Below are 57319 nucleotides of genomic sequence, written 5' to 3'. Positions count from 1 at the left end.
GCGGCAACGGCAGTATGGCCCAGTTCTCGCACCCCGAATTTGGTGGCTCCGGTCAGTGGATGCTTGGGGGAATGACCATGGTCTCCGACATGTTCAACGACTACCTGAAGGGCCGGGTTCAGGGGCTCTGTTCCGAGCTTTCGCGCCTGATCGCAAACCAGCCGGACCTCATTCGCAGCGGCAGCTTCCAGTCGCAGAGCCAGGGTTTTCAGCGCCAAGGCAACGGCAGTGGCGTGCAACACCAACAGGGCGCTGGTTACAGCAACCAGCAGCAAGATGCAGCCGGACCCGTGGGACCGGTGAGCCTGTTTGTTCCGGCCGCTCGCGGCAGCTCTGGCGACTGGTGGCCCGAAGATCTGGGGTGGCCCAACAGCACCGGCGCGCAGAACGACGTCCGCTATGCCTTCTTCGCACAGGCCCGGCGGCTAGCCATCGAAGTGAATCGCACAGTGACGGTTTACGACACGCTCGATCATCAGATCAGTGGGTTCTCGCAGCAGCAATCCCGCGACGCATCCCTCACCTTTGCGAGCCAGCACGGCCTGGTTGCTATCGCCAGTCTTCCGGTTGTGTCGGTCGGTGGGGTTCCGCAGCAAGCGTCGCCGCCCGTGGAGGAGCAGCCCGTCAGCACTCAGTCGCTCGTCCGCGAGGCAGACGTGTTCGCCACCATAGAGAAGCTCGCGCAACTGCACGCAAAGGGGATTCTCAGCGATGAGGAGTTCGCCGCAAAGAAGGCGGAACTGCTGAGTCGTTTATGAAGCTCCGCCCACTTCGGCCAACCCCGTCACACGGCCGCTGACTTCACTGTTCTGAACGATGTCTTCCGCACGTACAGCCATTTTCAGACGTCGTTTAATAAGGAAGAAGCAGGTCGACCTCCTCCAGATCGAGCCGGCTGACGGCTCGCCATCACTTGTCGACACAAGTGCCTTGTGTACCTGATGCGCCATCAATGAACGACGGCGCGTTGGCTTGCGCATTTGCGTCGCTCAGGCGCGAGGCGCCTGAGGACAATCGCGCAGCCGTGCGCCATCCCCTCGACGATGCGTCACTCACGAGCTCGCGGCAGCCGTTCCTTTCCGATAACAACCGCGAGTCGACAGCAACATGCGTGTAATGGCGAGACGAAGATTCATTTCACTGTCACTGGCCGCATGTGCAGTCGGCGCGGCCGGCGTAATCGCGTCCCGGGCGCGCGAGCACGACGAACCGGGCGGCATTGCCTATGGCAAGGGGCCCCGCCAGCGGCTCGACATATATGCGCCCGAACCCAGGACCCGCACGAACTATCCCGTCGTCGTGTATTTCTACGGCGGAGCCTGGCAAAGCGGTCATCGCTCGGATTCGCGCGGCGTCGCGCAAGCACTCGCCGCGCGAGGCATCGTTACGATCGCGGCGGACTATCGCATCTATCCGGAGACCGTCTTCCCTGGCTTTCTCGACGACCCCGCCGCCGCCGTGCGCTGGACACGCGATCACGTGCGCGAATTTGGCGGCGACCCCGGACGCATTTTCGTGATGGGACATTCTTCCGGCGCGCACATGGCAGCGATGCTCGCGACCGATCCGCGCTATCTGGCCGCACAGGGCATATCGAATACCTCGCTCGCCGGGATGATCGGACTCGCGGGTCCATATGCCGCGATCCCGACGAGCGACCCTTATATGGACCAGATCTTTCCGGCGCCGCTGCGCCAGCGGGCGCTGCCCATCGCACTCGTCACCGGAAACGAGCCGCCGATGTTGCTCGCCGCAGGCACCGCGGATACCGATGTCGATCCGCATAACAGCGATCGTTTCGCAGATGCGCTGCGCGCGCATCACGATGCCGTAGAACTGAAAAAATATCCGGGCTACGACCACGATACGATCTTCAAGTCGTTTTCGGCCGCGCCGAATACGGACTCACCGGTTCTGGCCGACGTCACCGCCTTCATCGACGCGCATTAAAGATGCGATTCGACAATCGGCGAAGAAGGTCTGCTGTTTTAGTGGTCTCGCAAACGGAAACTCAACGCGCTCCAGATAAAGTGGCGACCAGCCGCTGGGTTTTCCATAACCAACTCAGCCGCCTTCTACCAAACAAGGGGAGACCATGACGCACACTAAAACTATCGTGGCGCAAATTACGATCAGCGACGCAACCTACGCCAAGCTCCTCCGCGTAGGGGAGATTACGCAGCAGGATCCGCAGGCGTGGGCCGATGCCATCCTGGCGCAATCGGCAGGCGAAGTCATCAAGGCGGAGGGCGCAGCGCGGCACGCACGCCGCAGTGCAATTCAATTGACGGATTGAAGGGCACTCCCATTCTTGTGCTTCCTTTCCACTGATATAGCCGGCTGTCGTCGCACGTCGTTCTCGAAGAGCGCGAGCGCCCTATCGGCGTCCTCCGTCGGCACCAGCAAGCCCGGCGGATGGTCACGCAATGGCGATGTGCCGAGCCGTCGACCCTCATCACAGCGAAGGCCCGACGGCCCACTTCACTCGATCGGTGGTTGCTTCGCCTGTTCCTCGCGAAGCTCACGTTCGACCATCTCCCGCGCTTGCTGCCAGTACTCGTCGGCGCATCCTTCCATGCTGCCGTCCTGTTGCCAAAGTTCATAGGCTCGTATTCGAATCCGCTGCTCCAGCGTCTGTGCTTCCAAGCGACCTCCAGGCTATCGGTAAATCACATTGCGCGTCGCCTCCGGCACACGATTTGCTGTGCGAGCAGAGCGTCGCAGCCGTTCGGCTTTACCAGCATAGGCCGAAGATCTCTGCATGCCCAACACCTCGCGTATTCACGGAAACCCGCACCGATGGCAAAACCAAAACAAACTTGCGGACTTCCGCAGCCGGACGACCGGCAGGCCACACTCACCGCCCTGCGTCACGAAAAGATGGCGCGTTCGGCACCTGCGCACAGCGGCAAATGAACGAAGCGAACCGATGCGCGTGGCTTGGCACACTGAAAGCACGCCGCTCGCAGACCCTCGGCGCGCCGTCGTGGGCAGTCACGGGGCCGCGCATCTCGAACACTGCACACGCTTCTTGCTCGCCCGACACGCGCAGCAAATACAACTCACTCATTCAGAAAAAGATCACGCGGCCGTTGCAGGCACGGCGCCTGCGCATTGCCATCAAGTTGGCTTCCAAAGGAGAAACTGAGATGGACACGAACAAGATGCAGGGTGCCGTCGAGGATGCGACGGGCAAGGTCCAGCAAGCCGTCGGCGATGTGCTGGAAGAGGCGTCGACCCAGCTTTCCGGGGAGGTGCGTGATCTGAGCGGGAAAGCACAGAAGCTTTACGCGGACGCCGCGAGCGTCTTGCGTGACCAGGCCGTCGAAAGCCCGCTTGCCGCGGTGGGTATCGCCGCGTTGGTTGGCTTTCTGATCGGCGTGGCTTGGTCGAGCGCCGGCGAACGTTCGTATGATCGCCCTGCCCGCCGACCGGGCCCGCCCAATCGCACGACCTGCTGAGCATCCTAGCCGCCGCGCGGGCCAGGTCGAAAGGCTGGAGTCAGGAAGAGAGGTCGAATCATGACGGTTCAATCGAAGATTGCAACGTGGCGCAGCGTCGGTCGATTTTGTGCGCGACGCGTGTCCGACTACGGCGAGTTGTTCAGGATCGAACTAGCCGAGACGAAGGCGCGCGTGCTCGGCGAAGTGGTCGCGCTGGTGGCGCTGGCAATTGGCGCGCTGTTCACGCTCTCCTTTCTTTGCATCGCCATCATCGCGACCGCGGCGGGCACGCCATATTTTCTTCAGGTTGCATGGGGCGTGGCGGGCGCATGGCTTCTCGTGACGCTGATCGCGGCAATTGTCATGCGCTCCCGCCGCGCCGCCGAGCCCTTCCAGACCCTGCGAACCGAAATAGAACGTGATTTGCAGGCGATCAAGGAGGCAAGCAAATGAGCCGTGAAAATCGCGGGCACGTCGAGGCCCAGGCGGTCGTCCTGACGCGCATGGCGGCGACACGCAGTGAATTGCTGTCCCGGCGCAAGCCGACTTATGCCGTGCGTGTGATTCCAAAGCCGCGCGTCGGGGCTGACGCCGGGCCGTGGGTGTTAAGAACGCCGAATGCGGCGTTGATCGCGGTTCTTCTTGTCGGGGCGGTCGTTTTGGGGCCACGTCGGGCACTGCAGACCGCGCTCCAAAGTGCGCTTCACACGGGCCTGAGTGTCTGGACGAGCAGGATAGTAAGCGCGTTCACTGGTGAGCGCTAGGACTCGGCGGTTGGCTGCTGTGTACGACTGGCACACTCGGCCCGGACCTCACGCAGCTTGCAAGCCGCCGGACGCTCGCGGCCGGCTCGGTCCCGATGCGCCGCCGCAGGTTCCCGAACCACTGGCGGCAACACTGGTGCACGACGCTCCCTCCGTGCTGATCGTCGCGCTGCTCGGGTGGGCGAGCGGCGCCCACGCCCACGTCTTGCCGGCCGACGCTCGCGGGATCCCGCACTTCGGCTGGAGCTTCGAGCCTTGGGTGGTCGGCTTGCTGATCGCGAGCGGCGCGCTGTATGTCGTCGGATACGTGCGGCTGCGGGTGCGCAGCCGCCGCTCCCGTCCCGTCCGTGCAATTCATCTGGCCGCCTTCCTGCTCGGCTGGCTGGCGCTCGTCGCGGCACTCGATTCGCCGCTCGACACGCTTGCCGCCGCGCTCTTCTCGGCGCACATGATCCAGCACGAAGTGCTGATGTTGATAGCCGCGCCCTTGCTCGTGACCGGCCGCCCGCTCGCGGTCTGGATCTGGGCGTTGCCGGCGGCGACGCGCGGCGGGGTCGGCCGCGCCGTACGTACGCGCTGGATTCGCGTGCCATGGCGCGTGCTGACAATGCCGCTCATCGCGTGGATGCTGCATGCGGCGACGCTATGGGCCTGGCATGCACCCGCATTCTTCGAAGCCGCGCTCGCACGGCCCGGCATCCACACGTTTCAGCACGCCAGCTTTCTGGTGAGCGCGCTGTTGTTCTGGTGGACGGTGTTCGGCAATCCGGCGCGCGGCGAACGCGGCGCGCACGCGCTGCTGTCGCTTTTCACGACGATGGTTCATACGAGTGCGCTCGGCGCGCTGCTCACGCTCGCACCGGGAATCTGGTACCCGTCGTACATCGAGAGCACGAGCGCGCTCGGCTTCGATCCGCTGCTGGACCAGCAGTTGGGCGGACTCGTGATGTGGGTGCCGGGCGGGCTCGCGTATCTGATCGGCGGGCTTGTAGTCGGTGCCCGCTGGCTCACCCGGCGCACTCCGCGGCCAGCGGTGCCAGCGATATCCGGCGGCAGGTAGGCGCTGTTTCGGGTCCACGCGGCCACGCGGCCACGCGGCCACGCGCGATGTTGCCGCAACACCCTTTCTGAGCGGAACCCGGACTGCTGAACGAAGTCCAGCGCGCCTCGCGGCGACCTGCGTTTCCGTTCCGTCCATCCGCGACGTCACCGCACCGCCCCCGTGCACGATGGGTCTCGCGGAACCCAAAAGTCATCTGAATTGGCCCGCGCCCGTTACCCGGCGGTCGTGCGAGCAAGCCGCCTCAGCCGCCTGTTTACCGACTCTCCAGAGTGTGCAAGTATCCTTCCCAACACACGCACGAGTTGCCGTGCATCCAGTTTCGCCATGTTGCTTCCCTACGAGGTTGAGGATGGACTTGAAGTTCTGGAAGACCGAGAAGCATTCCGGCGAGCCGACGCCAAACTGGCCGGTCGACACGCACGAAGCACTAAGGCAGCTCGTGACCATGTACCTGCGCGCGGACACGCCGCCGTTTTCGACCTGGGCAGCACGCGGTATCGAATTCGCGTCGAACGTGGCGCCGATCGCCCAAAACGGTGCAAAGGGGTACCAGCTCGCACTGTGGTTCTGGCTGTTTGCGGAAAAGCACGGTGCCCTGGCTGCCAGGATGGCTCGCGAAAGTTTCTGCTTGCTCGCAAACGAGGCACAGCCAGGGAGCGGCGACGCCATCGACCCGCTCCTCGACCTCGAGAATCGCCTTGCTCGTGCCTTTGAGGCCATATCGGCTGAACAGCGCACGTTCAGAGAGGACGGCGTGTCAGTGGAACTGCCCATGGAGTTCTTCCTGGCCACCGGCTTCCTCAAGCTGGCTCCCGACTCGCCCTATGCAGGTGAGGCGAGCGCCGGCCTGCAAGGCAACGATTACAAGCTGGCGGACTGTTTTCGTCATGCCACGGAGCAGGCACTCGCCGTGTTCCGGCCGATGATAGAGGCGGTAGGTTTCGACGCCAGCTCCCTGCCCAACTGGAAATGGAGCGCGCGTCCGGGTGCGGCTGAACGACACCTGCAACGGCGCCACAACAATCCGCTGTTTCCGTTGCATCGTCAGATGGTTACGACGAACGACGTGCACGAAGCCCGCGTCACGGATAACCGGGCGCTGCTGGAGATCAGGCACGACCTCAACGATATCGCACGCGAGTTTTATTCGACAAACGATCTCCCATTGAACTGGCGCCCGTTTTTGGACGGGTTCCGCGAACGCCTGGACGAACTCGAAGACCGCCGGCTGATCGCAGGCGGTCCTGACAGGGCACTCAGCGACGCGATCGCGGAAGTGCGGCTCCACGTGCTCACCGCATGGCGCAACGCGATTCAAACGAATCGCCAGAGCCTTGCGAGGCTAGACCAGGAAGAAGCGCAAAAGGCCGAACGTCGCGCCCTGCTGTACGAGTGCGACTGGACCGCTCAGTTGTTGAGTCACGGCTCGCAGATTCCTCCTGAGGAGGTTGTTCCCGCCCTGCTCAGCGAATCGCCGTTGGACCTTGGGAAGGCCGTGACGAGCCTGCAGGCTGACCCTCGACTGCATGAGACGCTTGCCAAGTGCCGGATCACCGCACATCGGCTTGCGGAATCGGTTCGGGCGGCCGGACACGACGTCCCGGATATCAGCGAGAAGCTACGCATCCTGGACGGCACACCGGGACAAGTGCCGGCCTGAGCTCGCGTAGCTTCGAACGATTTAATCCTGCTTGTTTGAAGCGAGGCGCCGATACGACGCCAGTTTCTTTCCTGGCGTTCGCCGATCCGACCCGTCGATCCACAGCGGTTGTCGGCGATCGCTTTCCTTGCTTGTCGAGTTCTGCCATCGCGGTGACTCTCCATCTATATGCCTTGCCCTCGCGTGCGCGCGACAGCCTCGCGATCTGCTGATTGACATTCCCGAGTTGGCGAAACCGTCGAATCGGCTTGGCGCGGGCACTAATCCCCCCAACCTAAGCACCTCCCCCACCCGCCGCTTCAACGTCACTTCCGCTCATATGCCTTCGCCCTCCGGGAGAAAAAGCAAAGTCGAATCTCTTCGTTGGTCGGGATCGCAGTCAATGCTTCAATGCATCGATACCGAACCCATCGACCTTCACGGAGATCCCCATGACCGACGCAGCCACCCTTTCGCATCCCTCCGCAGACCAACGATCGTCCGTGCAGCCGGAGCTGCAGGTCCGTCCGATCGGCGGGCGCGTCGGTGCGGAGATACGCGGCGTGTTGCTCGGCGCCGAGCTCGATGACACCGCTATCGACGCCATCAACGCCGCGCTCCTGAAGCACAAAGTGCTGTTCTTCCGCGGCCAGTCGCATCTCGACGACGCGGCTCAGGAAGCCTTCGCCGCACGCTTCGGCGAGACCGTCGCGCATCCGACGGTGGCATCGCTGGGCGCCGGCAGCCGCCTGCTCGAACTCGACTCGAAGCACGGCACGCGCGCGAATTCGTGGCACACCGACGTCACGTTCGTCGACGCCTATCCGAAGATCTCGATCCTGCGCGGCGTCGTGATTCCGCCGGCAGGCGGCGACACCGTATGGGCCAATACCGTCGCCGCTTACCAGCACTTGCCGCAGCCGTTGCGCGAGCTAGCCGATACCTTGTGGGCCGTGCATTCGAACGCCTACGACTACGCGGCGACCCGCTCGACGCCCGCCACCGAAGCGGACCTCGCCTACCGCGAGCAGTTCACCTCGACACTCTACGAGACCGAGCATCCGGTCGTGCGGGTGCATCCTGAAACGGGCGAGCGCAGTCTCGTGCTCGGGCACTTCGTGCAGCGTTTCGTCGGCTTGTCGCAGCGCGATTCGGATCGCCTGCTCGAACTCTTCCAGGACCACATCACGCGTCTCGAGAACACCGTGCGCTGGCGCTGGACGCAGGGCGACGTCGCGATCTGGGACAACCGCGCGACACAGCACTACGCCGTCGCCGATTACGCCGATGCGCATCGCGTCGTGCGCCGCGCGACCGTCCATGGCGATGCGCCGGTGAGCATCGACGGCCGCACGAGCCGCACAACCTCCCGCACGACCCGTTCGTGATTCGTCTGCCCTTCCCTGCCCTTTCCCTGTATAAGCAATGAAACTGCGATTTCTACTCAAGACGCTGACGCTCGCGCTCAGCGTCCTCGCGAGCGCGACTGCGTTCGCCGCCGAGCCCGGCGTCGTCAAGATCGGCGTAGCGCAACAAGGCACGGGCGATCCGCCCGTGTTCGGCGGCTCGCCCGCCGCGACCGCGCTGCTGCAACATCGCGTCGAGGATGCGCTCAAGGCCGATGGCACCAAGGTCGAATGGATCTTCTTCAAGGGCGCGGGACCGGCCGTGAACGAGGCGCTCGCCAACAAGCAGATCGACTTTGCCTACCAGGGCGACCTGCCCGCCGTGCTCGGCCGCGCGAACGGCCTCAAGACGCACCTGCTGCTGGCGTCGAACGTGCGCGCGGGCGTGTATCTCGCGGTGCCGCCCGACTCCGACATCAAGGGCGTGAAGGATCTCAAGGGCAAGCGCGTCGGCATCTTCCGGGGCACCAACCTGCAACTCGTCGCCGACAACGTCCTCAAGGAAAACGGTCTCACCGAGCGCGACCTGCGCGTGATCAATCTCGATTCGGCGGCAGCGCAGGCGGCGCTGGCATCGAAGGGCGTGGATGCGGTCTTCCTCGACTACAACCTGTTCAAGCTCCAGCGGCAAGGGCTCGCGAAGATCGTCTATGCCTCGCGCGACGGCGGCCTGCAACTCACGCGGCAAGCGCATCTGCTCGTGCTCGACGACTTCGAGCGCACGCACCCGGAGATCGTGCAGAAAGTGGTGACGTCGGTCGTGCAGGCGTCGCAGTGGTCGTCCGATGAAGCCAATCGCAATGCGCTGTTCGACCTGTGGGCGAAGAGCGGCGTGCCGGCGGAGTCGTGGCAATCGGAATATGCGAACCAGCAGTTGAAGGACCGCAGTTCGCCGCTGATCGATCCGTTCCTGGTCGCGCGCTACCAGGCCGTCGCCGACGACGCGCTGCGGCTGAACCTGATCCGTCAGCCGGTGAGCGTGAACGGCTGGTTCGAGCCGAAGTACCTGGACGAAGCGCTCAAGACGCTGAAGCTCCAGGCCTACTGGCCGCGCTTCGATGCATCGGGCAAGCCGATCGCATCCTGACCCAAGGAGGCTCGACCATGGCGAACGGTCTCGCACGTAGTTTCGATCCCGCGGTCGACGTCGGCGTGCCTCGCGCACGAACGTCGGCGCGCGCTTCACTTCTGAACGGCTCGCGCGCATTCGGCTGGATCGCCCTGCCCTGGCTGCTGCCCGCGCTCGGCGCCCTGCTCTGGATATTCGGCTCTCACTACGGCTGGATCTCGGCGCAAGTGTTGCCGCCGCCGTCGCTCGTCTTCGATACGCTTGCCGGCATGGTCCGCAGCGGCGAGTTGTGGCTGCATGTCGGCGCGAGCTTGTCGCGGGTCGCGGTGGGCTTCGGCGCGGGCGTGCTGCTGGGCCTGTTGCTCGGCGGCGTGCTCGGGCTTTCGCGCACGGCGGAAGCCTATGTGCTGCCCGCGTTCAACGCGATCGTGCAGGTGCCGGTGCTCGGCTGGCTGCCGTTCCTGATGATCGTCGTCGGCATCGGCGAGCCGCTGAAGTACATCCTGATCGCGCACGCCGCGCTCGTTCCCGTCACGCTGGGCACGCTGCAGGGCTTCCGTCAGACACCCGACGCCTACCGGGACGTCGCGCGCGTGTTCCGCTTCACGCGCGCGCAGACGATCCGCTCGGTGATCCTTCCCGCCGCCGTGCCGGTGATCGGCACCAGTGTGCGGCTCGCCTTCACGAAGGCGTGGCTCACGCTGGTCGTGGTGGAACTCGTCGCATCGTCGGAAGGGCTTGGCTACCTGATCGTCTACGGTCGGCAGTTGTTCCAGCTCGATCTCGTGCTGGCGTCGGTGCTCGTGGTCGGCGCAATCGGGTATCTGGCTGATCGCTTCCTGACGCTCCTCGAAGCGCGCTTGCAACGCGGCAACGCGCAATAACGGAGCCATGCATGACTGACACTTCACTCGAACTCGAAGCCGGACACGCCGCCGGCACTCATCAACCTTCCGGCCGATGGCGCGGCTGGGTGCTGCCGCTCCTGGCGCTCGCCGCGTGGTGGTATGTCGCGCGCAACGCCAGCAGCACGCACGGCATCATGGTGTCGCCCGTGCAGGTGTGGCACACCGCGATCGACCAGGCCGCGAGCGGCGCGCTGTGGCGCGCGTTGTCCGCATCGCTTGCGCGCGAGCTGACCGGCTTCGCGATCGGCACGGTGGCGGGCCTTGCGCTCGGCGCGCTGCTCGGCGTCTCGAAGCTCGCGAACCGCGCAATCGGCCCGAGCTTCAATACGTTCAAGCAAGTGTCGCTGTTCGCGTGGATCCCGTTGATCTCCGTGTGGTTCGGCTTGGGCGACGTCGCGAAAGTCGTGTTCCTCTCGCTCGCGGCGCTCGTGCCGGTCGTCGCGCATACGAGCGATGGCATCCGCGCCGTGTCGCCCGCCATGCTCGAGGTTGCGCGCGTGTTCCGCTACAGCAAGTGGCAGACAGTCACCTCCGTCGTGCTGCCGGCCGCATTGCCTTCGGTATTCACCGGCATCTATCTCGCGCTGATCTATTCCTGGCTGGCGACGCTCGGCGCCGAGTATCTGCTCGTGGCCGGCAGCGGGATCGGCAATACGCTCGTCGATGGCAGCGAGCAGTTCCGCATGGATCTCGTCGTGTTCGGCGTCATCGTGATCGGCGTGACGGGCTGGGCGCTCAACGCGCTCGCGCGTGCCGTCCAGCGGCGCTGGTTCACTCATGCGCTTCATGCGCGTCAAACGAATTAGGAGCTTCACCGTGTCGACCGTCATCCAGGATTCCAACAGCAGGCTCGACCTGCGGCAAGTCGGCAAGCATTTCGCGGGCGACGCCGCCGCGCGTCCGGTGCTCGACGGCATCGACCTGTCGATTGCGAGCGGCGAGTTCGTCAGCATCGTCGGCGCGAGCGGCTGCGGCAAGTCCACGCTGCTGCGTCTCGTCGCCGGACTCGACGACGAATTCGACGGCGCGATCGACTTCGCCGGCGAGCCGGTGCGCACGACCGATCTCGCGCGCGGCATCGTGTTTCAGGACCATCGCCTGTTTCCTTGGCTCGACGTCGAGCAGAACATCGCGATCGCGCTGAAGAATGCGCCGCTCTCGCGCGAAGAGAAACGGCGCGCGGTTGAAGAGCATGTTGCGCTCGTCGGCTTGCGTGGCTATGAGCATCATTTCCCGCATCAGTTGTCGGGCGGGATGGCGCAACGCGTCGCGATCGCGCGCGGGCTTGTGAACCGCCCGCGCCTCCTGCTGCTCGACGAACCGTTCGGCGCGCTCGATGCGCTCACGCGCACGCGGCTTCAGCGCGAGTTGCAACGCATCTGGGAACACGAGCGGATCACGATGGTGCTCGTCACGCACGACGTCGACGAGGCGGTGTTTCTCGCGGATCGCGTGGTCGTGATGCGGGCGCGTCCCGGACGGATCGGCAAGGTGATCGATGTCGGGCTGACGCGGCCGCGCGATCGCAGCGATGCGCGGTTCGTCAGCTTGCGCGATGAGATCCTCGGAGAACTCGGGCAATTGCAGAGCGATGTCGCAAGGGAAAGCCTCTGAGTCACCGAGCAGCAACAGCGCGCACTGGACCAGCGGTTCCCTGTCGCGCCACTTCCACCGGACTGAAGATACGATGAGCCAGAACGAACAACAACAGAAGCCAAAGCGGCAAATGCATTTGGGCGCGTTCCTGATGGAGACGGGACATCACATCGCCGCGTGGCGTCATCCCGATGCACAAGCCGACGGCGGACTCAACTTCCCGCATTACGCGCAGCTCGCGCAAATCGCCGAGCGCGCGAAGTTCGACGCGATCTTCTTCGCCGACGGCGTCAGTGTCCGCGATACGCACCTCCCATCGCTCTCGCGCACCGCACGCGCCGATCACTTCGAGCCGCTGACGCTCCTGTCGGCGCTGTCGGTCGTCACGCGCAACATCGGACTGATCGCGACCGTATCGACCACCTTCAACGAGCCCTACAATCTCGCGCGCAAATTTGCCTCGCTCGATCACCTGAGCGGTGGCCGCTCGGGCTGGAACCTCGTGACGTCGAGCACGGAATCGGAGGCGCAGAACTTCAGCTTCGAGCAGCATCCGGATCATGCCGTACGCTATGAACGCGCCCGCGAGTTCTACGATGTCGTCGCGGGCCTGTGGGATAGCTGGGAAGACGACGCGTTCATCCGCGACAAGCAAAGCGGCGTCTATTTCGATCCGGACAAACTGCACGTGCTCAATCATCGCGGCAAGCATTTCAAGGTGCGCGGGCCGCTCAATGTGGCGCGCTCGCCGCAGGGGTGGCCCGTGGTCGTGCAGGCGGGCGCGTCGGAGGCGGGCAAGGAACTGGCGGCCCAGACCGCCGAGGTCGTGTTCGTCGCGCACCAGACGCTTGAAGAGGCGCAGGCGTTCTATCGCGATCTCAAGGGCAGGCTCGCACGTTATGGAAGGCGGCCGGAGCATCTGAAGATCATGCCCGGCATCTTCCCGGTGATCGGCAGGACCGAAGCCGAGGCACGCGAAAAATTCGACGCGTTGCAGGACCTGATCCATCCGACGGTCGGCTTGTCGTTGCTGTCGAATATGTCGGGTGGCGTAGACCTTTCGCAGTATCCGGTCGACGGGCCGTTGCCGGACTTGCCGGAAACCAACGGTGGCAAGAGCCGGCAGCGACTCCTGTTCGACCTCGCGAGGCGCGAGAACCTGACGATCCGCGATCTGTATCTGCGCATCGCGGGAGCGCGCGGTCATCAGCAGGTGGTGGGCACGCCGCAGAGCATCGCCGATCAATTGCAGCAGTGGTTCGAGGATGGCGGCGCCGATGGCTTCAATATCATGTCGCCGTGGCTGCCTGGAGGGCTGGTCGAATTCGCCGAGCTTGTCGTGCCGGAGCTTCAGCGGCGGGGGCTGTTTCGTACCGAGTATGAAGGGGTCACGTTGCGCGAGAATCTAGGATTGCCGCGGCCACAGAATCGGGCTGGGGTTGAGGCAGGGGGTGTGGGGTCGCTGCGCACCAGGGAGGGCGCTTACGCCGTTTGACGCTTTTGCGCTGTCATGGAACTTGTGTTGGTGTTGGTGGCCGCTAGCGCTTAGGGTCGGTGCTGACCCTGGCCCCCGCGAACCACACTCCATGCTTACGATCCGAAATCAGTGACAGCGCTTTTCCCAATGGTGATGGACCTTGACCTCATGGCAAACCGGATGATGGTGCTCATAGGCAAAGACCGGCGCTACGGAAAAAAGCGTGGTTGCAGCAACAACGATGACAAGAACAGCCTTCTTCATGGATCAATCTCTACTGGCGAGTGAATGGAGCCGGGATCCTACCAGCTCCATATTACGAGAGGCTAAACGCCCTGACACTCGCCGGTCGCCCACCCTCACTGATTGACGGCGTCCTTGAATGCCTTGCCGGCGGTGAACTTCACGGTCTTTGCGGCGGCAATCTCAATCGTTTCGCCCGTCTTCGGATTGCGTCCGGAGCGGGCCGCGCGAGAGCCACTCGCGAACGTGCCGAAGCCGATCAACTGCACACTGTCGCCGGCGGCAACGGTCTTCGAAACCGCGGCCAGCACCGCGTCGATCGTCTCGGCGGTGGCGCTTTTGCTGATGCCTGCTTGCGCAGCAACCGCATCGATCAGTTCCTGTTTGTTCATGATGACGTCCTTGCGAAAGTTAAAAGTAGGCCCGGATGGACTTGGTGCCCGCTACCTTACCGGACGATCCGCCCGCGCGCAAACAGTCCCTTCCGATCCCTGGAGGCCGGCACTACATCGATCGTCCCGGCGGCAGGGGTCTTTCGGACGTTTCGCCGGCACCGCTTCCGATGGACGGAAGATCGAATTTCTCGATCCACACCCCGTCTCTCGGGTTGACGCGTTCACGCGTCGCCCGCCTTGGTTCTGAGCAGGTTCAGCATTCACGAACGTCTCGCACGCGGCGCGGGAGGCAACCAGGCCGCCCGCTGATTCGGTGTGGCGTTCCAATAGAGCGAGACGTTCGGGACGCAATCCGAAGACGCAGGCAAAGCCCGTCTTAGTGGGCAGAGCGCCCGAAGAGCGGAAAGTGGCGCTTTGTCTTCGGTGGCTCGTCGTCGCCGATCAGACCGAATTCGATCGGAACCCGCGTATAGAAAACGTGTACGTTTTCGGCCTTCACGAGATCGAGGATTCGCTCCGCCTCCTCTTCCGTGACGGCAAGTATGATCTGCAGGGGCTGGTCGGCAAGCTTGAGCATGTGCGCTGCGTGATGCGCACCCGCATGACCGGTGCCCTCGGCGCAACTGATCACGGTCGCACCATGAATGCCGAGCTGGCGCACCTCATGCAACAACCAGTCGCACACGGTGCGGTGACCGTGTTTTCGGTTCTGCTCGGTATAGAACGTCAGTTGATAGCCGTTCATCCGTCTTCTCCCCTCATCCGACGCCGGATCGATCGAAGTATCGTCGGCGTGGCGTGGCGTGGCGTGGTCGCGGCAACGCGAACCACCACTTTCATTCTAGTGCACCGGTGCGACGGGACAGGATGGTGCGGTGCGTCACGATTCGTGTGGTCCGTCTCCCTCCGCGCCCAACAGTTCGTACTCGATCGGACAGCGGGTGTAAAACAACGGGACGCCGCCGTGGCGCAGCCTGTCGAGCAGCACGTCGGCCCGGCTGTCGTCGGCTACCACGGTCACCGCCACGGGTTGGTCGGCGAGTTCGAAGAACCGCGCCGCGTGATACCTGCCGTGCGCGCCGATTCCTTCGGTGGCGTCAATCACCGTCGCGCCTTGAACGCCGGCTTGCTTCGCCTCGTCGAGAATCCACTCGACGACGGTCATGTGACGAATGCGGTGGCTTTGGTTCGCCACGTAGACGGTCAATTGACTGCCTTTCATGCGGTACTCCACGGTCTCAAGAGAAGAACGCAAGTCGCTCGCCGGTGCACCGCTACACGGGTCGAAACCTCGGCGCGGCGAAGGGATTTCCGCTCGTACGGGCCATGGCAAACGTGGAACGCATGTGACATGTGATGGCTTCGGCTATCACGAACAACGCGCAACCGAATCAGACAGCGCCGCCCAGGACGCGGGCGACGAAATGTCTCCCCCATGCTTCGCCGTGAGCAAAGGCCTCCGCGACCGTGGCGAATGGCCCATGATCGCCGGTCATTTCGCCGGAATTTTCTGTGAGCGTCGAGCCGTGTATCGGAGTTCCGTCGTGCCGGGTCACGATCACGCGGACATTGAAACCCGTCACGCTCGGCGGGTCAGCAGAATCGTTTTTCTGCTCTGCGGTCATGGCCAGAAGGTAATCGCCGACTTCGAGGTCTTTGTGCATTACCGTCTCCAGGTTAGGTCGCTGGCGCTTGGGTGGGTTTCAACCGTTTGATGCAATTGGGCTTGCTTACATGGAACTCGAATTGTTATCGGTCTTGATCGGAGTGGCCCTCGCCGTAGTGTCACCCTCATATCATTCACCGGGCTTGGTACACGGACCCGCTGCGCCAACTCGCGGTAATCATACATCCGTCTTCGCGCTTCGCGCGGACGGACCATTCCTGCATCATCCCTACCCCACGACTTGGGGACGTAGCGGATCGTCGATTTCGATGAAGCGCCGTGCGTCGGCCTGCGGGCACGTTGCTTGCTGCACCCTCCCCGATCAACGGGAGTGGGGAGTGAAATGAGCGACGAATATCCGACCTTGACCCTGCAGGGCACAGGGGAATGCATCACGCGTGACAAGTTTCGGGAATATTTCATGAAGCGGTTCTACGACCCCGCATGTCGGGTGGAAAAGCAAGCCTTGATGCACCTTGAGACCAAGGTGTGGCATGAGTATACGAAGTTTGCTCAACCGCTCAGTGCAGTGCTTGGGAGGGGGTAGGGCTTGCAAAAACAGGGAGAGCAGCTTTCAACCGTCAGCCCTGACAAGTTTCACTCGCCTTTAGAACCGGGTTCAAATCGAGCCGCGTGCTCGTGCTCATCGTTGTAACCGTCAATTCGAAACGAGGATTTCATGAAGAGAGTTTTTCTTACGCTTATCGCAACTGCAATGACGCTCGGCACAATTGGAACAGCCTACGCGGACGACTACGACCATCATCATCGCGAGTGCCATAAGGTCAAAGTACATCACCACTGGGAAAAGCACTGCCACTGACTGCGTTCGCGTCTTGACAGTCTTAACAAACAGGCCCCGTCAGCAAGCCGGGGTTCCCCGATGACCTGATCGACGAAGCAGTCGAAGCGAGCGGTCTCAATGGAGGCTGGATGCTCAAACGATTTGTGAATCCATTGCTTGCGAGCGCCGCCGTGCTGTCGATCATGCCTGGCGCAGCGTTCGCGCAGTCGCAAGCCGTTACCAACGCGCCGGTGGTCGTCTATGCCGGCCCTGGCGCCGACTATCCCGTGGTGACGCAACTTCCCGGCGGCGTCCCGGTCACCGTGATGGGCTGCGTCGAAGGCTACACATGGTGCGACATAGCTGCGCCGGACCTGCGTGGCTGGGCCTATGGCGGCAGCCTGAGCTATCCGTATCAGGGCGCCAATGTTCCAGTGATGAATTACGGGACCGTGATCGGCCTTCCTATCGTCACCTTTGCCATCGGAAGCTATTGGGGCAGTTACTACCGCAACCGGCCGTGGTATCACGATGAACCGCGCTGGGAGCATCATGCGCCGCCTCCGCATGCCAACGTCCCGCCGCCTCAGCACGGGGGACCGCCACCTCAGCATGGCGGACCGCCGCCTCAACATGGGGGTCCGCCGCCTCAACATGGGGGTCCGCCGGCCGAGCACGGAGGACCACCACCTCAGCATGGGGGACCGCCGGCAGAGCACGGGGGACCGCCGCCTCAGCATGGCGGGCCGCCAGCAGGGCCGCCACCGGCTCACAGTGGCGGCCCTGGTCCCGCGGGACACGGCGGTGAAGGCGGTCATGGTGGCGAAACGGAACACCAGCATTGATGGGTGATTTCCGGCTTCAACGCGCGCCACGTCATAGCTGGCATGGTCCGCAAATTCTGTGGACCGATCGCCTTAATGGTCGACCCTTGCTCCTCGATAACTAGAGATGCAAGCTGACTTGCTCGGCAAAGGCACGTATCACTTCTTCATTCCGCGACAGGAATATCCATTGACCCACGCGAGTGGGAACAAGCAGCCCCGCCTCGATCAACGTAGCGACATGTGCCGATACGGTCGACTGAGATAGCCCGCTGCGCGCATGGATCGCATTCGACGGCACGCCATGACCCAAATCGACTCGCTCCTCAGCGAAGGCCTCGTCCGGCGTCTTCAACCACAACAGGATCTCGCGCCGAAACGGGTGCGCGAGAGCCTTATGGATCAGATTCGAGTCAATCATGGCATTGGGACAGATCGCAAGAAATCGAGCCGCGCGAGGCAGGTTATGCAGGCCAAGGCCCGTATCGTGACGCGAGCGTGTCAGAACATATCCGCAGCACATTGGCGTGCTACGCCCGAACTCTCTGTTTCTCCTTCGGACCGGGACGGAATGAACGGACCGGTGATCATATTCGAGTAGCTTTGCCCAGGCCCCACCATCGGAAACACATCAGCGTTCTGGTCGACCATCACTTCGAGGAAAGCCGGTCCGTCGAAATTAACGAAGGCCTTGAGTGCGTCCTCGACCTTGCTCACCGCTTTGACGCGACGGGCAAACTCAAACCCGTCGGCCCGTGCCGACAATACGAAATTCTTGCGGTGGAGCGACTTGTCGCTCACGCACAGTCGACCGTCGTAAAAGAGTCGCTGCCACTGCCGAATCATCCCGTCACCGAGATTGTTGAGCAGCAGCACCTTGACGGGCACGCCGTACGTGGTTGCCGTCTCCAGTTCGCCGCTGTTCATCCGGATACTCCCGTCACCGTCGATGTCGATCACCAGGGCATCGGGTCGCGCCAGTTGGGCACCGATCGCCGCAGGCAGCCCGAAGCCCATCGTCCCCATGCTGCCAGACGTGAGAAAGCTTCGAGGCTCGACGAAATCGAAAAACTGCGCGGCCCACATCTGATGCTGGCCGACACCCGTAGTGATGATGGCCCGGCCGCCGGTAATCTCGCTGAGCTTTTCGATGACGAACTGCGGCTGGATCAACGGGCTGTTCCGGTCGTAATTCATGCCGTAGCGCTGCTTCAGTTCCATCACCCGCTCAAGCCAGTCCGAAGGCGAGTGCGAAGCCGACCCAGACTCCATCAAGGACGACAACGTGTCCTTCGCATCGCCAACGTGACTCCAGTGTGCCCGTTTGACTTTGTTGATCTCCGCCTCGTCGATGTCGATGTGCGCGACATAGCGCGCGCCCGGCGCGAAGGCGTCGGGGCGACCGCCGGCAACGCGGTCATCGAAGCGGGCACCCACTGCAATCAGGAAGTCGCAGTCCTCGACCGCGTAGTTCGCACAGGCAGCGCCATGCATTCCCAACATGCCAAGCCACAGTTCGTGTTTCGCAGGCAGTGCGCCAAGACCCATGAGCGTCGTCACGACCGGGATGCTGTAGCGCTCGCTGAACCGGCGCAACTCGGCCGTCGCGCCCGCCCCGATCACACCGCCGCCCACATACAAAAGTGGCCGTTTGCTTTGCGCAAGAAGATCGAAAAATTCGGCGCGCTTGTTTTCGTCGAGATGAGCGCCTTTCGCCATCATTCGGAGTCGATCGGAATAGCCTCGAAACTGCAACGTGCCTTGTCCATGGTACGGACCCATCCAGTTCTGAATGTCCTTCGGCACATCCACGACAACCGGCCCCGGACGCCCTGTGCGAGCGATTTCGAATGCGCTCCGCAGGGTCTGTTCCAGCTTCTCCGGGTCGGTTACCAGAAAGACCTGCTTCGCGCAGGCCGACATGATGTTGAAGACGGGCGCCTCCTGAAAGGCATCGGAACCAATCGCGGCACGCGGCACCTGTCCGCATATGAGCACGACAGGGACCGAATCGCCATTGCAGTCGGCAATCGGCGTCACGGCATTCGTTGCCCCCGGCCCGGACGTCACCATGAATACGCCGACTTTTCCGCTCGCGCGAGCATAGCCCGCGGCCATGAAACCCGCAGCCTGTTCATTGGCCGGCACAACGAACCTGATCTGGCGTTCGGGGGCTGCCTTGTGCGCTTCGTTGAAGCGAAAAACGGCGTCGTACGTCGGCAGGATCGCGCCGCCGCTGTATCCAAAGAGCGTATCGACGCCCTGCTCGGCAAGTACGCGCAGAATGATGTCGGCGCCCGACATCCACTCGCTGGCATGCGTCGATTTCGTGAAGGCTCGTGAAGCAACGTTTGGGTTCTGGGTCATGGCTGACTCGCATGGAGTTCGGCGCCGGCGGAATCAGCGGCCGAAATTAAAGGGCGATCTCCCTTCCAATTCGAGAACAGCGTATGTTCGACACCAGCTTATGGACCATCGCTCCGACGGGTTCTCCGTACCTGGCCATGTCCACCCAGCACTTTGTTGATGTGCTGCTGGAAGAATTGTGAGGTTGCTGATGACCATTCTGCCAACGATCCATGCTGCGCGCCCATCCAGGGAGTTCATCCGCAGGCCAAAATAGGCGGCATCCTGGCCATGACGTCAATGGCGCGTTGCCGACAAGGCTCGGGCGATGCTTCCGGCGATGTCGTCGCCAAGATCTTCCCTGACCAGTGCCAAGGCAAGATGGATGCCCGCACTCGCGCCGACCGCCGAGTACAGCTTGCCGTCCTTCACGCAGCCTGGTTTGGTCACGACGTGCACCGATGGATACTCGGTTGCGAGGCGTTGCGCGTCGCGCCAGTGCGTGGCTAGCCAGCGATGGTCGGCAAGTCCGGCGCGCGCGAGCAGGAAAGCACCGTTGGACACCGACGCGAGCTTTCGCGTGTTGCGTCCCGCAGCGCCGAGCCAATCCACCAGTTCCCCATGTTCACGCCTCGAACCGACGACCGGAGAACCGGGGACAACGACAATGTCGAATGGCGCGAGCACATCCAGCAGGCACTCGGTCGTGCCCACCGCCGTGCCGTTCGAGCACAAGACAGGTCCAGGCGACGGCCCGACGAGATGCTGTTCATAGAACGCTCCGCCCCACAGACGGTTTGCTTCCTGAAACACATCCATCGGACCGCTCACTTCGAGTAGCTGGAACCCCGCGTATAGCATCATCGCGACACGCATGTGCCCTTACTCCGCGAACGCACTCGATACCAGCTCTGCCTGTCTCACCGCGTGCGCCGAGTGGTAACCCGGCGCGGTCGATGCGGATGGCGCCGGTCCCGCATACGACAACCTCGCGCTCGAAGGCAGGAGCTCGCGCAACTGCGGCTCAATGAAGCTCCAGGCGCCCTGGTTGCGCGACTCCTCTTGACACCAGACCACCGTCTTCAAGTTTGGATAGCGCGCGAGTTCAGCGGCCAGTTGCCCGGCCGGAAACGGGTACAACTGTTCGACGCGGATAATCGGCGTGTCGGCAATGCCATGCTTGCGGCGATGTTCGAGCAGCTCGAAATAGATCTTGCCCGAGGTCACGATGACACGCTCGACGCTCGAAGCCCGCGATGGCTCGACCTGCGAATCCAGCAGGATTTCACGAAACGAACCCTGCGCCAATTCGTCGAACGTACTGACCGCCGCCGGGTGCCGAAGCAGCGACTTGGGCGTCATCACGACAAGCGGTCGCCGATCGAAGGCGAGCGCCTGCATTCTCAGCAAATGAAACAGCTGCGCGGGTGTTGTCGGTTGCGCGACCCGCATGTTGTCCCGGGCACTTAGCTGCAGGTAGCGTTCGAGCCTCGCCGATGCGTGCTCCGGACCTTGCCCCTCCTGCCCATGAGGCAGGAACAGCGTCAGTCCGCTGCGTTGTCCCCACTTTGCGGCGCCCGCTGCGATGAACTGATCGATCACGACCTGCGCGCCATTCGCGAAGTCACCGAACTGGGCTTCCCATATCACGAGTGCGTTGCGGTTCACCGTCGAGTATCCATACTCGAAGGCCAGCACAGCCGCCTCGGAGAGAATGGAATTCGTCACGGCGAACCGGCCTTGCTTTTCGCCGACATGATCGAGTGGAATGAGAACGCCGTCCGAGCGACTCGTCCGTCTTTGGTTGTGCAGCACGGCATGACGGTGATTGAACGTCCCTCTTGCGCTGTCCTGCCCGCTCAATCGCACATCGGTCCCCGCGCCAAGCAACGAGGCAAAGGCCAGGTGCTCCCCCATTCCCCAATCGATTGGCTTCTTTCCCGCCGCCATTTCGCGGCGCGCGGTCATCATCTTGCCGACCAGTGGATGAAGTTCATAACCGTCTGGAACGCTTGCTATCCGTTGCGCCAGACCCCGCAATTGCTCTGGCGTCGGCGGGCTGTAGCGGACCGCGACCGCGTGGTCTTCGGATGATTCGGCCAACCCGGGCGACGCCTCGGCAGCGTCGCTGCTGTGCGCTTCTTCAAGACTTTCGCGCCGCGCGGTCACGTAGCTTTCGACCTGATCCGAAGTCGTCACGCCTTGCCGAATCAACGCTCGGGCATAGAGGGTCCGCACGCCCGGATGCGCCGCGATCGCGCGATACATTAAAGGCTGCGTGATGCTCGGCGTGTCCTGTTCCTGATGCCCATACTTGCGGAAGCAGACAAGATCGATGACCACGCTGCGCTGGAATTCCGTACGATAGTCGAGTGCGAGGCGCACGGCCATGGCTACCGCTTCCGGGTCGTCGCCGTTGACGTGCAGAACCGGCGCCTCGATCATCTTGGCGATGTCCGTGGAGTAGAACGACGAGCGCGTGTCGCGCGGGTCCGACGTCGTGAAGCCGATCTGATTGTTGACGACGACGTGGACGGTTCCGCCTGTACCGTGGCCGCGCGTATATGAAAGGCTCAATGTCTCCATCACGATGCCTTGTCCGGAGATTGCCGCGTCGCCATGAATTTCGACGGGCAGCACGCTACGCGCGTCTCCTGCGCCGATAGCCTCCGCCTTGGCGCGCGCCATGCCCTGCACGACTGGATTCACAATTTCCAGATGCGAGGGATTGAATGCAAGGTCGACATCGACGGGGCCATCGCTCGTCTCTATGACGCTGCTAAAGCCCTTGTGATATTTGACATCGCCGTCCGGAAGGTTTTCAGCATCCTTGCCGTCGAATTCATCGAAGAGCGCATGCAAAGGCTTGCCCACGACGTTGACCAGCACGTTCAAGCGTCCGCGATGCGCCATGCCCATCACGACCGAGCGGACCTTCTTCGATGCCCCGTGGCGGACGAGTTCGTCGAGCAGCACGATCAATGATTCGGCGCCTTCCAGCGAGAACCGCTTTTGCCCGACATAGCGCGTATGAAGGTACTTCTCCAGTCCTTCCGCCGCCGTCAGGCGTTCGAGAATCCGCCTTTTCTCCGCGGCTGAAAACGAAGGTCTTGCTCGCGTGGACTCGAGCCGCATCTGCCACCAGCCACGCTCGCTCGCATTGGTCAGGTGCATGAACTCGGCGCCCAGCGTGCCGGTATAGGTCTGTTCGAGCGCCGAGACGAGCTCCTGCAGCGTCGCGTCCTCGTCGAAGAGAAAGGTGTCGGCGGTGCTGAATCTCGTGGACAAGTCCGCGGCCGTCAACCCGTAGTACGCGGGCGTGAGTTCAGCCATGGCCCGCGGCGGAGTCCAAAGCAGCGGGTCCAGATTGGCCTTGCGCGTGCCGACCATCCGGAACGCGCTGATAAGCGCCTGTACCGCCACCTGCTTTCTGGCGAGGCCAAGACCGCCATCGAGCGGAATCACCGCGCTGCGCGGCCGTTTGGCGAGTTCGACGAAGCTGGAAACGACAGGGGCATGCGCCTCGTCTTCGCGATCGCTTCCGTCGCTGGCGGGAGTCTCGCTCAACGCATCGAAATAGGCGCGCCACTCATCCGTGACCGACACCGGGTCGGCCAGGTATAGCTCGTACTGCTCTTCGACATAGGGGGCGTTTCCCCCGAATAAGAATGAGGTCTGACGTTCCTGGATCAACATGATGAATATGTCCTTGCCTGGTGCCCGGTCCCGAGTTGAACCGTGACATGGGGTGGGGCGGCTGTACGTATGCCTGTGTTACGTTCCCAACCGTTCTTGAGATCAAGTCTAGTAACTCGACGTGGCAGCGAGATGCCCATATGGCGCGATCTCAGGCCAATCGATGTTCGATTTGGGCCACGTCATGAAAAGGGATTGCCGTCCGTCCGCAAGAGCCCGGATACGTCGATCATCGATCACGGGTCACGCTGGCTCTTGTTACACCAACGCAAAAGTCATTTACCGGGCATGAGGTCTTTGCTAAATGCTTTTTGGGCTAGACTGCGTCAACACTCGTTGCTGCGGTTGATTGCGCTTATCGAATGACTTCGACGAAGCGCCGGCCCATCGGGCCAACGGGAGAGTGTTCATACTTGATGAAGGTCACCGGATGAAAGTCGCCATTGTTATGTTCGATGGTGTGCAGGCACTAGATGTTGCAGGCCCACTGGACGTATTCGCGGAAGCGAACGCGAATCTCCCCGAGCATCAGAGATATGAAGTCTCGCTCGTTGGACGCAAGGCCGGCACCGTCACCTGCTCAAACGGGATGCAGCTTTCAGTGCCGTTTGGCTACGCCGATTCCGACATCCAGTTTGACCTGCTGCTGGTGGCAGGAGGGCCGCAACTGCCCGATTCCCAGCCATCGAGCGAGTTCCTCGCATGGTTGCAGAAGCAGGCGCATGGCGCGGCTCGCTTTGGCTCCGTTTGCAATGGAACGTTTCTACTCGGACATGCCGGATTGATTGACGGCAAGGAAGTGACGACTCATTGGGCGGACGCAGGCCGCCTGGCCGACGAATTCCCTCAGGCGTGTGTGCAGCCCGACAGGATCTTCATTCGCGACGGCCACCTCTTCACCTCCGCCGGCGTAACGGCGGGTATCGATCTGTGCCTGTCGCTGGTGGCGGAAGATTGGGGACACGAGTTGGCGGTGCGCATCGCGAAGCGCCTGGTCGTCTATATCCAGCGGGAAGGCGGGCAGTCTCAATACAGCCCCTACATCGGGGCTGGCAAGGACGAGGACCCCATCATTAGCAAGGTGCACCGGTATGTGACCGAGCATATCGCCGATGCCTTGTCGATCGAGCAACTGGCGAGCGCCGTTTCAGTGAGCAGGCGGACCTTCTCGCGGCTATTTTCGAAGTACGCGAAGGTGACACCGTCCGCGTTCGTCGAACAGGTTCGTGTCGACACGGCGAGGAAACTGCTCGAAGATACGGATTCGCCTTTAAAGACCGTCGCATTCAAATGTGGCTTTAACAGTGCCACGCAAATGCGAACGACCTTCTCTCGACGGCTGAACGTAACGCCCAAACAATATCGCCAGCGATTTCGCGGCGCGGTGGGAACACAGACCCGGGCGTATGGCGATGCCAGCGGCCACGTTGCGTCAGTCGGTCTGGCACAGATGCGATAGGCTTCGAGCGGCTCCGGGGTTGGGTGGCTCGGCGGGATCGACGGGCAGTTCAAACGCAGTTTGCGACAAGGTCTACTTCATTTGTGCCTGACGCTCATTCATTTCAATCTCTTCCGGATATCATCGAGCCGGGACTGTCGGTGATTTTCTGCGGGATCAATCCGGGTATTCGTGCAGCATCGACTGGCCGCCACTTTGCGGGCAGAGGCAATCGGTTCTGGCGCGTCGTTCATCTGGCGGGCTTTACTCCGGAAGAGCTTCGTCCCGATGACGACAGGACGTTCCTTCACTACGAGTGTGGTCTCACTACAGCCGTCATGCGTCCAACGGCACGCGCAGACGAGCTATCGCGAGAGGAGATCAAGGCGGCCGCATCTGCATTCGAGCGGAAGATCGAACGCTACGAGCCGCGGTTCATTGCCTTCCTTGGAAAAATGGCGATCTCCGGAATGTCCGGCAAGCGCGATATCCAGTGGGGCCTGCAACCAGAGACATTCGGCGGTGCTCGTGCATGGGTATTGCCAAACCCTAGCGGCCTCAACCGGGCGTACAGCCTCGACGCGCTGGTCATTGCCTACCGGGAACTGCGCGTTGCGATTGCGTCCCCGAGTTCGGACCGGAAACATGATGAACTCGTCCGCGCGCCGTGACTCACGCGTACATCGCTTCACCCAGAGCGACCGCGCTGTCCACGAATTGAAGGTGTGCGCTTCTTCGCAACGACTCGGTCACGAATTCCAGAAACGCCCTGACCTTGCCGCTCGCGCCCCGGCGCTCTACATGAAGCAAGTTCACCGGGACTGACTCAGGCTCGAATGCCGACAAGACGGGCCGAAGGCTTCCGTTCAGTACTTCGGGGGCCGCCTGGTAGGACAACAATTGCGTTATCCCCACGCAGTCGATGGCCGCGGAAACCGCAGCGGGAGCCAGGTCGACGATCATCCGGGGCTGCAGTCGCACTGGCAGCCTCGCACCGTTCTCACTGAACACCCACTCGAGCGGGTGCGTGACGCCCGTGAAGGACACGCAGTGGTGGTTGACAAGGTCCCTGGGATGAACAGGTTCGCCCCGCGCCGCGAGATAGGCAGGGGCCGCATACGTTCGACGCCGTACGAAACCCAACGGAACGGCGAATGTCGTGGAGTCTCCCAGATGCCCTATACGAATCGCGATATCCACGCCTTCCTCGATGAGTCGCGTCGTGCGGTCAATGTACACAGCATTGACGCTGACGTCCGGATAACGCAGCGCAAAGGCATTCACGAGCGGTGCGACGAATCGCTGACCAAAGAGCACCGGGGCCGAGATGGTGAGTGTGCCCACCGGCTTGATGTGAAAGGCCGCGGTGTTCGCTTCTGCATCCGTGATGGCGTCCAGCACCTTGCGGCAGGCATCGAGGTACGCCGCACCCGCATCCGTTGGCCGGACTGAACGAGTCGTCCGCGCAAGCAGTTGCGCGCCTATCCGTGCTTCGAGCGAGTTGAGCGCACGTGAGACCGCGGAAGTCGACAATCCGAGCTTATCCGATGCGCCAGTAAAACTACCGCGATCGACGATGGCTACGAAAACCTCCATCTCGCGCAATTTGTCCATCTCGAGTCCCTAGCTTTGGTCCATCTGCAAACAAGGAATGTCAGGACGCGCTTTCGATGAAAGGCTTCACTGAGACGTGTCGCGGAACCGCCGCAACTGAACCCGGCTGTCGCGATTGTAGGCACCCTGTCTCGCGATGAGACGATCCCCGGCTTCGATTGGCCCAAAGGAGAAACAAAATGGCCAGTGCCGGTCGAGTCGAGACCGAGATGTGACGAATGCCCTTTTGTGATTTCCATTGCTCGCCAATGTCGTATTCCTCGCTAAACAGGAAAGGGACTTTTTCCGATTGTGAGCACTGTCGACGCCCTTCCATTTCCGTTGGCAAGAATCACGCACTCATTGGCTCAATCCCCGACCTGCTGAGCCTTTAAGAAAGCCAGCTCCTCTCGGATAATGCATCGACCCACTTAACGAGCCAAAGAGTCTGTCATGTTTTCTGCAATGCTTGAAGTCAATCCGATCCCCGAACAATTCGATGTCTATCTCGGCATGGCGAAGATGCTGCGCCCCGAACTCGACAAGATCGATGGGTTCATCGACAACACCCGCTATGCAAGCCTGACGCGCGAGGGATGGCTCCTCTCGCTATCGAGTTGGCGCGATGAGAAATCGCTGGTGCGCTGGCGGACCACGACGAAGCATCACCAGGTACAACAGGCAGCACGCGATCGCGTATTCGCCGATTATTGCCTGCGGATTGGCCAGGTCGTGACGGACACGCACGTACCGGCGGGACAGGTCTTGCTCGAGCAGCGTCTGGACGTCACCGAGACGGGCGCCGGAACGGCCGTGATCCTGCTCGAAGCGAAGCGCGCCCCGGACCGGGTCAAGCAGGCTCGCGCAAAGGAAGTCGCCAAATCACTTGGACTCGATACGAGAGCGTCTGGTCTTGTCGCTTGGGACGTCTTTGACGCACTGCTCACGCCTGGAGACGTGATCGTCGTGGCGACATGGCGCGTCCAGGCAGCCGCTGAAGCGTTCGAACGCGACGTGAAGCTGCCCGAGGACGTGCGGCTGCGGCACATCCGCGTCGTTCGGGAGTATGGAATGTTCGATCGACGAGAGGCACCCCAATACTTTGCGGACGTTCAGCCGGCGGGGTGATGGCGTCGCATTCCGATATCGGCGTTGAGACTTCGCCACCTGGTTTGTGGGTGACGCATTTACCGTACCTCATCTGATCACCATGAACAGATGTGTTTGAAACTTATTCTGGATGGCGAAGGATGATCTACATGCTCGATTGCGCGGGACTATACTCCAACCACTCCCGCATAGGACACTCACCCGGTTCCAACGGAAAGCACGGTTTCCGTGTGGCGGCGTTATTGCGCGTCGGACAGTCACGTTGGCAAGAATCGCAAATGAAATGGCCAGATACATCGCCTGTTGCCGCTTCAGAAGATGTGACCCACTCCTACAATTCGTTATGTCGTTAAGTGATGACGACGCGCATCACGACGCAATGCTCCAGCGGACCCCTTATGACCACCGCCAACCCTTTGACAACTGAACCGGAAGTGCCCACGGTCGCTCAATTGCCGGCGCCCGTGGCCGAGCCTCCCGTACCGCCCACTCCCGCACAACCCGCGCTTTCGCTTCGTCTCTCTGTTGGCCTCGTTGGAATGCTGCTCGCGTCCTTACTTGCGATACTCAACGAACAGGTCACCGCGCTTGCGATGAATGACATTCAAGGCGCCCTCTCGATCGGACATGACGACGGGACCTGGCTGACCGTGCTGTTCGAGGCGGCGAACGTCGCTACGATGGTGTTTGCTCCGTGGTTCGGGATCACCTTCACGTTGAAGCGATTCACGATCGCCGCCGTGATCGCCACGATGTTCTTTGGGGTCCTTTGCCCCTTCGCGCCGAACCTGCTTACGCTTTATGTGTTGCGGGTTTTGCAGGGGATCGCCGGCGGATGCCTTCCGCCGATGCTGATCATCGTGGCGCTGCGCTACCTTCCCCCGGAAGTGAAGCTGTACGGGCTCGCCGGGTACGCACTCACCGCGACTTTCGGACCAGCGCTCGGCACACCGCTCGCCGCCTTGTGGACGGAGTACGTCAGTTGGCGAATGGCGTTCTGGCAGATCGTGCCGCTTGGGGTGGCGTGTTGTGTGGCGATTCAGCAGGGACTTCCGCCGGACCCCCTCAAACTCGAACGATTCCGTCTTTTCAACTGGACGGGATTCCTGACGGGATATCCGGCAGTCGCGATGCTTGTGATCGGCCTCCTGCAAGGTGATCGTCTTGACTGGCTGAATTCCGGTTTCATTCGCCTGATGTTTATTGGCGGTTCGTTGCTGATGGTGGCGTTCCTCGTCAACGAATGGTTTCAGCCAGTGCCGTTTTTCAAGCTTCAACTGCTTTCCCGCAGGAATTTCTCGCACGGTCTCATCACCCTCACGGGCGCGGTGATTCTGCTGGTCGGCGTCGCTGCCATACCGGGCCAGTATCTCGCAAGGATTCATGCGTACAGGGCGCTGCAAACGACGCCCCTGTCCTTGCTGGTTGCGATCCCGCTATTGATTACCCTTCCCCTGACGGCCGCCGTCCTGAACCTTCGGCGGATCGACTGCCGGTGGGTCATGGCGATCGGGCTTTCTCTCATGGTCACGACATGTGTGATGGGAAGCTTCATGACCTCCGACTGGGTTCGCGAAAACTTCTACTGGCTTCAATCGTTGCAGATCGTGGCACAACCGATGGTGATCATGTCGATCCTGATGGGCGTGACGACAGGCTTGCCGCCAACCGAAGGCCCGTTCGCTTCGGCGATGTTCAACTCGCTTAAGACATTTTCCGCGGCTGTGGCAACGGGTCTCATCGAAGGGTTGGGCACGGATCGCGAGCGCTTTCATTCGAACATGCTCGTTGACCAGCTAGGCAACCATGCGGTCATCACAAGCCAGAGCATCGACGCGTCCCATGGCCTCGGCGAACTTGCACACCGGATCCACGCGCAGGCAGTCGTGCTCGCCTCGGCGGATCTCTATCTCGTGATGGCCGGTATCGCCGCCGCCCTTCTTTTCCTTGTTCCCGTGTTGCCCGTGCGCATCTACCCGCCATGGTGCACTACGCCGCCCGCCTCCCATTAAGGGACGATATCCATGTTATCCATCAACCGTTTTCCCCGCAAAATTGTCCGTATTGTCGCGTTGGTCGTCGTGCTGGGCGTCGTGGCATGGGTCTGCACGAAGCTCCTTTCCGACTCGAACACCGAATCGACCAACGATGCTTACGTGCAGGCCGATTTCACTCTCGTAGCGCCCCGTATCGCCGGTCAGATTTCCAATGTATTGGTCGACGACAACCAGTCGGTAAAGGCCGGGCAACTCCTGGTGCGCATCGACGACCGCGACTTCCGGGCAGCCCTGATGAGCGCGGAGGCGGACGTGGTGGCAGCCAAGGCGTCCGTCGCGAACTACGACGCCGAGATCGCGCGGCAACCCTCGCTCATCGAGCAGGCGCGCGCGACGCTTCGATCCGACGACGCTTCGATCGGGTTTGCGCGAGCCAACGCCGCGCGCTACCAGAACCTTTCGGAAGCCGGCGCGGGAACGGCTCAGGAACAGCAGCATGCATCGAGCACGCTCGCCGAGCAACTCGCGCAGCAGGCCCACGACAAGGCCGCGTTGAGCACGGCCGAGCAGAACGTCGATGTACTGCGCACCCAGCGCGACAAGGCGGCAGGCGCGCTGGCGCGCGCCGAGGCGGCGCTGGAGCAGGCCAGGCTCAACCTGTCCTACACGGAGATCCTCGCGCCGGTCGACGGCAAGGTCGGCCGGCGTTCGGCGCGGGTCGGTGCATTCGTCACACCCGGCGCACCGGTTCTCGCTATCGTCCCGCTCTCGGACGCCTATGTCGTTGCCAACTTCCAGGAAAATCAGCTCGCCCACATGCGGCCCGGTCAACCCGTGCGTATCAAGGTCGACAGCTTTCCGGGCGTGGTGATCCAGGGGCGCGTCGATAGTCTCGCCCCCGCCACGGGCGTGAGCTTCGCGCCGATCGCGCCCGACAACGCGACCGGCAACTTCACCAAGATCGTCCAGCGCGTACCCGTCAAGATCACGATCGACCGGGGACAAGAGGCCGCGTCTGCATTGAGCGTGGGGCTTTCTGTCGAAGCGGAAGTGGCCGTCAGGCGGAGTGGCGAGGCACGGGCCGAAGGAGTTGACCGAAAATGAACACGAGCGAATTCTCGATCCGCGCGTTGGCGCTCGCGATACTGGCGAGCCTCGTGATGACGGGCTGCACGGTCGGCCCGAATTTCGAACGTCCGTCGACGTCCACTCCCGAAGTGTTTGACCGGACCCAGTCCGCGCAGGCACCGAGCAGGCCCGCCGAATCCGCGTTCGGTCCGGAATGGTGGACGCTGTTCAACGATCCCGTATTGAACTCGCTGGAACAACAGCTTGCCGATGCGAATCTCGACGTGGCGGCGGCGTCGGCGCGCCTGCGACAAAGCCGGGCCGAGCAGCGGATTGCGGGTGCCGAAGAGTATCCGACGCTGGACGGCGCCGCCTCCTATAACCGCGAGCGCGGAAGTCCGAATGGCATCCTCTCGTTGCTTGGGGTCACGCCGACGGGAACCCAGTCGCAGTCGGCGTCGGGCGATACGCCGCTTGGCGTGGCGCCATTGCCGGGCGCCAAAGGCTCGCCCGCTTACAACCTCTATCAGTTCGGCTTCGATGCATCGTGGGAACTCGACATCTGGGGTCGCGCGCGGCGCGGTGTCGAGGCCGCGACGGCTCTTTCCGATGCCTCATACGAGGACCGGAACGCGGTTCTGTTGTCGGCGCGCGCTGAACTTGCGCGAGACTATGTTCAGTTGCGTGATACACAGGCCCTGCTTCAGATAGCAAGGCAGAATCTGGAAATAGCCCGTGACGCGACGAAGCTCACGCAAACCCGGGTGCGTGAAGGCGTCACCACGAATCTCGACGTGGCCAACGCTTCCGCACAGGCGGAGTTGATCGAGAGCCTGATCCCCACGCTCGAATCGCGCTGCGAGACCACGATCAATGCGATTGGCGTGTTACTGGCCAAGGAACCTGGCGCGCTGAAGCAAACGCTCGCCGAGCCGCTCGATGTTCCAGCACTTCCTGGGCAGGTGCCTATCGGATTTCCGTCGGAGCTGGTGCAGCGCCGGCCCGACATCAGAAAGGCAGAGGCTCAACTGCACGCGGCCACGGCGGCAATCGGGATGGCGAAGGCCGATTTCTATCCCCGCATATCGCTGAACGGCAGCGCAGGGTTCCAGAGCCTTCAGCTCACGAGTCTCGCCGACTGGGCGTCGGGCCAGTTCGTCGTCGGGCCGTCGATCACGCTTCCGATATTCGAGGGCGGACGGCTCAAGGGAACGCTCCACTTGCGCGAGGCGCAACAGCAAGAGGCGGCGATCGTCTATAAACGTACCGTGCTTCAGGCATGGCGTGAAGTCGACGATGCGCTCGTCGTCTATGACGCTGAACAGCGGCGGCGCGACCGGCTGAAAACGGTCGTCAGCCTGAACCAGCAAGCGCTGTCGATTGCGCGGCAGCGGTACAAGGCAGGCGCGGTCGATTTTCTCGACGTTCTCAACGTGCAGAAGCAGTTGCTTGACGCACAGAGCAATCTTGAGCGAAGCAAGGCCGATGCCGCCACCAACCTGATCACGTTGTGCAAGGTGCTCGGTGGCGGGTGGGAGTCGACTTACGCCGCGCAGGATGTTCCTCATTGACGTGAGGTCCGTCGCCGCTGCCCGAGCCTGGATGCGGCAGCGACGGAAAGGAAGTCAAGCCGCGCCGATCACCAGGTGCCGGTAAAGGCCTGCTGTACCCGTGCCGGATCGGTGACACCGTTCGCAATCAGCAATTGCGTGAGCAACCGGGCCTTTTGCGGATTCAAGTCGAGCGAGACCACGAAGCCGCTCTTGTCGTCATCGACCTCGACGTTCCTGTTCACGAATCCGGACATCACACGTGTCGAGCGGACCACGATGATCCCCTTCTTGGCCGCCCGCTCGAGCGCGGCAAGCGCTTCCTTCGACGCGTCGCCGTCGCCCTCGCCCGCCAGCACGATGCCCTTGGCGCCATCGGCGATCGCGTGGTCGATCTGCAGCCCATCCATGTTGCTATGCGCGTACACGATCTCGACGCGCGGCAGTTGACCGTTCGCCGGCAAGCCCAGCACGTTGCGCGCCGCTTGCGGTGGCGCCGTGACGAACCGCACGCTCGCCGGATCCACGTAGCCGATCACGCCCGCATTCGGCGAAGCAAACGCCTGCACCGCCGTCGTGTTGGTCTTCGTGATCCAGCGCGGCCCGTGAATCTGATCGTTCATCACGACCATCACGCCCCGGCCTCGTGACTTCGGACTCGCCGCCACTTCCACGGCTTCGTAGAGATTGCCGGGACCATCGGCGCTCGTGGATCCGCCGGGACGCATGGAGCCGACCAGCACCACCGGCTTGTCCGAGCGCAACACGTTTTGCAGGAAGAACGCGGTTTCCTCGACCGTATCGGTGCCGTGCGTGATCACGACACCGTCCGCCTCGTTTCGATCGAACACTTCCTGGATCCGACGCGCCAACTGGAACCAGATCTTGTCGCTCATGTCCTGCGAGCCGACATTCGATATCTGCTCGGCGTTGATCGTCGCAAGCTTCTCGATGCCGGGCACGCCCCGGACCAGTTCCTGGCCCTTCACGTTCCCCGAGTTGTAGCCAATCGCGGAGCGCGGATCAGCCGTCCCGGAGATCGTCCCGCCGGTTGCCAGCACGAGAATTCGCGGCGCACCTGCTGCCGGCGTCGTCGCCGCGGCGGTTGCGGTCGCGTCCGACGCCGCATCGGCGGCCCACGCGTTCGCGCCACAGAGAGCGCTCGCGCCCACGACAAGCCCTGCCACAAGCATTGCGCCTGATGAGCGCAGTTGCGTTGCGCCTTGCACGATCATCTTGATGCTCATTTTGGTTTTCCTCGGTTGATTGGACAGCGCAAAGGGGCGTTGCGGATCGCAAGGCGCCCCGGACGGTGCTTCCTTACGCGGCGGGCGAGATCTTCCTCGGCTGCGTCAGCATGGCGGGCTGCAGGATTTCGTCGAGTTGCGACTGGCTCAGGAGCCCCTTCTCGACCACGATCTCCGCGACGCTTCGGCCCGTCGCGAGCGCTTCCTTCGCGACTTCCGTCGAGTTCGTATAGCCGATGTAGGGATTGAGCGCGGTCACGATGCCGATCGAATTCTCGACGATGGAGCGCAGCCGGTCCCGATTGGCCGTGATGCCGTCGACGCACTTCGAGGCGAGCGTGAGGCAACCCGCGCGCAAGTGGGCGACACTCTTGAAGAGACTATGGGCGATGATCGGCTCGAACGCGTTCAGTTGAAGCTGGCCCGCCTCCGCCGCGAACGTGACCGTCAAATCGTTGCCGATGACCTCGAACGCGATCTGGTTGACGACCTCCGGAATAACCGGATTCACCTTGCCCGGCATGATGCTGGAGCCGGCCTGCACCGGCGGCAGGTTGATTTCGCCGAGACCGGCGCGAGGGCCGCTCGAAAGCAGCCGAAGGTCGTTGCAGGTCTTCGAGAGCTTGACCGCGACGCGCTTCAGCACCCCGGAAAGCTGCACGAACGAGCCGACGTCCTGCGTCGCCTCGACGAGGTTGGGCGAGGTCGTGAGCGGAATGCCGGTCACGTCGCTCAAGTGCCGGCACGCGAGCGGCGCATACTCCGGATGCGTGTTGATGCCGGTGCCGATGGCCGTCGCGCCGAGGTTGATCTCGCAGATCAGCTTCGCGGCTTCCTTGAGCCGCTCTTCGTCTTCGCCGAGCATGACGGCGAACGTGCTGAACTCCTGCCCGAGCGTCATCGGCACCGCATCCTGAAGCTGCGTGCGGCCCATCTTCAGGTCGTCCCGGAACTCTTCGGCCTTGCGCGCGAACGACGCGCGCAGCACGCCCATCGCCTCGACCAGTTGCATGATGCCCGCATACGTGGCGATCTTCAGGGCGGTCGGGTAGACATCGTTCGTGCTCTGTCCGAGGTTCACGTCCTCGTTCGGATGCAGGACACCGTACTCGCCCCGCTGATGGCCGAGATGTTCGAGCGCGAGATTCGCGATGACCTCGTTCGCATTCATGTTGGTCGAGGTGCCGGCGCCGCCCTGGATGACATCCACGACGAAGTGGTCGTGCGCCGTGCCCGAGCGGACCTGTTTGCATGCCTGGACGATGGCCTGCATCTTGAGTTCGCTGAGCAACCCCAGGTCGTAGTTCGCGAGCGCAGCGGCTTCCTTGACGCTCGCCAGTGCGTTGACGAGGTTCGGATAGACCGAGATGGGAATGCCCGTGATGGGGAAGTTTTCGAGCGCGCGCAGCGTGTGGACGCCATAGTAGGCTGCGGCGGGCACGGCGAGGTCGCCGAGAAGGTCGTGTTCGATACGTTCGGTGGGCGTAAGCATGGATTCCTCTTTCTCTCTGAGTGCTGGATGCGGCTGACGAATGGCGTCGCCGAGTAGGTCGTGCGCGGGTCGTTCAGCGGCGTTGGTCGGGGTGGATCAGTCGATCCGGGTTGATTCGAGCGGCGCGGATGCGCTCGCCGCGGTTGCGTACGTGACACATTGTCTTGCAAGCACATCGGTCGGGTCGACCAGCCTCACGCGCGCGCCGTTTGTGCCGGTGAAATCGGTCTGCGGAAGCAACAGCGGCAGTTCCGTGCATCCGAGGATGATGACCTCCACGCCCTCGGCGATCAGCCCGTCGATCGCGGCGGCGATATCCTTCTGGCACTGTCCGGTCGTGAAGCCGGCCTTCACGCCCTCCTTGCCGTAGATCGCTTCCATCACGCGTGCCTGCAACGCGGGTCCCGGAACGACCTGCCGCAAGCCCTGCGATTCGAGCGCTTTTTCGTAGACGCCGCTCGCGACCGTACCCGTAGTGGCGAGTACGCCCACCGCGCGAAGCGCAGGAAAGGTCTCGCGCAGATAGCGGACCGTGACCGTCAGCATGTTGACGATCGGAACGCCGAGATACGGTTGAATGCGCTCGACGAATGCATGGGCGGTATTGCACGGGATGGCGATGATGTCCGCGCCACCCGCTTCGAGCTTCTTGCAGGTCGCATAGAGCGAGATGGTCGGGTCCGGCCCGTTGCCGATCAGGTTCTCCGTGCGGTCCGGGATCTGCGGGTTCTGCTCGACCATCAGCTTGATATGGTCCTGGTCGCGCCTCGCGGGCGTGGCGCGCACGATCTTGTGAATGAAATCGACGGTCGCCGCCGGCCCTACTCCGCCGACCACGCCCACCTTGAAGATCGTTTCAGGCGAACCGTACTGGCCCGAGACGACGTATTGCGCATAAACGAGGTTCGAATCCACCAGCGGGACCCTGAGAGGACCGATTTCCTCGGCGACGAGCGCGATCTCGGTCAGGCCCGCCACGATGACATTTGCGCCTTGCGCGACGAGGTCTTCGCAGGCCTCGCGCAACAGCTCGACCGGGCGGCCACGCAGGTTGCCGCTCTTCACACCGTCCGGCCCATAGATGGCTTCGGTCACGAGGTCGACGCCCTCGGGCAGGCGCGGATGGATCACTTCGAATTCGGGCGCCGCGAAATACTTTTCGAAGAGCCCCTTGCGCCGCGTGTAGTCGGATGCCAGAACGCCGATCCGGCGAACAGCCGGAAACTTCCTTCTCACATGGCTGCGGACCGCCTCGACCATGTCGACGATCTGCAAGGGCGAGTTGGCCTTCAGTTCGTCGATGAAGGTGTGGCTGAGAAAGCACGGCAGTACGACCGTCGTCACGCCGCGCTTTTCGAAGCTGTTCACCATATCGAAGATGTACAGCTTTCTTTGCGTCAACGTCTCGCTGTCTGCATCGGAAGCGCGGAAGGGATGCTGCTCGAAGATGGCATCGAAGTGCTCGGCGTCGCTTGTGGCGGGCGTCGACTTGATCAGCTTGAAGAACACGTCCGCGCTTGCGAGGGGCCCGAGCCCGCCCACCACGCCGAACTTCCGCACGCTCGTCACTTTGCCCTCGCTCACTCTGCCGTCGCTCACCTTGCCCTCGCTCCCTCTGCCCTCGCTCACTTTGGCTCGCCTTCGAGCTGGCCGAACGTGGCCGCCTCCGCGACATGCCCTTGCCGGGCTGCGCGCCGCACTTCCCACTTCGCAATGACCGCCGTGGCGATGCTATTGCCGATCACGTTCGTCGCCGTCCGCCCCATGTCGAGGATCTGGTCGATGGCGAGCACCAGCACGACGCCCGAGGGCGGCAGATGGAACATCGGCGCCACGGCCGCCACCACCACCACCGACCCTCTCGCGACGCCGGCCATGCCCTTGCTGCTCACCATGAGGACGAGCAGCATCAACACCTGGGTGCCGAGCGGCATGTCGATGCCGAACGCCTGGGCGATGAAGATCGCCGCGAACGCCTGATACATCATCGAGCCGTCGAGGTTGAATGCGTACCCGAGCGGCAAGGTAAAGCCGACCACTTTCTTGTCGACGCCGAACTCTTCGAGCTTCTCGGTGAGGCGCGGATAGGCGGCCTCGCTGCTCGCGGTCGAGAAGGCCAGCATCGCGGGTTCGCGGATCGCCTTGAGCAGCGTCCAGATCGACTTGCCGAGAAAGGCATAACCGACGAGGATGAGCGCGCTCCACAACAGCACGAGCCCGATATAGAAGCTGCCGATGAGCTTGCCGTAGGTCGTCAGCACGTCGAGTCCATGCACCGTGATCGCGGAGGCGAGCGCACCGAACACACCAATGGGCGCGAGCCGCATCACGTAGTCGGTCAGCTTGAGCATGGCGGGCACGAGACCCTCCACGCCGGCAATCAGCGGCGTCACGCGCGGGTCGGACTTGATGACGCTCAGGACGATGCCGAACAGCACGGAGAAGACCAGGATCTGCAGGATGTCGTTGCGGGCCATCGCATCGATGATGCTGATGGGAAACGCATGCGTCACGAAGTCCTTGAAGTTGAGGCCCGCCGTGTTGAGGCCGGTGGCCACGTCGGAGCTCGTCTGGGTCATGTGCAAGCCCACGCCGGGCTGCAGGGCGTTCGCGAGCATGAGGCCGAGTGCGAGCGAGAAGAGCGATGCGCATACGAACCAGCCAACCGATCTCAGGCCGATCCTGCGCACATCGCTCGTGCCTTCCATGCCGGCGAGTCCGGACACCAGCGTCGCAAAGACGAGTGGCGCGATGATCATCTTCACGAGCCGCAGGAAGATGTCGGTGACGACCGAAAAGTAGCCCGCGATGGTCTTGGCTTGCGCGGCATCCGCGGCCATTCGATGGCAGATGTAGCCGACCACCACGCCGAGCACCATGCCGGCAAGGATTTGGAAAGTAAGCCGATTTTTCATTGTCTCCGTCCAGGATTGTCACGCTGGGGTCGGGCACAACCGCCAGCGTTCGGTGATGGCAAAAACACCGTGGATTCGATGCGTGTTTTTGTGTGTGGACGAATATTAGGGAAGGCAAAAAAAAGGTGAATGCTAGTCCTGCATAGGGTCATGCGACTTTCGCATAACCCGGGACAACCCTATCCGGCGGCCTCGGAAGCGGCCCGCAGATGGCGCCAGAGCGACTCCAGGAATTCGCTGTGATTCGATGCATCACGGTACACCCGGAGCTGGACTTCGAGTTGCCATTCCGCCGTTCCGGCCGGCACCAGCTCGCCCGCTTCGAGCTCGGCACGGATGGAACTGCGCGGCAGCCATGCCACGCCCTCGCCTTCAAGGACGAGTTTCTTGACCACTTCCGCCATGTCCGATTCGTAATGAAGCCGCAAGGCGGGCGTCGTATCCGCATGGGCGAGCAGCACGGCGAGGCAGCGGCCAAAGTAGCTGGTCTCCGTGTAGGAGATGAGCGGTAAAGGACGGTCGTTCGTGCCGGGCAGCCGGAATGCGGGCGCGCTCCGCTGGTTGGGCTTGCAGACCGGCATGAAGGTATCGACGCCCACGGTCAGGTACTCGTAGCGCGTCGGGTCCAAATGCAGGGGCAGTTCGGGATGGTGGTACGCGAACATCAGCTCGCAGTTGCCGTTGACGAGCATGAGGATCGAATCGTGGACATTGCCCGGGATGACGCGGGCGCGCACCTCGTCGAAATGCGTGGAGAGTGCGCGCAGCCAGCCGGGCAGGAAGTTGAGCGCGATGGTGTGGCCGGCGGCGATCTGCACCCCTTTGCCGCCGATGCGCTGGTCGGTGCGGATGATGGCGCGCGTATCGAAGAGCTTTTCGAGGATATCCTCGGCCGCTTCGCGAAAGAGCTGTCCCGCTGGCGTCAACGTGGGAGGAAAGCTGCTTCGGTTGATGAGATCGGCGCCGACCCACTGCTCCAGCGACTGAATCCGCCGGCTGAACCCGGACTGCGTCACGTTGCGAAATTCCGCCGCCCGCGAAAAGCTTTGATATTGCGCGAGCGCAATGAAGTCTTCGATCCACTTGATTTCCATGAGCCGTCGGTATCCCTATCCGTATCGGTTCCGGCGACCACGCGGATCGCCCGCCAGGAGAGTCCTTGGATTCTACGCTGGCGGGATGTTCACGGATGCCAAGCTAGCCGCTTCACACGGTAGTAACCACGCCGCCCTAGAACCGATACCCAACCCCGACAAACGTGATCCACGGATTAGCCGTGATGTGCGTCTTGTTGGTCAGCACCGCCTGGCCGTTGGCGGCAACGGCCGAAACCGTCGCATTCGTCTTGAGGGGCAGGTAGGTCAAGGATGCGGTTGCATACCAGCTCTTGCTGATGTTGTAGGAAAGCCCCGCATTGAACGCCGGATTCCATGACGGGCTCAGTGAAGCCTTGGCCTGGCCGCCCGGACCCGCGACCTGGGTCAACGCCGCGGCAAAAGCCGGATTGAGTTGAGTATGCGAATACCACGTGTAGTTGACGCCGATGCCGACAAAGGGACGCAGCGTCGACTGCGCCGCGCCAAAGAAGTACTTGACAAAGAGAATGGGCGGCCAGGACCGGGTGGTCGCGAGGGGTTGCAGACTGCCGAAGTCGAGCGTCGGCCCTCCGGGGCCGAACGGTGCAGCCGTCCCTTGCGCGTAGAGCTTGAGCTTGGGCGGCACACCCGTAGCCAGGTCCAGTGCGATATTGTCCGTGACGAAATAGGTGAACGCGAGTTCAGCGCTGAACGTGTTGTGTATCTGACCGCCGGTTCCCGGTGACGTGAATGTGCCTGCCGCCGAAGTACTCTGCAGTGCCGTTGCGGACGAAGGACCGAAGTCCAGCCATGTTGCACCCAGAGTCGTTACCAAACTCCCCGCGCTTTGCGCCATCGCGCCGCCACAAATCACGCCCGGTATGAGCGCGAGATATGCGATTTTCTTCATTGTCGTCTCCGCCATTTTATTAGTTATCCAAACTTACGACCAATCGTTTGTCCGATTGCCGGAAATCCTTCCGTCACGGTTGGTTCAGAACTGCTCGATCGGAATGTCTATGGCGCCGGATGCGCCGCGCAGGACCGTCTCCCGAAGCGCGTGGGCTTTCGGCAGGATCTTTTCCGCGTAGAAACGCGCAGTGGCGAGCTTCGTCCGTTGAAAGTCCTGATCGTCACCCGCTGCATCCTTTTTCGACGCGGCCAGCGCAGCGCGCGCCATCTGCCATCCGCCGCAGACGTATCCCGTCATCATCAGATAGTCGACCGAACTGGCAAGCGCTTCATCGATGCCCGTTGCCGCTGTGCGCAGCATCCACCTCGTAGCGTCTTCAAGCGCCTGCACGCTGACCGCGAAGGCGATGCCAAGCGGGGCAAGCCGCGTATCTGCGCTTCGTTCGAGTTCGAGCGCGACGCTTCGCATTTCCACGATCAGCGCAGCCATCGCGGCACCGCCGTCCGACGCGAGCTTTCGTCCCACCAGGTCCGCGGCCTGAATGCCGGTCGTGCCCTCGTAGATCGTCGCGATTCGTGCATCGCGGAGAAACTGGCACGCACCCGTTTCTTCGATGTAGCCCATCCCGCCATGCACTTGCACGCCGAGCGATGCGATCTCGACGCCCAGTTCGGTACACCATCCCTTCAGCACGGGGATCAGCAGGTCGACACGCGCCTGGCGTCGCGCACGTTCACTGTCGTCCGGGTGCCTGTGCGTGCGGTCCATGTCGGCCGCGATGACGTAGGCGAACGCGCGCATCGCTTCGATCTGCGACTTCATCGTCAGCAACATGCGCCGGACGTCCGGGTGATGAATGATCGCGACTGCCTGGCCCGAGCGGCTTGCCGCAGGGCGTCCCTGAACGCGCTCTTTCGCATACTCGCGGGCTTGCTGGTACGCGCGCTCCGCTATCGCGAGCCCCTGGACCCCCACCTTCTGGCGCGCTTCGTTCATCATCGTGAACATGTGCGCGAGGCCCTTGTTCTCGTGTCCGACGAGATAGCCAATTGCGCCGTCCCTGTCGCCGAAGCTCATCACGCAAGTCGGACTCGCGTGGATACCCAGCTTGTGCTCAAGAGAAACGCAGTGGACATCATTGCGCTGCCCCGGCGACCCGTCGGCGTTGAGCAGGAACTTGGGCACGAGGAACAGCGAAATCCCGCGTACGCCCTCAGGCGCATCCGGCGTGCGCGCGAGGACGAGATGAATCACGTTGTCAGTCATGTCGTGGTCGCCCCACGTGATGAAGATCTTCTGGCCGTAAAGGCGATAGTGATCGCCCTCCGGCACGGCCTTCGTGCGCACGGCTGCGAGATCCGATCCCGCTTGCGGTTCGGTCAGGTTCATCGTGCCGGTCCACGCGCCGCTGACGAGGTTCTGCAAATAGCGCTGTCTGAGTTCTTCCGAGCCATGTTGACGCAACGCCTCGGTGGCGCCGGCCGTCAGTACCGGGCACAGCGCGAACGCCATATTGGCGGAATTCCACATCTCGACGGCCGCCGCATTCAGCAGTTCGGGCAGGCCTTGGCCGCCGAACGCGGGATCGCCGCTGAGGCCGCCCCACCCGCCCGCGGAAAATTGCCGGTACGCCTGCGCGAAACCGTCTGCGGCAACCACGCCGTCCGGGGTCAGACGCGCGCCCTGCTCGTCGCCGGTCTTGTTGAGCGGCGCAAGCACTTCAGCCGCGAGCCTGGCTGCTTCTTCGAGTACGGCGTCGGCCAGTTCCGGCGTGACCTCCTCCAGGCCCGGCAACGAAGACAGCGCGCCGAGATCCGCCAGTTCCGTCATCACGAAGCGCATGTCGCGCAGCGGTGCAATATAGGTGCTCATCGTTTGCCTCGTTTGTGTTTGTTCAGCTCTGTTGCAGTTTGTCCAGCTCGGCGGACAATTCAGGCAACACCTTGAAGAGGTCCCCGACGATCCAGTAATCAGCGACCTGGAAGATCGGCGCCTCTTCGTCCTTGTTGATCGCGACAATCACCTTCGAGTCCTTCATCCCGGCCAGATGCTGGATCGCCCCGGAAATGCCCACGGCGATATACAACTGCGGAGCGATGACCTTGCCCGTCTGGCCGACCTGGTAGTCGTTCGGCACGAAGCCGGCATCCACCGCCGCGCGCGAGGCGCCGACGGCGGCACCCAGCTTGTTGGCAATGTCGTCGAGCAGCGCGAAGTTCTCGGCGGAACCCATGCCTCGGCCACCTGAAACCACCCGAAGCGCCGCCGTCAGTTCCGGGCGCTCCGAACGCGTCAGCTGCTGGCTCACGAAGCGCGACCCTTGCACTTCAGGAGCGGGGTCCACTGTTTCGATCGCGGCCGCTCCGCCCTCTGCCGGCGCCGCGGCGAAGGCTGTCGTTCGAACGGTGATGACCTTGATCGCGTCTGCGCTTCGCACCGTCGCGAGCACATTGCCTGCGTAGATGGGGCGCACGAATGAGTCGGCGGACTCGACGGCAACGACGTCGGAGATTTGCGCCACATCGAGCAGCGCGGCCACGCGCGGTATCACGTTCTTGGCCGTCGTGGTGGCCGGTGCCACGATGTGGCTGTATTGCCCGGCGACCTTCACGATGAGCGCGGCGAGGTTCTCGGCCAGCGCGTGACCATAGTGCGCGGCATCGGCGGCAAGTACGCGGGTCACGCCCGCAATGCGAGCCGCCTGCTCGGCCACCTTCGCGCATTGCGCTCCGGCCACGAGAATGTGAATGTCGTCGCCAAGACGCGCGGCCGCGGTCACGGCGTTCAGCGTGGCCGTCTTGAGCGCCTGGTTGTCATGCTCTGCAATCACGAGTACGGGCATTTGCTTCCCCTTCGATCAGATGACTTGGGCGACGTTTTTCAACTTGCTCACGAGTTCCGCGGCGTCGGCCACGCGAACGCCCGCTTCGCGTTTCGCGGGCTCCGCCAGCTTCAACGTCGTCAGCCTCGGCGTGACATCGACGCCGAGCGCATCCGGCGTCACGACATCGAGCGTCTTTTTCTTCGCCTTCATGATGTTGGGCAGCGTGGCGTAGCGCGGCGTGTTCAACCGCAAATCGGCGGTGACGATGGCGGGCAGATCGACCTCGATGGTTTCCAGACCGCCGTCGATCTCACGCGTCACCGTGGCCTTTCCTGATTCGACCGTTACCTGCGATGCGAACGTCGCCTGCGGCCAGCCAAGCAGCGCGGCCAGCATCTGGCCGACCTGGTTGGCGTCGTCGTCGATGGCCTGCTTGCCGAGCAGCACCAGTTGCGGCTGCTCCTTGTCGACCAGCGCCTTGAGCAGCTTGGCCACCGCGAGCGGCTGCAATTCGACATCCGTCTCGACGAGCACGCCGCGGTCCGCACCGACCGCCATTGCCGTGCGGAGCGTTTCCTGGCATACATGTACCCCGCATGACACCGCGATCACCTCGGTCGCCACACCCGCTTCCTTCATGCGCACAGCCTCTTCCACGCTGATTTCGTCGAACGGGTTCATCGACATCTTCACGTTCGCGATATCGACGGCACTGCCGTCGGCCTTGACGCGAACCCTTACGTTCGCGTCCACGACGCGCTTGACCGGTACCAGTATTTTCATCGCCTGCTCCGTTTGGTTTAAAGCGTTTGCCGTTGTTCACCGCGCACTGGGACGCGCCGGTTCCCGCGTGAAAGCCCGCATGAAATCCCGCATGAAATCCATCAAGCCCGCTCGGCAAACACGCTGCCGGGCTGCCCCTCGAACATATCGACGAGATAGCGTTCCAGCGGCTTTTCCGATGCGGTCTTCGGTATTTCCGGCACCACCTGCACCCACGAAACGACCGAGCTCGCTTCGAGCCTTGCGCGGCACGCGCGGAACACCTGCTGCGGGTCGAAGTCATCGGTACGCTTGGGCACGACGGCCGCCACGACGTCCTTCTCACCCGGCGCACCGGACGCAGCCTTCACGCCATAGACGTAGACGTCCTCGACTGTCCCCGACTCGGCGATCACTTTTTCTATCGGTGCCGGATTGATGAACTCGCCGTTGTGCCGAATGCCGCCGCCCTTGCGGTATTCGAAGAAGAGCCAGCCGTCCTCATCCTCGCGCACGACGTCGCCCATGTGCAGCCAGCCGTCCTTGCACTTCTTCGCCGAGGCCTCCGGATTGCCGAAGTATTCGACGTTGAACGGCGAGCCATCCACCGGCCTGAAGAGCAGTTCGCCCGGCACGCCTTTCGCGCAGTCGTCGCCGTCTTCGTCGACGATTCGATGCTGGAGGACAGGCACCGGCCTGCCGATGCTGCCAACCGGGCCAACGCCGCGCGGCTTCACGGTGATTCCGCCTTCAGCCGCGCCGTAGAACTCGACGATCCCGACGCCGAAGCGCTCCTCGAACGCATTCCAGATCGCAGCCGGCATCCCGGCTGAGATGACGAAGCGCACCGGGTTGTCCGCGTCATCCGGCTTCGTCGGTTCGCTATAGATCGCCGTCGTCATGCCGCCAAGCAGCGTGAACGTGGTGCACCGGTATCGGCGGGCGATGTCCCACAGGCGCGACTTCGTGAAGCGACGCGAGAGCACGGCGCGCATGCCCGCCATGAGCGATGCGCCGAGCGTCACGATCTGTGCATTGGCATGCGTGAGCGAGAGTCCGGAGTACGGCCGGTCATCGGGTACGTAGCCGAACAGCGCCGACACCGCGGCCGACGTCGCGCAGTAGCGCTGATGCGTCATCACGATGCCCTTCGGGTCGCCCGTCGTACCGGACGTGAAGATCAGCTGCATTGCGCCTGCCGGGTCGCGAGCCATGACGGGCAAATCAGGAACGTGCGCCGGCAGCAGGGCGCGCAAGGACACGACGCCGCGAAAATCCGACAGCGGCTTGCCGCCCTCGTCGGTTTCGAGCGCGATGATCCACGACAGACGCGCAAGCGAACCCCGCACGGCTTCGAGATTGTCGAGCGTATAGTCCGCGGCGATCACGCCCCGGCATTGGGCCTGTTCGAGCATGAACGCAAGCTTCTCGCCCTTCGCGCGTGGATCGATCGGCACGAACACGGTGCCCGAGATCGATGCGGCAACCATCGCGTCGACGAATTCGACGTGATTGGCCATCAGCAACGCGAAATGATCGCCGGGACGCAAGCCCTGATCGATCAGTACCTGCGCGAGCCGCTGGCCGTTCTCCCAGAGCTGCCGGTAGGTGCGAACTTCATCCGGCCTTGCGCCGGCTCCTTCGACGGTGAGCACGTCGAGATCGGGCATCGTCTCGACGCGATTGGCGATCAACGCCGCCAACGTGGTTTCGGGTTTCGTGCTCATGGCACTCAGTCTCCTGATTCTTTCCGATGCTGTACGGCCTGGCGCCGCCACAGTCCATGCGTTGCGCGACTCCTCGGCCTCATCGGCCCAGAATCGTGATGCTGGCCACGGCCTCTTCCACGCCACACAGGCCGCCGCCGTTTTCGGCGATCGCGATGCGCGCGCCCTCCACCTGGCGAGGGCCCGCTTCGTCGCGCAGTTGCCGGACGAGTTCATAGATCTGGCCCAACCCTGTGGCGCCTATCGGATGTCCCTTCGATTCGAGGCCGCCGGACGGATTGATCGGAATCCGTCCTCCGATCGAGGTATCGCCCCGTTCGGCGCAAACGCCGCCCATCCCGGGCTCGCACAAGCCGAGCACCTCGGACTGGATGATTTCGCCGATCGCCGTCGCGTCGTGCACCTCGGCGACCGAGACGTCCTTCGGGGTCACGCCAGCCTGCTCATAGGCGCTCGATGAACCCAGCCGGACCAGATGCCGGTCGAGCGCGGTGGCCGGCCGGTCGGTTCCGGTCTGAAGCACGGATGCAAGAACGCGAATGGCTCGCGAGCGTCGTCCCTTGAGCATTTCGAGTCCGGCCTCGCTGCATACGATGACCGCCGCCGCCCCGTCGCTGACAGGCGAGCACATCGGCAGCGTGAGCGGGTACGTGATCGGCGGCGCGGAGAGGATCTCGTCGATCGTGTAGGCCTGCTGGTATTGCGCGAGCGGATTGTGGACCGAATGCCCGTGGTTCTTGGACGACACGGCGGCGAACTGCCGCTGCGTGGTCCCGAACTCGCGCATGTGCATGCGGCCCATCGACGCGTAGATGTCCATGAATACGCTGTAGGGCTTCGTCGATACGCTTCCCTCGGGCGGCTCGATGCCGTGGCCCATTTCCAGCAGCCTGCGCTTGCCGTTCTCCGTGTCGTGCACGTCCCACGCACCGTCGAATGCGCTGAACGTGAGCGCCTTGTCCGGCGAGAACATCTTCTCCGCGCCCACCGCCAGTACGATGTCGGCGGCAAGTGCCCTGATGTAGCTCACCGCGAGGTGAAACGCGGTACTCGCGCTTGCGCACGCATTCTCGACGTTGATTACGGGAATCCTGTCGATGCCCATCGCACGCAGCGCAAGCTGGCCGCGGATCATATGCTGGCCTTCCATATGCCCCTGCGTGGAATTGCCGAAAAACGCCCCTTGCAGTTGCCTGCTGTCGCAGCCCGCGTCCGCGAGCGCGTCGTTCACTGCCGCGCGCGTGAGCTGCTTCACGCTCGTGTTCAGATGCTTGCCGAATGACGTCATCCCGACGCCCGCGATATACACTTCGCTCATTTCATCTCTCCCCGTCGAGTTCCCGGTGCCGCGAGCGCGTAGCACTCGCGGCCGCTGTCAGACGCTTTTGACCTCGTAGGCCAGGTAGCCTTCTTCCGCCAGTGCGGCGACGAGGCTGCGTGCGCCGAACGCTCGCGCCGGCGAAACAAAGCCGACTTCACGCAGTTGCCCGCGCAGGACGCGGCGCACGGCTTCCGCGCCGAGCACACCCGTTTGCGCATACGGCGAATTGCCGCGCAGGATGACGCTGACCGAATTCGTATTGCCCCGCCCCTGACACGAGAGCGTGCAGCGGTTGATGTCGGCGTTCTCGCGCGCGGGCTCGACCTGGGTGACTGCCTTGCCCCACTCGTTGGTGATCTCTTCCTGCTTCGCCGCGTCGAGCGGGCGGCACTCCGCCTCGAACTTCGTAAGCAAGCCGACCACGGCGTTGAAGCGTTCCTGGTTCCTGAACGACACGAGCGTCTGGCAGTTGCGCACGCGTGGATCGTCTGCGTACCAGATCGGCTCGCCGCCGCCGCCCCAGGGCAATGCGTTCAGCAGCACGTGCTCGCCCGGCACGTGAACCTGATACGGTGTCGCCCACGGCCATTGCACTAGTTCGTTGTTGCGCAGGAAAAACTGCGGCTGCGTGCACATCCGCAAAAACGACATCGTCGAAGCGACGCTCACTTCGGAATCGCCGAGATAGACCACGTCGAGCGTATCGATGCCGGGCGTCTCCAGCGCGATCTCGGCCGCCAGATTGCCTTCGGTCCACATGTACGAGTTGCCCGGACACAGCGCCAGACCTTTCGCCGCAAATGCCTCGCCGTAGGATTGCTTGAGCATCGACATCCAGTCGGTTTCGCCCGTCGTGTCGAAGTAGTGGCAACCCGCCGCGAGACTCGCCTCGACCACCGGCCGACCCAGTTGCATGAACGGCCCGACGATGTTGATCACCGCCTTCTTGCCGTTGAAAAGCTCGGTGAGCGCAGCCGTTTCGTGTTCGACTCCCACGCAGCGGTAGTCGTGTCCGGCCAGTTCGGGCACCTTCGCCATCTCCGCTTCCAGCCGCTCCTTGTTGCGCCCTGCGGCAATGAAGGGAATCCCGCGTTCGGCGAGCTTCCATGCCGTCAATTTGCCCGTGTATCCGCTTGCGCCATAGAGCACTACGTCGTATGCCGTTGCCATCTCATCGTCTCCGTCCAGTTCCATTGGAATGCGTTAGCACCGCGTCTCGTTCAAAGCAGTTCCGGGTCGATCAGGTAGTAGCCGCCCTTGATCGCAAGGACTTCGTTGCAGCCGTCCTCGATCAGCGACGCACGGGCATCGCGCCAGATCTTCTCGATCGGGTATTCGCGGGTCAGGCCGTTGCCGCAGAAGATCTGCAGCGCGTCGTTGGCGACTTCGAAGGCGGTCTGGGTCGCGGTGATCTTCGCTGTCATCGCGGCATGCAGCGAAGCCTTCGGCGACGTGAAGTTGTAGAGCACGACGCGCTGCGAGAGCGCGCGAGCCGCCTCCACCTTGCGGAACATGTGAAAGAGCCGCGACGCAACCGACTGATGCCGGATGATCGGCAAGCCGCCTTGCTTTCGTTCGTGGGCGTAGGCGAGCGCGAGTTCGAACGCGGCGCGTGCCGTGCCCGTGAACACGGTGCCCATGAGCGCGTTGGCAAACGTGTGAATGGCGTAGACGGCGTCGAGGTACTGGTCGGGGCCGGCCAGGATGTGATCCTTCGACAGCCTGACGTTTTCGAAGAAGAGTTCGCCCTGGTTGAGCGCGCGCTGGCCGATCTTGTCGAGCGGCTTGCCGCGCGACACGCCTTCAGCATCCAGCGGAACGATGATCACCGCGCCGCGCTTCGTGTCGACGCCGGAGCCGCTGTCCGCGGCGCAATAGAGAATGCACACCTTCGCGGCGATGCCGTTGGACACCCACGCCGACTTTTGCCCGTTGATGATCACTTCATCGCCGCGCAGGGTCGCCACGCAGTTGGGCCGTCCATACGTGCCTTGCGGGTGAAAGATCATACCGTTCGCATCGAGCGAGTCGGAGCCGTGATCGGGCTCCGTGATCGCCCAGCAGCCGAGCTTTTCATCCGGCGCGAGCGACCGGCAGAACGCATTGCCGAACATCGCGCTCATCAACGCGGGCAGCAGCCCTGCGCCGTAGGTGATGGCGAGTCCGGCGTCGCCCCAGCCCAGTTCCTCGAAGAGGATGCTCATCGTCTTCGCGCGCTCGGCGGGTTCCAGCTCTAGCAATCCGTCTACACCGAATCCGAGCCCGGTGAATTTGTCGTGAGCCTCCCAATACGGCGAGCCCGGCGCGATCACTTCTTCGGGCGTCATGCGGTCCAGCTTGATCCCCACCGGACGCATCACTTCCTGCGCGAATCGATGGACCGTCTCCTGGACCATCTGGCTCGTCCCGGACAACTCCGGCTCTGCGCCGAGTGGTCCGAGCTTGTGCGCTGCACCGTGATTCTGGGCGTTAGACATGTCTCCTCCTTCGAGGTGGTTGGCGTATCATCGGGCGAACAGTGCACCGCACGGACACACGCCCGGCTTCTCTGCCATGAACGGTGAATCGGCGCACTGGACCGTTGTCTGGCTACACTTCGATCTCTTCTATGGAACCCATGTTGATTCAGCGTGGCGCTGCGCAATATCCCCCGTATAGGGGAGCGCGATCGCATGGACGGGGGGTGGCAGCCAGGGTCGACCCGCGTGCCCGGAGCCGCCGACGCAAATGACTGACGTAACCGCACTAACCGCAGTGACCGAAGTGATGGCGCCAGCCGGGCCCGCTCTGCTGCTTGCCACGAAGCTGCTTCCGCCACGCCTGGCCGCGGGGCTGATCGATCGCCCACGGCTGATCGAGCTGGCGGCGCTTGCGGAAAGCAAGCGGCTCACGGTCATCAAGGCGCCCGCGGGCTTCGGCAAGACTTCGCTGGCGCTCGCGTGGCTCAACCGGCTGCGTGCGAGCGGCGCGCACGTTGCGTGGCTCTCGCTCGATACCGACGACGACGAACCCGCCCGCTTTCTCCACCATCTCGCGCAGGCATTGCGCCACGCTTGCGGCAACGTGGGTGCATCGGCGATCCGGCTGACCGCCGAAGCGTCGCTGGTCCCCGCGCAGTGCATCGTGGCGACGCTGATCAACGAGCTGGTCGAAGTCGATGACGAGGTCTATCTCTTCCTCGACGACTATCACCTGATCAGCCTTCCCGTCATTCACGAAGTCGTGGCGTTCCTTATCGAGCACGTGCCGTCGCATGTGCATCTGGTGGTCTGCACCCGGACCGATTCCACGCTTCCGCTGGCGCGCTTGCGAGCGGGCAATGAACTGCTGGAAATCGATGCATCGACGCTGCGCTTCAACTTCGAGGAAACGCGATGCTTCGTCGAACGCGAGTGCCCGGGCAAGCTCGGCGCTGCCACGGTCAAGTCGCTGTTCGCGAGCACCGAGGGTTGGGCTGCGGCGCTACGCATTTCGGCTTCGGTGCTGGTACGGGAAGAACCCAAAGCGGGCTCGGAATCAGGCACGCCATCCGGCGCGTCCCGGCCGTTCGCCGCCTACCTCGAAGACATACTCAAACGTCTGCCCGCCGAGATGGTCGATTTCATGCTGCGCACGGCGATACTCGACCGGCTCACCGCGTCGCTGTGCGAGGCGGTGACGGGCGTCGAGCGCAGCCAGGGCATGCTGGAAGCAATCGCCGCGCGCCAGCTCCTGCTCGATCCGATGGATGTCGAAGGGCACTGGTTCCGCTATCACCACCTGATGCGCGACTACCTGTGCCAGCGCCTTGAAACGCAGCACCGCGACGAAGTGTCGGACGTGCACCGTCGAGCGTGCGCGTGGTACGCGCAAGAGGAGCAATGGACGGACGCTGTCAGGCACGCAATCGCGGCAGGCGCGACCGACGAAGCCATCTCGCTGATGGGCCGCTGCGCGATGGCGCTCGTCACGAAAGGCGACCTGCTCACGCTGTTGGGCTGGCAGCGCCAGTTCCCGGCGCACCTGATGCGCGGACAAGTGCAGGTCAGGCTGGCGATCGCGTGGGGCATGGCGCTCGCGTTACGCTTCGACGATGCGCTTGCGATGCTCGATGCGCTGGAGCGGGACGCCATCGGCACGGACGCCGAAACCGAACGCATGCGCCGGGAATGTCAGGCGATCCATTCTGTCCTGGCCGCGTTGCAGGACGAACCGCAACGCGCGCTCGCGATCGCACAGGCCTGTCTTGAGCGGCCGTCGGCCGATGTCTGGACCACCAACGTCGTGTCCAACGTCGTGCGCTTCGGGCACTGGAAAGCGGGCGACCTCGAAGCACTTTATGCGACGCCGTGGATCCCGTATTCGCTCGAGGACGACCAACGCAATGTGTTCTCCTCGGTGTACCGGCTGTGCCTGCTCGGTCACGCGGAAATGCAGCAGATGCACTTTGCGCTGGCCGAGCAGTACTTCATGGAATCGATGCATCTGGCCGAGCGTTACTCCGGCCCGCAGTCCATCTCCGCCGCATTGTGCGCGCCGATGATCGCCCAGATCCGCTATGAGCAGGGCCGTCTTGACGAAGCCGAAGCGCTCGTCCTCGATCTGATGCCGGTCGTCGATCTGGCGGTCATGCTGGATAGCGTGCTGATCGCGTATCGCCTGCTCGTCCGGATCGCGGTTGCGCGGTCGAACACCGCGCAGGCGTACGCGCTGCTCGACCGCGCGCAAGTCCTCGGCCACCGGCGAGGCTGGCATCGGCTGATTGCAGCGGCGCTCGTCGATCGCACGCGGCTGCATATCAGGGAAGGCAGGATGGCAGAGGCCGCAGCGTGCGCTTCCCAGCTCGATGGACTTGCAGCCCGAGGCTCGCAATCGTCCTCACCGGTTTCGGCGGAGATTGACAACTATCGCGCGCTCGCCGCGGCTTGTGTTGCGATGGCGCAGAATCGGACGCATGAAGCCGTCGAATGTTTGAACGCTGCGCGGCGCAGCGCCGAAGCCCGTCATGGCGACGACCTCGCATTGCGCTTGCGAACCACGCTCGCACTCGCGTGGATGGGTGGGGGCAAAGCGCGCGAGGCTATCGAGGTCTTTGGCGAGGTCTTGAAGGTGGCCGCCCCTGCGGGCATTTACCAGTCGATCCTTGACCAGGGTCCTGAAATCGGGCCGCTATTGCAGGCGATGCGCGACGGAACACGCAACACGGCGCAGACGAAAGACATGGTGAGTTACATCGACCGTCTGCTGGATGGCTGGCGTGCGCGTTATCAGCCCGACAACAAATCCCAGCGTGACGCCGAGCGCGAATCGCTAAGCGCGCGAGAACGCAACATCGTCGATTTGATCGCGCAGGGGCTTTCGAACAAGGAAATTGCTCGGAATCTTGGAATTGCGCCTGAAACGGTCAAGTCGCATGTGAAGAGCATTTTCGTGAAACTGGCGGTCGACAAGCGCGCGCATGCGGTGGCGCGGGCGCAGGCGATGGGGTTGATCTGAGGTCGCCGGCGCCTACCCGTCCTGACGTAGAAACTTGCGCACGACCGGCGCAACGTCTTTCGCCCGCGTGATAAGAAACAGATGACCGTCATCGACGACATACAGCTCGGCATTGCGGATGCGCGCCGCAAGAATCTTCGCATTCACCAGCGGCACGATAGGGTCGTCGCTCCCATGCATGACGAGCGTCGTCTGCCGCAACGAACCGAGCCAGTGCAGGCTGGTCCATCCCCATGCGGCCATCAATTGATACAGGTATCCGCGCCCGCGCGGTGGCTGCATATGACGGCTGTGCTCCCCAAGCAACCCGGGATCGCGCCGGTAAGCGCCACCGTAGATCTGCGCTCCGACCCGTTGTAGATAGTCCGGATCGGTATAACGCCTGACACCGATCAGCTTTGTCAGAACAGAGAGTTTGGCCGGCACCATGATGACCCCCGGCGAAGTCGACGCAAGGATCAGCCTGCGACAGCGCACCGGATATTGCCGCGCGAACTGCTGCGCGAGCGCGCCGCCCCACGATACGCCAAGCACGTCGACCGGTCCGTCATACCCCAGTCGTTGCAACAGCTTGTCGGTCAGCACCGACAGCGTCGAGAACCGATAGGGCGCGAGAGGCACCGGTGAGCCGCCCACACCGGGAATGTCGAAAATAATGACGCCGACATCGTCCAGTGCTTCCACGAACGGCTCGACCAGCTCCAGATTGGCACCGATGCCGTTGAAGATGAGAAGCGGCGGGGAGGCGTCACTGCCATGCCTGATGCCGACGCGCAAGATCTGTCCATCGAGATCGACCGTCTGGATTTCCATGCTGGTGACAGACTCGGGACTAATATTCATTTCTCTCATCCGGACACAACCTCGTCGCGACACACTTCGTCGTAGTATCGGCGCCAGGCGGCGCCGTGCCGCATTACTTGGCGGGTCGCAGGATCGCCTTCAACTCCTCGACGTTCTCGGCCACGCGCTTCGAGATCGCCGCGTAGCTGTCGGACTGGGCACGGTACGCCGTCTCGGCGAGTTCCTGCATGTCGGCCAGCGCTTTGTGCAACACCTGTTGCACTGCTTCACCCGCGCCCGGCCTGGTCTCCGTTCCGCTCTGCTGCGTGACCAGCGACTGGAGCTGCGTCATTGTCGCGGTCAGAATCTCCATCTGTTTCTGACCGAGCGACTGCATGCCCGTCAGCGCCGTCGTGTTGGCGGCTGCGAGTGCCTCGATGTCCTTGCGGCGCGACTCCAGAATCGCGCTTGCGTCGATGCCGGGCAGCTTGAACTGCTGGATGAGCTTGATGTATTCAGCAAGAAGGGTATTGGGATTGGTCGATTCCATCGCCGGTTCTCCAGACAAGATAGTTGAGTCGATGACGGCCACGATGCCGCCAGCGTTTGGTGCGTCAGGCTTGCAGGACGTAGGTTCCCGGCGCCGCCGCCAGCGACGGATGCCGCTTGTTTCCGAGCGTCGACGGCGCCTCGCGGCGTTCGCCGGAGCGCGCGGACAGCCAGTCTCGCCAGTTGCCCCACCACGATTCCTTCTCGGTCTGCGCACTCGCGAGCCATGCGTCGGCGTTCGCGGGCAGTTCAGGATTGAGGTAGAACTTCGCTTTCGGATTGCCCGGCGGATTGATCAGGCTCTGGATGTGGCCGCTCGAACTCAGCACGAACCGCGTATCGCCGCCGAACAGCCGGGCCGTGTTGTAGACACCCTTCCACGGCGTGATGTGATCGGTGATGCCGGCCACCACGTACTTGTCGCACGTCACGCCGGACAGGTCGATCGGCGTGCCGAGTACGCTCAGTGCGCCAGGCTTCGTGAACAGGTTGTCCATGAAGATGTCGAGCAACTGGCCGTGCATCCGCGCGGGCAAGCGCGTCGTGTCGTTGTTCCAGTACAGGATGTCGAACGCGGGCGGCGTCTTGCCCATCAGGTAGTTGTTGACCCAGTAGTTCCACACCAGGTCGTTGGGTCTCATCCACGCGAACACGCGGCCCATCTCCTCACCGGCGAGCACGCCCCGCGACGTGCTGGCTTGCTTGGCTGCCGCGACGGCCTCGGGTGTCGCGAAAAGACCGAGTTGCGAATCCGCCTTGTTGTCCAGTACGGCCACCATCAGCGTGGCGGCGTTGACGGATTTGTCGCCGCGGCTCGCCAGATATCCGAGCAACGCCGAGATGGTCATCGCGCCGGAGCAGGCACCGTGTAGATTGATGTCATCGCTGCCCGTGATATCGCGTACCGCCGCGATCGCTTCGAGGAGTGCCGTGACGTAGGTATCGAGCGCCCAGTGTGATTGCGCGGCGGTGGGATTGCGCCAGCTCACCACGAACACCTGGAACTCGCTCTTCACCAGATACTCGACGATGCTCTTGCCTTCCGACAGATCGAAAATGTAGTACTTGTTGATCTGCGGCGGCACGATCAGTTGCGGGCGGCCATGGACGTGCGTGGTCGTCGGTGCGTACTGGATCAATTCCAGCACCTCGTTGCGAAACACCACGGCACCGCGCGACGTGCCAAGGTTCTTGCCGACCTCGAATGCCGTCTTGTCGACCTGGGCCGGCATGCCTTGATTCTTCAGCATGTCGGTCATCATGTTCCTCAACCCCCCAAGCAGGCTCGCGCCACCGGACTCGACCACCTTCTTGAGCGCAGCGGGATTGCCGAGCAAGGTGTTGGTCGGCGAGAGCGCGTCGGTGTACAGCGACAGCACGAACTGCGCACGCTCCTTGGTCTTCGGATCGAGTGCGGAACGATCGACAAACCCGGAAAGCGCGTCACGCCACGCGAAATAGCCCTGGAGCGTCATGCGATACAGCGAATTATCCTGCCATGCCGGATCGGTGAAACGCTTGTCTCCCTGCGGTGGCGTGGCTTTCCCATTGCCGCTCAGCACGGCAATCAGGTCGCGGACCAGCTTCGCTTCCTGCTCCACGACCAGAGCGGGTTGCCGCAACGCCTGCGCGCCGATTTGTTGCGCGGTGGCAAGAACGTCAGACGGACGCAGCCCGACAAACGGGTTGGGGCCCAACATGCCTTCCGTGGCAGACGCCGCGAGATCGTCCAGTGGTTCGCTTCGCGACTGGTCTTCAGTTCTTACCGCCATCTTGCTGCTCCTCAATCGGCTCTATTCAGTGTTGTTGTGTACGTCGGGTCATGCGACCAGCATCGCCAGTGTCTCGGCGATCAATGCCGGCTTGTCCTCGCCATCGATCTGCAACTCGTTCATCGTCTTGACAATGACCCGGCCGCCGCCCTTGCGCTCCACCGCCAGCAACGTCACGCGGTTTCGCACACGCGCCCCCGCTTTCACGGGCGTCATGAAGCGCACCTTGTCCAGCCCGTAGTTGAGGCCAGCGGACGCGTCTTTGGGGATGATGCCGATCTCCATCGCCAGCGATGCCAACAGCGAAAGCGTCAGGTAGCCATGCGCAATGGGTCCGCCGAACGGGCTCTCGCGTTTAGCGCGCTCGACGTCCACGTGGATCCACTGCGTGTCGCCCGTGCATTGCGCGAATGCGTCGATGCGCGCCTGGTCGACGACGACCCAGTTCGACACACCCAGTTCGCGACCGATGAAGTCCTCGATCGTGGCGATGCTGTATTCGTTGATGCTCATGATGTTTTCTCCTCGTGACCGGTCAAGCGAACTGCGCGCGCAACCACTTCTTGTTCATCTTGCCGACGCTCGTCTTCTGCAGTCCGTCGACGAACTTGACGATTTGCGGCACCGCGTACTTCGAGATGTGTCCCGATGCACAGAACGTCAGCACATGGCGCTTGATGTCGTCCTCGGTGATCTCGGCGCCCTCCTTGAGCACCACCAACGCCACCGGTCGCTCGCCCCATTTCTCGTCGCTGATGCCGATGACGGCCACTTCGGACACGCCCGGGTGCTGCGAGATCAGGCTTTCGATTTCGAGCGATGAGATCCATTCGCCTCCCGACTTGATCACGTCCTTGATGCGGTCCGTGATCTGGAGATTTCCCGTCGGGTCGATATTCGCAATGTCCTGCGTGTGCAGGTAGCCGCCGCTCCAGAGGTCAGCGGAAGCCTCGGGGTTGTTCAGGTAGCCCTGGGTCAGCCAGGGCGCGCGCACGACGACTTCTCCATACGCTTTACCGTCGTGGGTGACGTCCTCCATGTTTTCATTGACGATGTGCAGGTCGACGAGCGGTATCGGCAGACCCGTCCTGCAGCGCAGGCGCAACTGCTCATCCGCATCCAGCGCCTCGGCGCCGGGCGGCAGTTGAGCGAGGCTCAGCACCGGACATGTTTCGGACATGCCGTAACCCGTAAAGATATCGATGCCGCGATCGACTGCGACGCGCGCGAGTCCATGCGTCAGCGCCCCGCCTCCAATCACGATCTTCCACTTGCTGAAGTCGACGGACTTCGCTTCGGCACAGTTGAGCATCATGTGCAGAATCGTGCTGACGCAATGCGAGAAGGTCACGCGTTCGTCGCGCACGAGTTGCACCAGCCGCTCCGGCAGATAGCGGCCTGGATAAACCTGCTTCACACCCAGCACGGTGGCGATGTAGGGCATGCCCCACGCGTGCACGTGGAACATGGGCGTGAGCGGCATGTAGACATCGCCGCGATGAAAGCGCTGTCCGGATTCGGGGCTCGCCAATGCCGCCATGACGGTAATCGTATGAAGGACCAGTTGACGATGCGAAAAATAGACGCCCTTGGGCAGGCCCGTCGTGCCGGTCGTGTAGAACGTCGTGGCGCGCGTGTGCTCGTCGAAATCCGGAAAGTCGTACTGATCCGAACTCGCGGCAAGCATGGCTTCGTATTCGGTTGCGAACGAGATCGAATGCGTACTGGCCTCGCTGCCCTCTTCGTCGATCCAGACGAAGGTACGCACCGTTTCGAGCTGGTCCTTGATCGCCTCGAGGACGGGCAGAAAATCGGTATGGACGAACAGGATTTCTGCGCCTGCGTGATTGATCGTGTACGCGATCTCATCGTGTGACAGGCGCACGTTGACCGTCTGCAGGATGGCACCCATCATGGGCACCGCGAAATAGCATTCCAGATAGCGGTGACTGTCCCAGTCCATCACGGCGACGGTGCTGCCGTGTCGCGCGCCGAGCTGACTCAGCCCGCTGGCGAGCCGTGCGATGCGCTCACGCAGCGTCGTGTAGGTCATCCGGACCTGTCCGCGATAGACGATTTCCTGGTCCGGCGCCTGAAGGAACGGCGCGTGGAGCAGTTGCTTGATCAGCAATGGATAGGCGTAGGCCGAGGGCGCGGCGGCCTGGACGTCGTCTCGCATCTGAGTCTCCTTGAGTCCTGAACTGGATGGTGGGCAGACACGGCTTTGGCGTTGCGGTGGGGTACGGTGTCGTGCCGATAAGGAGATGATCGGGGCGAACGCGATTGGGGAATATCCCCTGAACGGGGGAGAGGGTTATCGCTGGGGCTTGGGGGGGGGGGGGGGGGGGGTTTACACCGTTTGATGCGCTCAGGCTTCTATTGAACTTG

At 62.7% G+C, this 57319-nt stretch carries 52 protein-coding genes (1 of these 52 cut by a window edge); 23 read left to right on the top strand and 29 right to left on the bottom strand.

The genetic code is table 11. The annotated features are described in order from the left end of the window. The 3 genes from AWB68_RS14735 to AWB68_RS14725 all read left to right on the top strand — a co-directional run. Window positions 1–758: the 3' portion of an SHOCT domain-containing protein gene (locus AWB68_RS14735; protein ID WP_087645093.1), read on the top strand. Its footprint begins 103 nt before the window's first position; the window shows 758 of its 861 coding nt (coding positions 104–861); its start codon lies off the left edge, out of view; its stop codon occupies window positions 756–758. 358 nt (window positions 759–1116) lie between these two features. Next, window positions 1117–1950, top strand: coding sequence for an alpha/beta hydrolase (locus AWB68_RS14730; RefSeq protein ID WP_087645092.1), 834 nt, complete (start codon window positions 1117–1119; stop codon window positions 1948–1950). Window positions 1951–2095: 145 nt separating this feature from the next. After that, entirely contained in the window at window positions 2096–2296 is a 201-nt protein-coding gene (locus tag AWB68_RS14725; protein WP_087645091.1) for a hypothetical protein, read from the top strand. A gap of 185 nt (window positions 2297–2481) precedes the next feature. On the opposite strand, the gene AWB68_RS14720 is transcribed toward AWB68_RS14725, so the two are convergent. After that, entirely contained in the window at window positions 2482–2646 is a 165-nt protein-coding gene (locus AWB68_RS14720; protein ID WP_087645090.1) for a DUF2934 domain-containing protein, read from the bottom strand. A gap of 503 nt (window positions 2647–3149) precedes the next feature. Between AWB68_RS14720 and AWB68_RS14715 the strand changes: the two genes are divergently transcribed. The 11 genes from AWB68_RS14715 (at window position 3150) to AWB68_RS14665 (ending at window position 13383) form a co-directional block, all read left to right on the top strand. Beyond that, window positions 3150–3461 (top strand): CsbD family protein, encoded by a 312-nt coding sequence (locus AWB68_RS14715; RefSeq protein ID WP_087645112.1) that lies wholly within the window; start codon window positions 3150–3152, stop codon window positions 3459–3461. A gap of 60 nt (window positions 3462–3521) precedes the next feature. After that, window positions 3522–3896 carry a phage holin family protein gene (locus AWB68_RS14710; RefSeq protein WP_087645089.1) on the top strand — a complete coding sequence of 125 codons (375 nt, stop codon included), beginning with the start codon at window positions 3522–3524 and terminating at the stop codon, window positions 3894–3896. Beyond that, window positions 3893–4207, top strand: coding sequence for a hypothetical protein (locus AWB68_RS14705; protein WP_087645088.1), 315 nt, complete (start codon window positions 3893–3895; stop codon window positions 4205–4207). The genes AWB68_RS14710 and AWB68_RS14705 overlap by 4 nt, the downstream gene beginning before the upstream one ends. Window positions 4208–4343: 136 nt before the next feature. After that, window positions 4344–5267 carry a cytochrome c oxidase assembly protein gene (locus tag AWB68_RS14700; protein ID WP_087645087.1) on the top strand — a complete coding sequence of 308 codons (924 nt, stop codon included), beginning with the start codon at window positions 4344–4346 and terminating at the stop codon, window positions 5265–5267. Between the two features lie 352 nt (window positions 5268–5619). Beyond that, complete coding sequence (locus AWB68_RS14695) at window positions 5620–6930, top strand: tryptophan leader peptide (protein WP_087645086.1); 1311 nt, start codon at window positions 5620–5622, stop codon at window positions 6928–6930. Window positions 6931–7361: 431 nt separating this feature from the next. Then, entirely contained in the window at window positions 7362–8297 is a 936-nt protein-coding gene (locus AWB68_RS14690) for a TauD/TfdA dioxygenase family protein (protein WP_087645085.1), read from the top strand. Window positions 8298–8334: 37 nt separating this feature from the next. Further along, complete coding sequence (locus AWB68_RS14685) at window positions 8335–9402, top strand: ABC transporter substrate-binding protein (RefSeq protein ID WP_087645084.1); 1068 nt, start codon at window positions 8335–8337, stop codon at window positions 9400–9402. Between the two features lie 17 nt (window positions 9403–9419). Continuing rightward, window positions 9420–10268, top strand: coding sequence for an ABC transporter permease (locus tag AWB68_RS14680; protein ID WP_087645083.1), 849 nt, complete (start codon window positions 9420–9422; stop codon window positions 10266–10268). Window positions 10269–10279: 11 nt separating this feature from the next. Continuing rightward, entirely contained in the window at window positions 10280–11098 is an 819-nt protein-coding gene (locus AWB68_RS14675) for an ABC transporter permease (RefSeq protein WP_087645082.1), read from the top strand. Between the two features lie 10 nt (window positions 11099–11108). Further along, the gene (locus AWB68_RS14670) at window positions 11109–11906 is read left to right on the top strand and encodes an ABC transporter ATP-binding protein (protein ID WP_235028335.1); all 798 of its coding nucleotides are present in this window, start codon (window positions 11109–11111) and stop codon (window positions 11904–11906) included. Window positions 11907–11979: 73 nt separating this feature from the next. Beyond that, a complete protein-coding gene (locus tag AWB68_RS14665) occupies window positions 11980–13383 on the top strand; it encodes an LLM class flavin-dependent oxidoreductase (protein WP_235028334.1) in 1404 nt (467 codons plus the stop codon). A gap of 108 nt (window positions 13384–13491) precedes the next feature. On the opposite strand, the gene AWB68_RS48865 is transcribed toward AWB68_RS14665, so the two are convergent. The 5 genes from AWB68_RS48865 to AWB68_RS14645 all read right to left on the bottom strand — a co-directional run bounded on the left by AWB68_RS48865 (window position 13492) and on the right by AWB68_RS14645 (window position 15667). Further along, the gene (locus tag AWB68_RS48865; RefSeq protein WP_200828697.1) at window positions 13492–13629 is read right to left on the bottom strand and encodes a hypothetical protein; all 138 of its coding nucleotides are present in this window, start codon (window positions 13627–13629) and stop codon (window positions 13492–13494) included. Between the two features lie 95 nt (window positions 13630–13724). Further along, complete coding sequence (locus AWB68_RS14660) at window positions 13725–14000, bottom strand: HU family DNA-binding protein (protein WP_087645081.1); 276 nt, start codon at window positions 13998–14000, stop codon at window positions 13725–13727. Window positions 14001–14379: 379 nt separating this feature from the next. Next, window positions 14380–14748: a DUF190 domain-containing protein gene (locus AWB68_RS14655; RefSeq protein ID WP_087645080.1), complete on the bottom strand. Its 369-nt coding sequence runs from the start codon at window positions 14746–14748 to the stop codon at window positions 14380–14382. Window positions 14749–14883: 135 nt separating this feature from the next. Further along, a complete protein-coding gene (locus tag AWB68_RS14650; RefSeq protein ID WP_087645079.1) occupies window positions 14884–15225 on the bottom strand; it encodes a DUF190 domain-containing protein in 342 nt (113 codons plus the stop codon). Window positions 15226–15394: 169 nt separating this feature from the next. Next, window positions 15395–15667: a hypothetical protein gene (locus AWB68_RS14645; RefSeq protein WP_087645078.1), complete on the bottom strand. Its 273-nt coding sequence runs from the start codon at window positions 15665–15667 to the stop codon at window positions 15395–15397. A 345-nt stretch (window positions 15668–16012) separates the two neighbouring features. Between AWB68_RS14645 and AWB68_RS14640 the strand changes: the two genes are divergently transcribed. Both AWB68_RS14640 and AWB68_RS14635 read left to right on the top strand, forming a co-directional pair. Beyond that, window positions 16013–16216 carry a hypothetical protein gene (locus AWB68_RS14640; protein ID WP_087645077.1) on the top strand — a complete coding sequence of 68 codons (204 nt, stop codon included), beginning with the start codon at window positions 16013–16015 and terminating at the stop codon, window positions 16214–16216. Window positions 16217–16602: 386 nt separating this feature from the next. After that, window positions 16603–17298 (top strand): SH3 domain-containing protein, encoded by a 696-nt coding sequence (locus AWB68_RS14635; RefSeq protein ID WP_087645076.1) that lies wholly within the window; start codon window positions 16603–16605, stop codon window positions 17296–17298. A 100-nt stretch (window positions 17299–17398) separates the two neighbouring features. Here AWB68_RS14635 and AWB68_RS14630 read toward each other — a convergent pair whose 3' ends face one another. The 4 genes from AWB68_RS14630 to AWB68_RS14615 all read right to left on the bottom strand — a co-directional run bounded on the left by AWB68_RS14630 (window position 17399) and on the right by AWB68_RS14615 (window position 23319). Then, a complete protein-coding gene (locus tag AWB68_RS14630; protein ID WP_087645075.1) occupies window positions 17399–17698 on the bottom strand; it encodes an ArsR/SmtB family transcription factor in 300 nt (99 codons plus the stop codon). A gap of 80 nt (window positions 17699–17778) precedes the next feature. Further along, entirely contained in the window at window positions 17779–19644 is a 1866-nt protein-coding gene (gene ilvB / locus AWB68_RS14625; RefSeq protein ID WP_087645074.1) for a biosynthetic-type acetolactate synthase large subunit, read from the bottom strand. 276 nt (window positions 19645–19920) lie between these two features. Beyond that, window positions 19921–20499 (bottom strand): AraC family transcriptional regulator, encoded by a 579-nt coding sequence (locus AWB68_RS14620; RefSeq protein ID WP_087645073.1) that lies wholly within the window; start codon window positions 20497–20499, stop codon window positions 19921–19923. A gap of 6 nt (window positions 20500–20505) precedes the next feature. Beyond that, window positions 20506–23319, bottom strand: coding sequence for a 2-oxoglutarate dehydrogenase E1 component (locus AWB68_RS14615; protein WP_087645072.1), 2814 nt, complete (start codon window positions 23317–23319; stop codon window positions 20506–20508). A 430-nt stretch (window positions 23320–23749) separates the two neighbouring features. On the opposite strand from AWB68_RS14615, the gene AWB68_RS14610 reads away from it, so the two are divergent. Beyond that, window positions 23750–24778: a GlxA family transcriptional regulator gene (locus tag AWB68_RS14610; protein ID WP_087645071.1), complete on the top strand. Its 1029-nt coding sequence runs from the start codon at window positions 23750–23752 to the stop codon at window positions 24776–24778. Between the two features lie 83 nt (window positions 24779–24861). After that, window positions 24862–25428, top strand: a complete 567-nt coding sequence (mug, locus tag AWB68_RS14605; protein WP_087645070.1) for a G/U mismatch-specific DNA glycosylase — start codon at window positions 24862–24864, stop codon at window positions 25426–25428. Window position 25429: 1 nt separating this feature from the next. Here the strand turns inward: mug and AWB68_RS14600 are convergent, their stop codons facing one another. Next, window positions 25430–26371, bottom strand: a complete 942-nt coding sequence (locus AWB68_RS14600) for a LysR family transcriptional regulator (protein WP_087645069.1) — start codon at window positions 26369–26371, stop codon at window positions 25430–25432. 432 nt (window positions 26372–26803) lie between these two features. On the opposite strand from AWB68_RS14600, the gene AWB68_RS14595 reads away from it, so the two are divergent. The 4 genes from AWB68_RS14595 to AWB68_RS14580 all read left to right on the top strand — a co-directional run bounded on the left by AWB68_RS14595 (window position 26804) and on the right by AWB68_RS14580 (window position 32096). Next, entirely contained in the window at window positions 26804–27478 is a 675-nt protein-coding gene (locus tag AWB68_RS14595; protein ID WP_087645068.1) for an antibiotic biosynthesis monooxygenase family protein, read from the top strand. Between the two features lie 380 nt (window positions 27479–27858). Continuing rightward, entirely contained in the window at window positions 27859–29472 is a 1614-nt protein-coding gene (locus tag AWB68_RS14590; RefSeq protein ID WP_087645067.1) for an MFS transporter, read from the top strand. Window positions 29473–29484: 12 nt separating this feature from the next. Then, the gene (locus AWB68_RS14585; protein WP_087645066.1) at window positions 29485–30561 is read left to right on the top strand and encodes an HlyD family secretion protein; all 1077 of its coding nucleotides are present in this window, start codon (window positions 29485–29487) and stop codon (window positions 30559–30561) included. Next, window positions 30558–32096, top strand: coding sequence for an efflux transporter outer membrane subunit (locus tag AWB68_RS14580; protein ID WP_087645065.1), 1539 nt, complete (start codon window positions 30558–30560; stop codon window positions 32094–32096). The genes AWB68_RS14585 and AWB68_RS14580 overlap by 4 nt, the downstream gene beginning before the upstream one ends. A gap of 68 nt (window positions 32097–32164) precedes the next feature. On the opposite strand, the gene AWB68_RS14575 is transcribed toward AWB68_RS14580, so the two are convergent. The 13 genes from AWB68_RS14575 to AWB68_RS14515 form a co-directional block, all read right to left on the bottom strand. Further along, window positions 32165–33322 carry an asparaginase gene (locus AWB68_RS14575; protein WP_087645064.1) on the bottom strand — a complete coding sequence of 386 codons (1158 nt, stop codon included), beginning with the start codon at window positions 33320–33322 and terminating at the stop codon, window positions 32165–32167. 73 nt (window positions 33323–33395) lie between these two features. Further along, window positions 33396–34814 (bottom strand): aspartate ammonia-lyase, encoded by a 1419-nt coding sequence (gene aspA, locus AWB68_RS14570; RefSeq protein ID WP_087645063.1) that lies wholly within the window; start codon window positions 34812–34814, stop codon window positions 33396–33398. A gap of 96 nt (window positions 34815–34910) precedes the next feature. Next, window positions 34911–36398 (bottom strand): cysteate racemase, encoded by a 1488-nt coding sequence (cuyB, locus tag AWB68_RS14565; RefSeq protein ID WP_087645110.1) that lies wholly within the window; start codon window positions 36396–36398, stop codon window positions 34911–34913. 41 nt (window positions 36399–36439) lie between these two features. Continuing rightward, window positions 36440–37729 carry a dicarboxylate/amino acid:cation symporter gene (locus tag AWB68_RS14560; protein WP_087645062.1) on the bottom strand — a complete coding sequence of 430 codons (1290 nt, stop codon included), beginning with the start codon at window positions 37727–37729 and terminating at the stop codon, window positions 36440–36442. A gap of 179 nt (window positions 37730–37908) precedes the next feature. Beyond that, the gene (locus AWB68_RS14555; RefSeq protein ID WP_087645061.1) at window positions 37909–38823 is read right to left on the bottom strand and encodes a LysR substrate-binding domain-containing protein; all 915 of its coding nucleotides are present in this window, start codon (window positions 38821–38823) and stop codon (window positions 37909–37911) included. A gap of 136 nt (window positions 38824–38959) precedes the next feature. Continuing rightward, window positions 38960–39715, bottom strand: coding sequence for an OmpW/AlkL family protein (locus tag AWB68_RS14550; protein WP_087645109.1), 756 nt, complete (start codon window positions 39713–39715; stop codon window positions 38960–38962). A gap of 84 nt (window positions 39716–39799) precedes the next feature. Continuing rightward, window positions 39800–41590, bottom strand: coding sequence for an acyl-CoA dehydrogenase C-terminal domain-containing protein (locus tag AWB68_RS14545; protein WP_087645060.1), 1791 nt, complete (start codon window positions 41588–41590; stop codon window positions 39800–39802). 22 nt (window positions 41591–41612) lie between these two features. Further along, a complete protein-coding gene (locus AWB68_RS14540; RefSeq protein WP_087645059.1) occupies window positions 41613–42560 on the bottom strand; it encodes an electron transfer flavoprotein subunit alpha/FixB family protein in 948 nt (315 codons plus the stop codon). Window positions 42561–42575: 15 nt separating this feature from the next. Then, window positions 42576–43325 (bottom strand): electron transfer flavoprotein subunit beta/FixA family protein, encoded by a 750-nt coding sequence (locus tag AWB68_RS14535; RefSeq protein ID WP_087645058.1) that lies wholly within the window; start codon window positions 43323–43325, stop codon window positions 42576–42578. Window positions 43326–43426: 101 nt separating this feature from the next. After that, window positions 43427–45031 carry an AMP-binding protein gene (locus tag AWB68_RS14530; RefSeq protein ID WP_087645057.1) on the bottom strand — a complete coding sequence of 535 codons (1605 nt, stop codon included), beginning with the start codon at window positions 45029–45031 and terminating at the stop codon, window positions 43427–43429. Window positions 45032–45110: 79 nt separating this feature from the next. Beyond that, window positions 45111–46349: a thiolase family protein gene (locus AWB68_RS14525; RefSeq protein ID WP_087645056.1), complete on the bottom strand. Its 1239-nt coding sequence runs from the start codon at window positions 46347–46349 to the stop codon at window positions 45111–45113. A 57-nt stretch (window positions 46350–46406) separates the two neighbouring features. Further along, entirely contained in the window at window positions 46407–47522 is a 1116-nt protein-coding gene (locus tag AWB68_RS14520; RefSeq protein ID WP_087645108.1) for a saccharopine dehydrogenase family protein, read from the bottom strand. Window positions 47523–47572: 50 nt separating this feature from the next. Further along, complete coding sequence (locus AWB68_RS14515; protein ID WP_087645055.1) at window positions 47573–48829, bottom strand: acyl-CoA dehydrogenase family protein; 1257 nt, start codon at window positions 48827–48829, stop codon at window positions 47573–47575. A gap of 250 nt (window positions 48830–49079) precedes the next feature. Between AWB68_RS14515 and AWB68_RS14510 the strand changes: the two genes are divergently transcribed. After that, a complete protein-coding gene (locus AWB68_RS14510) occupies window positions 49080–51827 on the top strand; it encodes a winged helix-turn-helix domain-containing protein (RefSeq protein WP_235028333.1) in 2748 nt (915 codons plus the stop codon). Between the two features lie 12 nt (window positions 51828–51839). Here AWB68_RS14510 and phaZ read toward each other — a convergent pair whose 3' ends face one another. The 5 genes from phaZ to AWB68_RS14485 form a co-directional block, all read right to left on the bottom strand. Further along, a complete protein-coding gene (phaZ, locus tag AWB68_RS14505; protein ID WP_087645053.1) occupies window positions 51840–52670 on the bottom strand; it encodes a poly(3-hydroxyalkanoate) depolymerase in 831 nt (276 codons plus the stop codon). A 73-nt stretch (window positions 52671–52743) separates the two neighbouring features. After that, window positions 52744–53160: a phasin family protein gene (locus AWB68_RS14500; RefSeq protein ID WP_087645052.1), complete on the bottom strand. Its 417-nt coding sequence runs from the start codon at window positions 53158–53160 to the stop codon at window positions 52744–52746. Window positions 53161–53224: 64 nt separating this feature from the next. Next, window positions 53225–54931: an alpha/beta fold hydrolase gene (locus AWB68_RS14495; protein WP_087645051.1), complete on the bottom strand. Its 1707-nt coding sequence runs from the start codon at window positions 54929–54931 to the stop codon at window positions 53225–53227. Window positions 54932–54979: 48 nt separating this feature from the next. Continuing rightward, window positions 54980–55444, bottom strand: coding sequence for a MaoC family dehydratase (locus AWB68_RS14490; RefSeq protein WP_087645050.1), 465 nt, complete (start codon window positions 55442–55444; stop codon window positions 54980–54982). Between the two features lie 22 nt (window positions 55445–55466). Continuing rightward, entirely contained in the window at window positions 55467–57110 is a 1644-nt protein-coding gene (locus AWB68_RS14485; RefSeq protein ID WP_087645049.1) for a fatty acid--CoA ligase, read from the bottom strand. Window positions 57111–57319 lie beyond the last annotated feature (209 nt).

It is taken from the genome of Caballeronia choica, assembly GCF_001544535.1.
Lineage (GTDB): Bacteria > Pseudomonadota > Gammaproteobacteria > Burkholderiales > Burkholderiaceae > Caballeronia > Caballeronia choica.
This window is presented reverse-complemented; position numbering and strand designations above follow the sequence as displayed.

What these genes read in the sequence shown, in the direction of transcription:
- AWB68_RS14730 (WP_087645092.1), top strand. Translation starts at nt 1,117, where the DNA reads ATGGCGAGACGAAGATTCATTTCACTGTCACTGGCCGCATGTGCAGTC.
- AWB68_RS14725 (WP_087645091.1), top strand. Translation starts at nt 2,096, where the DNA reads ATGACGCACACTAAAACTATCGTGGCGCAAATTACGATCAGCGACGCA.
- AWB68_RS14715 (WP_087645112.1), top strand. Translation starts at nt 3,150, where the DNA reads ATGGACACGAACAAGATGCAGGGTGCCGTCGAGGATGCGACGGGCAAG.
- AWB68_RS14710 (WP_087645089.1), top strand. Translation starts at nt 3,522, where the DNA reads ATGACGGTTCAATCGAAGATTGCAACGTGGCGCAGCGTCGGTCGATTT.
- AWB68_RS14705 (WP_087645088.1), top strand. Translation starts at nt 3,893, where the DNA reads ATGAGCCGTGAAAATCGCGGGCACGTCGAGGCCCAGGCGGTCGTCCTG.
- AWB68_RS14695 (WP_087645086.1), top strand. Translation starts at nt 5,620, where the DNA reads ATGGACTTGAAGTTCTGGAAGACCGAGAAGCATTCCGGCGAGCCGACG.
- AWB68_RS14690 (WP_087645085.1), top strand. Translation starts at nt 7,362, where the DNA reads ATGACCGACGCAGCCACCCTTTCGCATCCCTCCGCAGACCAACGATCG.
- AWB68_RS14685 (WP_087645084.1), top strand. Translation starts at nt 8,335, where the DNA reads ATGAAACTGCGATTTCTACTCAAGACGCTGACGCTCGCGCTCAGCGTC.
- AWB68_RS14680 (WP_087645083.1), top strand. Translation starts at nt 9,420, where the DNA reads ATGGCGAACGGTCTCGCACGTAGTTTCGATCCCGCGGTCGACGTCGGC.
- AWB68_RS14675 (WP_087645082.1), top strand. Translation starts at nt 10,280, where the DNA reads ATGACTGACACTTCACTCGAACTCGAAGCCGGACACGCCGCCGGCACT.
- AWB68_RS14665 (WP_235028334.1), top strand. Translation starts at nt 11,980, where the DNA reads ATGAGCCAGAACGAACAACAACAGAAGCCAAAGCGGCAAATGCATTTG.
- AWB68_RS48865 (WP_200828697.1), bottom strand. Translation starts at nt 13,629, where the DNA reads ATGAAGAAGGCTGTTCTTGTCATCGTTGTTGCTGCAACCACGCTTTTT.
- AWB68_RS14660 (WP_087645081.1), bottom strand. Translation starts at nt 14,000, where the DNA reads ATGAACAAACAGGAACTGATCGATGCGGTTGCTGCGCAAGCAGGCATC.
- AWB68_RS14655 (WP_087645080.1), bottom strand. Translation starts at nt 14,748, where the DNA reads ATGAACGGCTATCAACTGACGTTCTATACCGAGCAGAACCGAAAACAC.
- AWB68_RS14650 (WP_087645079.1), bottom strand. Translation starts at nt 15,225, where the DNA reads ATGAAAGGCAGTCAATTGACCGTCTACGTGGCGAACCAAAGCCACCGC.
- AWB68_RS14645 (WP_087645078.1), bottom strand. Translation starts at nt 15,667, where the DNA reads ATGCACAAAGACCTCGAAGTCGGCGATTACCTTCTGGCCATGACCGCA.
- AWB68_RS14640 (WP_087645077.1), top strand. Translation starts at nt 16,013, where the DNA reads ATGAGCGACGAATATCCGACCTTGACCCTGCAGGGCACAGGGGAATGC.
- AWB68_RS14635 (WP_087645076.1), top strand. Translation starts at nt 16,603, where the DNA reads ATGCTCAAACGATTTGTGAATCCATTGCTTGCGAGCGCCGCCGTGCTG.
- AWB68_RS14630 (WP_087645075.1), bottom strand. Translation starts at nt 17,698, where the DNA reads ATGATTGACTCGAATCTGATCCATAAGGCTCTCGCGCACCCGTTTCGG.
- ilvB (WP_087645074.1), bottom strand. Translation starts at nt 19,644, where the DNA reads ATGACCCAGAACCCAAACGTTGCTTCACGAGCCTTCACGAAATCGACG.
- AWB68_RS14620 (WP_087645073.1), bottom strand. Translation starts at nt 20,499, where the DNA reads ATGCGTGTCGCGATGATGCTATACGCGGGGTTCCAGCTACTCGAAGTG.
- AWB68_RS14615 (WP_087645072.1), bottom strand. Translation starts at nt 23,319, where the DNA reads ATGTTGATCCAGGAACGTCAGACCTCATTCTTATTCGGGGGAAACGCC.
- AWB68_RS14610 (WP_087645071.1), top strand. Translation starts at nt 23,750, where the DNA reads ATGAAAGTCGCCATTGTTATGTTCGATGGTGTGCAGGCACTAGATGTT.
- AWB68_RS14600 (WP_087645069.1), bottom strand. Translation starts at nt 26,371, where the DNA reads ATGGACAAATTGCGCGAGATGGAGGTTTTCGTAGCCATCGTCGATCGC.
- AWB68_RS14595 (WP_087645068.1), top strand. Translation starts at nt 26,804, where the DNA reads ATGTTTTCTGCAATGCTTGAAGTCAATCCGATCCCCGAACAATTCGAT.
- AWB68_RS14590 (WP_087645067.1), top strand. Translation starts at nt 27,859, where the DNA reads ATGACCACCGCCAACCCTTTGACAACTGAACCGGAAGTGCCCACGGTC.
- AWB68_RS14585 (WP_087645066.1), top strand. Translation starts at nt 29,485, where the DNA reads ATGTTATCCATCAACCGTTTTCCCCGCAAAATTGTCCGTATTGTCGCG.
- AWB68_RS14580 (WP_087645065.1), top strand. Translation starts at nt 30,558, where the DNA reads ATGAACACGAGCGAATTCTCGATCCGCGCGTTGGCGCTCGCGATACTG.
- AWB68_RS14575 (WP_087645064.1), bottom strand. Translation starts at nt 33,322, where the DNA reads ATGAGCATCAAGATGATCGTGCAAGGCGCAACGCAACTGCGCTCATCA.
- aspA (WP_087645063.1), bottom strand. Translation starts at nt 34,814, where the DNA reads ATGCTTACGCCCACCGAACGTATCGAACACGACCTTCTCGGCGACCTC.
- AWB68_RS14560 (WP_087645062.1), bottom strand. Translation starts at nt 37,729, where the DNA reads ATGAAAAATCGGCTTACTTTCCAAATCCTTGCCGGCATGGTGCTCGGC.
- AWB68_RS14555 (WP_087645061.1), bottom strand. Translation starts at nt 38,823, where the DNA reads ATGGAAATCAAGTGGATCGAAGACTTCATTGCGCTCGCGCAATATCAA.
- AWB68_RS14550 (WP_087645109.1), bottom strand. Translation starts at nt 39,715, where the DNA reads ATGAAGAAAATCGCATATCTCGCGCTCATACCGGGCGTGATTTGTGGC.
- AWB68_RS14545 (WP_087645060.1), bottom strand. Translation starts at nt 41,590, where the DNA reads ATGAGCACCTATATTGCACCGCTGCGCGACATGCGCTTCGTGATGACG.
- AWB68_RS14540 (WP_087645059.1), bottom strand. Translation starts at nt 42,560, where the DNA reads ATGCCCGTACTCGTGATTGCAGAGCATGACAACCAGGCGCTCAAGACG.
- AWB68_RS14535 (WP_087645058.1), bottom strand. Translation starts at nt 43,325, where the DNA reads ATGAAAATACTGGTACCGGTCAAGCGCGTCGTGGACGCGAACGTAAGG.
- AWB68_RS14530 (WP_087645057.1), bottom strand. Translation starts at nt 45,031, where the DNA reads ATGAGCACGAAACCCGAAACCACGTTGGCGGCGTTGATCGCCAATCGC.
- AWB68_RS14525 (WP_087645056.1), bottom strand. Translation starts at nt 46,349, where the DNA reads ATGAGCGAAGTGTATATCGCGGGCGTCGGGATGACGTCATTCGGCAAG.
- AWB68_RS14520 (WP_087645108.1), bottom strand. Translation starts at nt 47,522, where the DNA reads ATGGCAACGGCATACGACGTAGTGCTCTATGGCGCAAGCGGATACACG.
- AWB68_RS14515 (WP_087645055.1), bottom strand. Translation starts at nt 48,829, where the DNA reads ATGTCTAACGCCCAGAATCACGGTGCAGCGCACAAGCTCGGACCACTC.
- AWB68_RS14510 (WP_235028333.1), top strand. Translation starts at nt 49,080, where the DNA reads ATGACTGACGTAACCGCACTAACCGCAGTGACCGAAGTGATGGCGCCA.
- phaZ (WP_087645053.1), bottom strand. Translation starts at nt 52,670, where the DNA reads ATGAATATTAGTCCCGAGTCTGTCACCAGCATGGAAATCCAGACGGTC.
- AWB68_RS14500 (WP_087645052.1), bottom strand. Translation starts at nt 53,160, where the DNA reads ATGGAATCGACCAATCCCAATACCCTTCTTGCTGAATACATCAAGCTC.
- AWB68_RS14495 (WP_087645051.1), bottom strand. Translation starts at nt 54,931, where the DNA reads ATGGCGGTAAGAACTGAAGACCAGTCGCGAAGCGAACCACTGGACGAT.
- AWB68_RS14490 (WP_087645050.1), bottom strand. Translation starts at nt 55,444, where the DNA reads ATGAGCATCAACGAATACAGCATCGCCACGATCGAGGACTTCATCGGT.
- AWB68_RS14485 (WP_087645049.1), bottom strand. Translation starts at nt 57,110, where the DNA reads ATGCGAGACGACGTCCAGGCCGCCGCGCCCTCGGCCTACGCCTATCCA.